The sequence below is a fragment of the Bacteroides rodentium JCM 16496 genome (assembly GCF_000614125.1).
Lineage (GTDB): Bacteria > Bacteroidota > Bacteroidia > Bacteroidales > Bacteroidaceae > Bacteroides > Bacteroides rodentium.
Genome location: NZ_BAKJ01000006.1, coordinates 115,343 through 167,462 on the forward strand (window position 1 = coordinate 115,343; position 52,120 = coordinate 167,462).

Sequence of the window (52,120 nt, forward strand, 5' to 3'; positions counted from 1 at the left end):
GAATTTCCCTCCGTATTTGTTGTCAACAGCCAACGAAACGATATCCTTCCCAACCCCCAATAGAACTCAATGAGAACTCCGTTCACTTTTACTGCCGCTTTTTCTGGCTCTGACGGTAACGGATACTCAATTCCTTTATTCATTGCAGGTAGTCTTTGTCTAATATACCGATGGATTTGCTCATGCTTTTTATGTTTCTTGCAAAAGTAGTTTTTCTCTTTTTATCTGCAAACAACTTCCTCTGTTTGATTCAGGCTTTTGCAGATGTCAGATAAAATAAAAAAATTATAAGGGGCGGTTGAGGCGTACTTCTATTCCGGCAGTTTCGATGTCTGCTCCCATGGGTGGGTTGCGTTTGGACAGTTTGAGTTCTATTTCCTCTATCTGTGGAAAATTGCGGAACAATCTGTCGGTGATTCGTCCGCAAACATGTTCCAACAGTCGGGAAGGAATCGCCATTTCTGTCTTGACTACCTCATACACATCTGCATAGCTCACGGTATCGGCCACGTCGTCCGTTTTTGCCGCACGCCGGATGTCGACTTGCAGGCGCAGGCTGACGGTAAACTCATTGCCTACCAAAGTCTCCTGCCGGCCCACACCGTGATGGGCAAAGAAGCGGAGGTTGTCGAGAAAAATATAACTGATCATCGCTTGTAGGTTGTTTGCTGCAAATCTACTGATATTTTGTGGGACGGGCAAACCGGAATCCGATTGTTGTAGCTTTTTGTGTGAATTGTATTCCACAAAATACAAAAAAGGAAGCGGAATTGTTTTTTAGAGAATACAATGAAATGGTGTGTCGAAACTGGTATTCACCACAGATTACACAGATTTACACAGATAAGCATCTTTGATTATCAGTAGATTAAGCTCATTTTGTGTTAATCCGTGTAATCTGTGGTGAATTTTGACACACCCCCTTCTTCGTGTCTTGACTTATAGGGTGTTTACCACTCTTTCTTATCTTCCGGTGCTTTCTATCATGCTCCTTATTTTCTCGTTCAGGCTTTCTGCCTTCATCAGTTGTTCCAGTGTCAGGTGCATGCGCCAGCGCCAGTAGTGGCGCGGGTTGGCAGGGATGTTGATGCGCTCTTCCTGCACGTCCGGGTTGCGCCATTTGCCGTCCATCGACATCCAGTCTTGCAGGGAGAGGATGCAGAGGATGGAGTTGCTGCAGAGGTGATTGCGAACCACTTCTTCGCAGAGCTCCGGCGTGGCCGTCGCCGGTGCGGCACCGTAGTGTCCGAGCATGGTGTTGTAGTAACGCTGCGTCTGCTGGAAGTCTTCTTCCCACCAGCCGCGCAGGGTAGACATGTCGTGCGTGGAGATGGTGCAGACCGAGCGGTACGGATACCAGTCCGGGTGGCCGAATTCTTGTTTCGGGTCTTTCGGCATACGTTGTATCTCCAGGGAGAGGATGCGCAGGTCGTTCATCACCCATGCCACGCAGTCGGGAATCATGCCCAAGTCCTCACCGCATACCAGCATGCGTGTGGACTGTGTCAGTTGCGGCAGTTTCTTCATGGCTTGCTGTCCCCAGAAGTCGTTGTGGCGATGATAGTAGTACTGGTCATACAGCCGGTTGAAGGCAGCCTTCTCCCAATCGTTCAGCGCGCGGTAGATGTAGTCGTGCTGCACGCCGATGCGCGGATGGTATTCGTGCGGATTGTTGCGGTCGGGCACGAACAGCACATCGCTGATAAGGGCGTAAAGCCCGTCACGAATCCAGATGCTGTCATCGTCCGTCTTTCCGGCAAAATAGGCTTCCACCTTGCGCTGGGTGTCGAACTCGGGACGCATGCGGTAGATTTCGTAAGTGTCCGTCGGCTCTATGAAGGTCTGCTTCACATAGTCGGTGTGCGGGCCGAAGATTTGTCCGAGGAAGTACTCATGGATATAGGGCTTCAGGAAGAAGTCTTCGCGGAATGCCAGCCCGTAGCTTTCTATCTCCTCGCGTGTCATGGGCAGGGCGGGGACGAACTGTCCCAGCAGACCGTGTACGGCGTGCATCGGTATCTCCCAAATGCGGAAGAAGCCGAGGATGTGGTCTATGCGGTAGGCATCGAAGTATTCCGCCATTTTGTGGAAACGCTTCATCCACCAGGCATAGCCGTCCTTCTCCATCACGTCCCAGTTGTAGGTAGGGAAACCCCAGTTCTGCCCGTTCACGGAGAAGTCATCGGGCGGTGCGCCGGCTTGGCCGTTCAGGTTGAAGTAGTGGGGTTCCTTCCAGGCTTCCACACTGTTGCGGCTGATGCCGATGGGGATGTCGCCTTTCAGCACTACGCCGTTGGCGCGTGCATGCTCGGTGGCGGCAAGCAGTTGCAGGTGCAGATTGAACTGGATGTAGTAGTAGATGGCGATATGCGGATAGTCGGCAGAGTCCGGCCGGCACAATGTCTCTATCTCCTTGGCATCGTAGGTGGCATACTTGGGCCACTCGCGGAAATTCGGGGTCTTGTAGGCATCACGCAGGTAGCTGAAGACGGCATATGGCTGCAACCATTCCTTGTTGGCTTCGTAGAAATTACGGAAAGCATCCGATGCCAGCACCTTTTCCCCTTCCTGCTTGAAGATGAGGTGGAAGTATTCCCACTTTGTCTTGTTCACAGCTTCGTAGTCTACGGCGGGCAGGGCATTCAGTTCCTTCTGGCGTTTGTTGAATTCGGCCATCACCTTTTTGTCCTTCAAGCTGCCCAACTGCTTCAGGTCGGCGTACATGGGATGGAAGGCATAGATGGAGATGCTACTGTAAGGGTAGGAGTCTGTCCAGGTATGCGTCATGGTAGTGTCGTTGATGGGCAGAATCTGCACCGCCTTCTGATTGGTGGCAACTGCCCAGTCAATCATGCGCTTCAAGTCGCCGAAATCGCCTACACCGAAGCTTTTCTCGGAGCGCAGGGAGAATACGGGTACGGCCACTCCCGCACCTTTCCATGCAGGAAGATTGAAGTATACATAGCGGTCGCCGACAGCCAGCGTTTCGTTGGCGGCTATCTGCGGGTCGGCCATATAGCGGTTGGGATTATTCTCCCAGGCCACGGCACGGCGCTCTTTCTTGTTGTAAAGGACGAATTTATACTCCAGCGGGAAGTTGATTTTGCCGGCATCCACTTCTACCTGCCATTCGGGGAAGTCGATGTCGCTCATAAGGGCAGCTTTGTCCGGGTTCCAGTCACCCAGCGCTTTCTGGTTTCCGCAAAGTGCCAGGCAGTGGTCATTGTCTATGCAGGGGCGTACGCCTTTATCAGCAACCCCTTTTTGTAGCTTTTCGGGGCGGCACTGCGTTCGCGATGCGCCAGCAGGGATTCTGTGAAAGCGGATGTATAAAAATACTGCTGCTCGGGCAGGTTCTTCCAGCAATCTTCCAGTCGGTAAACTTTCTTCGGATTGTCTGTAACGTGCAGGATGCGTGGCAGGCTGTTCCACTCTGTCCGTATGGTTCTGCCATCCCGGTAGATGTGGTAACTGTACTCGACGTTTCCATTACCGGGAATCTGGATATCCACTTCCGCGGTCCAGTGAATGCCGTCTACAGTGTGCAGGGGGGTGGCTTTGTCGGGCTGGTTGTTGCCAAGTTCCGGGATGGAACCCAGGACTCTGACTTCTTCACCCCAGCTGGTGCGATACTCGATATTGAATATTAGTGTCATATTATATTAGATTTAGAAATAGCAATAGCTGCAATGATTATGCAAGTATAGAAATTATTCCTCATAATCATGCAGCTACCGTTATCTAAGTCATTTAAATTCCTATGCAAACGTTTGTGCTTGCCGTGGAATTATCCACAGCGGGAAGCTCCACACGTCTTGCAGATGAGGCAACCTTCTTGGTAAACCAGTGTTTCGTTGCCGCAGTTGGGGCATTTCTTGCCTTTGGCTTCCGTGCCGTCCTGGATGTATTTCTTCAGGGCGCGTTCCACACCGTTCTTCCAGGTATTGATGTTTTCGCTGTCCAGTTGCAGTGAACCTACCAGCTTGATGACCTGCTCGATAGGCATGCGATAACGCAATACACCGGAAATCAGCTTGGCATAGTTCCAGTACTCTTTGTTGAACTTCTCGGACAGACCCTCGATGGTGACTTTGTATCCGCGCTTGTTCTCGAACTGGAAGTCGTAACGCTTGTTTCCGTGCTCATCCACATTCTTGATGATGTGGCCCGACACCACATTCTTCGGCAGGATGATGCCTTCATCATCGTCCAGCACACCGGTGAATATCTCGTAGATGATTGTCCAGCAAGCCGACGAATGCCACCCATTTCTCCTTGTTGTTCTGGAAGCGGACAACGTCTGCATCCAATATTCTGGGACGTGTTTCAACGACCGTAGGCGGTTTGCACGGGGGAAGCTCGGGCTTCTTGTCGCTCTTGGTAGAGATGAGCACGCCGGAACGCGAACCGTCGCGGTAAACCGTACAGCCCTTGCAGCCTGATTTCCATGCTTCTACATACAGACGGTTCACGAGGTCTTCGTCTACGTCGTTCGGCAGGTTGATGGTTACGCTGATAGAGTGGTCCACCCATTTCTGGATACGTCCTTGCATCTTGACTTTCATCAGCCAGTCCACGTCGTTGGAGGTTGCTTTATAATAAGGTGATTTCTCTACCAGGGCATCCACTTCTTCCTGCGTGTAGCGTTTGGCGGGGTTGTATCCTTGTGCTTCCATCCAAGTCACAAACTTGGGGTGGAACACGATATATTCTTCAAAGGCATCCCCGGTTTCGTCGATGAAGTCCACATGAACGTTCGTATCGTTGGGATTCACTTTGCGGCGGCGCTTGTACACGGGCAGGAATACGGGCTCGATACCGGAGGTGGTTTGAGTCATCAGGCTGGTGGTGCCGGTCGGGGCGATGGTCAGACAAGCAATGTTGCGGCGTCCGTACTTCTTCATCTCCTCGTACATTTCCGGGTCGGCTTCGCGCAGGCGGTTGATGAACGGGTTGTTCTTTTCGCGTTCTGTATCGTATACCTCGAATGCGCCGCGCTCTTTGGCCATTTCTATGGAGGAGCGATAGGCGTTGAGTGCCACCGTCTTGTGTACTTTCTCCGAGAACTCGGTTGCCTCTTCAGTACCATAACGCAATCCCAGGGCGGCAAGCATGTCGCCTTCTGCCGTGATACCTACACCGGTACGGCGGCCTTGGGCGCTTTTCTTGTAAATCTTCTGCCACAAAACGCGTTCTGTACGTTTCACGTCTTCGCTTTCGGGGTCGGCATCTATCTTGCTCATGATGCGCTCTATCTTCTCCAGTTCAAGGTCGATGATGTCGTCCATGATGCGTTGGGCCAAAGCTACATGCTTCTTGAATAGCTCAAAGTCAAAGTAGGCGTCAGGCTTGAACGGATTGACCACGTATGAGTAAAGGTTGATGGCGAGCAGACGGCAGGAGTCGTACGGACACAGTGGAATTTCGCCGCATGGATTGGTGGATACGGTACGGTAGCCCAGGTCTGCATAGCAGTCGGGTACGGATTCCTTTAATATGGTATCCCAGAACAATACACCGGGTTCTGCCGATTTCCATGCATTGTGCACAATCTTTTTCCATAATGCGGATGCGTCAATGTCTTTTTGGAATGCCGGCTCTGTGGCGTCAATCGGATATTGCTGTGTATATGGTTTGCCTTCGATGGCGGCCTGCATGAAGTCGTCGGTCAGTTTTACGGAGACGTTGGCTCCGGTCACCTTGCCCTCGGTCATCTTGGCATCGATGAAGGCTTCCGAGTCGGGGTGTTTGATGGATACGCTGAGCATCAGTGCGCCGCGGCGTCCATCTTGAGCTACTTCGCGTGTAGAGTTTGAATAGCGTTCCATGAAGGGGACCAAGCCGGTGGAGGTCAATGCCGAGTTCTTTACCGGTGAACCTTTCGGACGGATATGGGATAAGTCGTGTCCCACGCCGCCACGGCGTTTCATCAGCTGTACTTGTTCTTCGTCTATCTTGAAGATGGCACCATAAGAATCCGCTTCGCCGTCCACACCGATAACAAAGCAGTTGGACAGAGAGGCTACCTGATAGTTGTTTCCAATTCCGGTCATCGGGCTTCCTTGCGGAACAATGTACTTGAAGTGGTCGAGCAAGCCGAAAAGTTCCTCTGAACTTAATGGATTGGGGTACTTGGCCTCAATGCGGGCTACCTCATTGGCTATTCGCCAATGCATGTCCTCCGGAGACTTTTCGTAAATATTTCCGAAAGAATCCTTGACTGCATATTTGTTTACCCAAACTCTGGCAGCCAACTCGTCGCCTTGGAAGTATTTTAAAGATTCTCCGTAGGCTTCGTCATAAGAATAATTTTTCTTTTCCACAATGTTGTATCTCTTAGGATTAGTTACAAATAAGTAAAGTTGTAGAAGTTGTACTTATCGTTAACAAATGCATTTGCAAAGCTATGAATGTTTTTCAACTTGGCAAAATTAAAATGAATGTTTTTATTAACCGATGGATAGTTTTCTATTGATTGCTATTAATTTATTGGTTTATAATGTTTTAATGCTTTGGATGAACGAATAAGTTTTCCAAAATGGAATTTATTAACAACTTATTGGGCCGAAAGGTTCTCGGTTCAGTCGAACATGACTTTGCTTTTATCTGCTCGTAAAGATAATAATTGTTCATTTCTTGTTGAAAAGATAGATTTTATTCCGGATATATGATGATAAAAAAAAGTGTGAACTCTTGAATGAATTGTTTGTGGATTACATTATCTTTGCAAAAAAAGAAAGAATGGAAAGCTTGAAACAAAGGAGAACAATCCGAAAATACCAGCAGAAGGATATTTCTGCTGATTTGTTAAATGATTTGCTTAAAACCTCTTTCCGGGCTTCTACAGTCGGAAACATGCAGGTTTATAGTGTGATTGTGACGCGTGATGCAGAGCGTAAAACCAAACTGGCGCCTGCACATTTCAATCAGCCGATGGTTCGGACGGCGCCGGTAGTGCTTACTTTCTGCATAGATTTGCGCCGCTTCAGCAAGTGGTGTGAGCAACGTAAGGCTGAGCCGGGATACAACAACTTTGAGTGGTTTGTGACGGGGGCTGTCGATACCTTGCTGGTGGCACAGACTTTTTGCGTGGCTGCCGAGGAGAAGGGGTTGGGCATTTGCTATCTGGGAACTACCACTTACAACCCTCAGATGATTGTCGAAGCGTTGGAGTTACCGGAATTGGTGTTTCCCATCACGACAGTCACAGTGGGATGGCCTGCCGAACAGCCGGAACAAGTGGACCGTTTGCCGCTGGAGGCCATTGTACACGAAGAGTTTTATCATGATTATACCCCTCAGGACATTGACCGGTTGTATGCCTATAAAGAATCGCTTCCTGAGAACAAGCGGTTCATCTTGGAGAACAATAAGGAAACGCTGGCGCAGGTCTTTACAGATGTACGCTATACGAAGAAAGACAGTGAGGCAATGTCGGAGAATCTTTGGAAGATAATGAAAAAGCAGGGATTCTGAAAATTAGGGATTAAGGATTAGGGATAAAGGATTAAGGATAAGGGGTAAGGGGCTAAGCTAATGTATACTTAGCTGCATTTAATCCTTTATCCTTAATCCTTTATTCTTATCCTTTTTTCAGTGCGGCTTGAATCTCGTCGATTTCCGCACGGAATGATTTGTCTACCTCTTTCAGCTCTTTGATGGTTTTGCATGCATGCAATACGGTGGCATGGTCTTTATGTCCAATTAGCGCACCGATTTTTGCAGTAGAGAAGTCTGTATAGTTTTTGGCTAAATACATGGCTATTTGTCGTGCTTGCACCACTTCCCGCTTTCTGGATTTTGTGTGGATGGTGGCAGTTTCCAATCCGAAATGCTTGCATACGGTGTTGATGATTTCATCGACAGTCACTGCCTTGCTTTCGCTGTTCACCACCTTGCGGACGATACGTTGCGTCAGTTCCAGGTCTATTTCTTTATTGTATATGGTGGAATGTGCCATAATGGAAATGACGATACCCTCCAGGTCACGTACACTGTCGCCCACGTTCTCTGCAATATAGTCAATCACTTCCTGGGGGAATTGCAAGCCGTCGCGGTGTATCTTGTTGCGCAGGATGTTCTTGCGGAGTTCTACGGTAGGTTTCTCCAGCTCAGCTACCATTCCCCATTTAAAACGTGTAATCAGGCGCTCTTCCATGCCCTGCAGCAATACCGGTGCACGGTCGGAGGTGAGGATGAGCTGCTTGCCGTTCTGATGCAGGTGGTTGAAGATATGGAAGAATGTATTCTGCGTTTTGGTTACACCGGCAAATTCTTGAATATCGTCAATGATTAAGACATCAATGGTTTGGTAGAAGTTGATGAAGTCGTTAGTCGTATTGTTGCGCACGGAATCGGTGTATTGCACTTGGAATAGGTGTGCAGATACATACAATACCCTTTTCTCCGGGTATAGTTCCTTGATTTTGGTTCCGATAGCATTGGCAAGGTGGGTTTTGCCTACACCTGATGCTCCGTATAGGAACAGCGGATTGAAGATTGTTTTAGCCGGATTGAGAGCGACAGCTTCTGCAACGCTGCGCGACAGCTTGTTGCTGTAGCCTTCGATGAAGGTTTCAAAGTTGTATTCTGGATTAAGGTGCGGGTCAAGTTCGGGGACGGGAATCTGCGGAATCCTTTTGTCCATCACTTGTTTTTGCGGTATGATGGTGCGCTGTGTAGACTCCAGGTCGACGGTTTTCCGCGAGCTCTTGTCCACCATTACGTTATACATCAATTTAGTTCCCTCACCAATGACCTTATAGAGAGTCTTGCGCAACAAATCAACAAATTTGTCCTCCAAAAACTCATAGAAGAACTGGCTGGGCACTTGTACGACCAGCGTTTTGTCTTCATATTTTAAAGGTATGATGGGAAGAAACCATGTTTTGTATGTCTGCTCCGGAACATTGTCTCTGATGATTTCAAGACAGCGGTTCCACAGCCCGACATGATCTATTTCACTCATAACGGCTATAAATACATTTATTAATTAAGCATAACTTCTACGATTGCAAAATTGGCAATCTTATTCGAGAAAAACAAATCCTTTTTTTCTTGCGTTTTTAGGGAAAGTAATAAGCTCTTTACTTTCAGCTACTTATCGGTTACTATGAGTATACTCCTTATATAAGGTGTATTGCATTTATCTAATGCTTTGTCATATAGTGGTTTATGTAGCTTTGCGTCTCTTGTTTTCCTTCTGTGTCCAGAGCAGGAAAAAGCCCTTTTTCGCTCCTTGTATAGAGCAAATGAGGGCTTTCCTTTTAATTTCTTTATAGGCTTATTATTTAGACAAAATCTATATAACGCCTGTCTTTTACTTATCTTTCTTGCCGAATAGGGAGAAATGGACGTATCGTTTCGGATGCGATTTCAAGTCTTCCAATAAACTTGCTGCGTTGGCAGTGGTGGCGTTCAGATTATTATATAGAGAAGGGTCGTTTAGCAAAAGTCCGACGGTATTGTCTTTCTGGTTCAATTTGTCTGTAATCATTTTTACATTGTTCAAAGTTGCGTCTACCTTTTGCATGGCGGCAGCATAATCTATTTCCTTTAAGTTGTTGGAAATGAGTGCAAAGTTGTCTCCAATGGTATTGAGCTTGCCGGTCAGTTGTGGAATATCATCTTTCATTAGAGTTTGCAACTGGCGGCTTGTGACGGCCATACTTGCTGTTAAATCTTGTACGTTATGCAAGGTTGCAGGGATGGCGGGGTCGGCCAGTATGACATTTAAGGATGCGAGGATGGAATCCAGCTTGGGCAGCATCTTCTCTACTTGCGGCATCATGGTGGCGACTTTTTCCATCATTCCGTTGTTCAGCACGCCGGGGATTGTGTCTCCAATCTGGTATTTCTCCCGTGGGTTATTGGCAAGCAGCAGGTTCATCTTTACGCCGCCAAGCATTTCGGCTGCCAGTTCTGCCGTACTTCCTTTGGGAATGCGCAGCTCTGGGTCAACATCTATTTCGGCAACGACTTTGCCCGGTTGGGTATAGTCGTAGTACAAGTCGCGGACAATACCCACGCGGAAGCCGTCGGCAAAGACCGGGCTGGATTTTGTCAGCCCGTTGACATTCTGGAATTTCACGTAGAAATAGCTGGAGGGCTTGAACATATTTATCCCTTTCAGGTAGTTGATGCCGTATACCAATATGCAAAGTGCAGCTATGCCTGCTATTCCTATTCTAACTTCTTTTGTAATATACTTCATGATGTATCTTTTGTTATTTATTTCTGTTCTTTTTAAATTCGCTGATGGCTGTGTTGACGTTTATCTTTTCTCCATTCTTGAACGCAATGATGAATGCGTCCTTGAATTTGTCCGTAATGCTACGTTTGCTGCGCAGCACCTTGTTGTAATCGGGTGATGCGCCGTACGTATATTTGTAGATTCCGCCTTCTTTATAATAATCCACGTCTTTCAGCTTTCAGCCTTTTGTCATTCTTGGCCAGAGGACGTGAAGAAGTGAGTATCTGTATCTTAAACACGATGCCGCTCTGTTCTGTTTGGGAAACGGCTGCATTTTCTGACCTTTGCGGGCGTTGGGCAGCTTGGTTACTCTCTGCTTGAGGTGCATTTTTCTTTTCCGGTGTCGCTGTAGTTGCGTTGCCTTCTTCTTGAACGGGCTCGGGTACCTCTTCCGGAAGAATGGTATTGCTGCTTCCGTTCAACCGGATTTCCTGTTCGCGCTTGTAGCTGAGGAAAGCACGGAAGATGCCGTTGGCAAGTGAGGTGGTTCCTGTTTCAGTGTTCAGATACCGTTCCTCTTCCGGTGTAGAGATGAATCCGAGTTCCACCAGTATGCTTGGCATGGCACTGGCCTTCAATACCAGAAAACCTGCCTGGTGCACGCCCCGGTCTGTACGTTTGCAGGTCTGGCGGAAATGCTTTTGTACGAGGGAGGCGAGGTGTACACTCTGTGACATGTATTTGTCCTGCATGAATTCGAAGATGATGTAGGACTCTGCCGAGCTGGGATTGAAGCCGGCATACCGCGTCTTGTAGTCGCTTTCGTAGAGGATAACGGCATTTTCGCGCTTGGCTACTTCCAGATTGTCATCCGATTTTGCCAGACCCAGTGTCCAGGTAGAGGCCCCTTTGGTCGTTCGGTTTTTGGCCAGGGCATTGGTATGTATGGAGATGAACAAATCAGCTTTGGCGTTATTGGCAATTTCAGCGCGCCGGTCCAGGGGGATGAATATGTCCCGGTCCCGCGTATAGATAACTTTTACATCAGGGCAGTTCTTCTTGATTTGTTTGCCAAGTTTGAGTGCTACATTCAGGTTGATATTCTTCTCTTTGGAAATTTTTCCCACTGCACCCGGGTCGTGTCCGCCGTGTCCGGGGTCTATAACGACAACAAAGTCTTTCGCTTCAGCGCTGCCACTGCAAAAGGGGGAGATAAGCAGCCCTAAGCATATACTTATATATAATATGTATCGTCTGTATAGTTTCATATAATTGTAGCAAAGACAATGCTTCCTTTTCGCTTGGCAAATGTAGTGGAAATTTATAGAAAACTAATGGTTTATGTTCAGTTTTATTGTTCTTCTTCTCATTTTTAGTGTAATTAATGTCTGTGTTTGGGGTAATTAGTGGCTCAATGTATTGATAATATGCGTAACTTTGCGGCAGATAATTTAAATAGCAAATCAAGTATGCTGGTTCGTTTTATAAAGAACTGGACGTTGCCTTTGGCAATGCTTACCGGTACTTTGGGGTATTTCTTTTTTGCAGACATTCCTTTTGTGGCGCCTGCCAAACCTTATGTGAATGGGGTGGTGGCTTTCCTGACTCCGCTTTTGATTTTTTCCCAACTTCTGCTCACTTTCTGCAAGGTGGAGGTGCATGAACTGAAACCCAAATCGTGGCATGGATGGTTACTGCTGTTCCAGACGGTTTCTTGCCTGCTTGTTGCGGTATTGTTGGTGTGTTGTCCCATGGAGGAGGTCTACCGGGAAGTGTTTGAAGGTGCAATGGTCTGCCTCATTTGTCCCACTGCAACCGCTGCGGCTGTCATTACCGGTAAACTGGGTGGAAGCGCATCCAGCCTGACGACCTATACGTTGTTGTCCAATCTTCTGGCGGCTGTGGCTGTTCCTTTGGTTTTCCCGTTGGTGGAGCCTCATGCTGACATTACTTTTTTTGTTGCATTCCTGAAAATCCTGGGTAAAGTCTTTCCATTGCTGCTTTGTCCTTTCTTGCTGGCATGGTTTCTGCGTGCGTTCGTGCCGAAGGTACATCATTTTCTGTTGGGTTTCCATGATGCAGCCTTCTATTTGTGGGCGGTAGCTCTTGCCATTGTCTCAGGGCAGACGGTACGTTCGTTGGTCAATAGTGATGCACCGGTATTTGTTGAACTGCTGATAGCCCTGGCGGGACTGATAACCTGCTGCGTGCAATTCTATTTGGGAAAGAGAATCGGTGGTCATTATGGTGAGCGCATCAGCGGAGGGCAGGCGCTGGGGCAAAAGAATACGGTGCTTGCCATCTGGATGGCATATACTTATCTTAATCCGTTATCTTCCGTCGGTCCGGGATCGTATGTGCTGTGGCAGAACATCATCAATAGTTATCAACTGTGGAAGAAAAGGAAAAATGAGACGATGTGATGATTTAAGCAACCTCTTCATCTAAACAAGCCGGCATACAGCCGTTATGGGATTTCATTCAACCAGCCTTTTGCCATCCAAAAATTGGTGAGATAAAGCTGGTTGGCTTTGCGTTTCTGTTCCACTTCTACTATATAGCCTCTTTTTTCAAAGAATGGACGGGCTGTCAGGCTTACTTCCGATGTAATCCGCCTGATTCCTGTTGCGGTTGCATACCGTTCTATCTCATTTAGAAGTATCGTGGCAATGCCTTTACCTTGAAAATCTTTATGAACAAACATAGAATGCAGATATCCTTGTTGGGTAATGGATGAAAAGCCGACAATCTGTGACTGTGGATTGGTTGCCACAATAAAATAATGTGTCTCAATCATTTCTTTTATGCGGGAGAGGTCGTTTCCGCACGATGCCCAGTCTGCCACTTCAGCTTCTGAATAGTCACGCTTGTTTATATGGAGGACTGTCTCTTGAAACAAACTCATAAGTTCAAGGGCATCAGACTGTCGGGCAATTCTAATTGCAAAATCTGTATTCATATTCTTAAGTGCTAAAATGTATGATTTTAGATGTTCCATGTTCTGACAGAAAGTCTTTCAATGTATTTACTGTGTTTGCAAAGATAATCTTTTCATTTATAACAAAGTATTCCCAATAAAAGCAAAACTAAAGCGCATGCTGCAAGCACCGCCTTTGCTCTGAATAGATGCTCTTTATCTGATAATTCCTTTTCAGTAGTATTTCTTCGGATTTCTTCTATTTCCTCAATGGTTGCACCGGCTCTCTTCGGACCTTTTCTTTCTACAAGGTATTTGTAGTGCTCCCGCATCCGTCCTCTGCTCAACTTGCGGAGAGCGCGGTTCTCTTTATCCCTTTGTAGCATGTCATTTACGCAGCCTAATGTTCCCATAAACAGATTTTTGACACATTTCCGTGTACTAAGATACGGCATTTCTGCCGCTTTAGCAAGCGATTCTGTGTTTTTTGGCTTGATTCCACTATCTTTTCTTGGAAGAAACTAATGATTGGGAGATGTCGATGCAGGCTTGTATGTTGGTTTCTGCTTGTTGGAACAATAGTTTCTGACTGTTGAAACTGATAGTTTTACTTGTTGAAACCAATTGTTTTGTACGTTGAAACTAATTGTCTTCCTCACTAAAACTAATAGTCTTCCTTGCTGAAACTTTTGGTTTCAATGGATAAAACTAAAAGTTTCATGCTGAAAACTAAGTATATAGCATTATCAGGAGGCAGATGAGATAAGTACGCCGGATGTCACTTTTATCATAGCGTGATAGATGATTTTGAAAAACAAACTTTATAGAGAGAGGATGAGATGGGCTCCTTTTATTCTGTTTTGCCGGACGGCATCAACAGTTCTTCTTCATTGTAGCGCGGTCGGTCCTTCACCTCAATGTATATTTTGCCGATGTATTCGCCTACAATCCCCAGCGACACAAGTATCACACCTCCTACCAGCCAGACGGAAATCATCAGTGATGACCATCCGGGGACGGTGTTGTGCTGTGTGTAAGAGTGAAGTGTCCATCCGGTGACACACAGTGCCACAAGAATAAAGATGCAGCCTATCCAAAAAATCATACGGACCGGTTTGACGGAAAAGGAAGTGATACCGTCGATGGCAAAATTAAGCATCTTCCGGAAAGGATACTTTGATTCTCCGGCAAAACGCTTGTCGCGGTTGTAGTACACGCTGTCCGTCTGGTAGCCGATGAGGGGAACCAGTCCCCGAAGAAAAAGGTTGCGCTCGCGGAAGCGGCATAGGTGTTGTACAGCCCGCTGGCTCATCAGGCGGTAGTCGGCATGGTTGTAGACGGATTTTACCCCCATTGCCTTCATCAGCCGATAAAAGACCAAAGCGGTGTTGCGTTTGAAGAAAGTGTCGGTCTTCCGTTCTTTACGTACGCCATAAACGATGTCATTGCCCGCCTTGTAGCTGTTTACCATGTCCGGAATCACCTGGATGTCGTCTTGCAGGTCTGCATCAATGGAAATGGCTATCTCGCAACGGTCTTTCACTGCATTGAGTCCTGCCAGCAAGGCATTCTGGTGTCCTACGTTTCCTGCCAGGTTCAGTCCGCAGGCATAGGCCGTATGCTGGTGCAGTTCTTTGATGATGGCCCATGTCCGGTCGGTGCTTCCGTCGTTTACATACAGTATATAGCTTTCCGGGGAAATCTGCCGGGCTTGTATCAGCCGGTCGAATAATTGGCTCAATCGTTTATGGGTTTCATGCAGCACTGCCTCCTCTTTGTAGCAAGGTACGACAACGGCGAGTATGGGAGAGTTTTCCATCATAGAACAAATCTTTTTGCAATATTCGTAAGAAATCGGGAGAAAACCAAATTATCACTCTTTTCTTTTGAAAACGAAGCGTACGAGCAGGAAGTTGACCGGGATGGCGATGGCGAAAACCGGAATGGGTGCCAAAGGCTTGGGCAGTCCCATCCAGAGGAAGGTGTTTAGTAACCCCATGTGTAATAAATAGTTGAGCAGATGCGCCCCGCCAAATCCGAAGGCTTTTCTCCATGAGGGCTTTCGGGCGAAGGTGAAGTAGGCGGTCAGATAGAAATTGGCGATGAAGCTGAGGGCATACCCCAGTGTGTAGGCTATGTTTACGTTGATAACCCGTTGTAATACGAAATACAATCCGTAGTGCAGGCTGTGGCAAAGACGCCCACCATTACGAAGCGTACAAATTCCGGTAGTTGTTTTATTCTCATCATTTACTTGATTTTTGCTTGTTGGCTGAATTAAGAAACAGGTGATGGGATTCTTCTGTCTCCTACCAGCTCCCTATCTGCTCCCTACCAGCTCCCTGTCTGCTCCCACTGTATAGAGACGGAGAAGATAGGGGGACGACAGAGGTAAGGCAGGGAAGCAACCGGCTGTTTCTAGCTTTCATACTACTATTCGGATGGCAAAGTTAGGCATAGTTTCATTATTATTTGTATTTTTGCGCCCAGAAAACATAAAAACAGATAAGGTATGTCGGACAGAAAGAAGGCGTTCTGGTTTATTGCGCTGCTGAGTGTGCTTGTGGTTGTTCCTTTTTTGGGAGAAACCATTTTTTATTCCAAGGGAGAACCGCGGGAGGCGATTGTTGCCCTTTCTATGCTGGAAAGTGAAAACTGGATACTTCCGGTGAACTATGGTACTGATATTGCTTATAAACCCCCTTTCTTCTACTGGTCGATAGCTGCCGTCTCTTCCCTTTTTGGAGAGGTGACGGAGTTTTCTGCCCGTTTCCCGTCTGCACTCGCCTTTGTGGCCATGCAGTTGGTGTTCTTTGCCTTTGTGGCAAAACGTAAAAACGTCCGGACGGCATTTCTGGCTTCTATCCTTCTTTTGTCTTCTTTCGAGGTGCACCGGGCGGCTGTGGCTTGCCGGGTCGATATGGTTCAGGTTGCCTTTATCGTTATTTCCCTTTGCCTGCTGTTCCGCTGGGACGAGAAGGGATGCCGCGGAGTGCCCTGGCTTGCGGTGTTGCTGATGGGATGTGCCACGCTGACCAAAGGGCCGGTAGGCTTCCTGTTCCCTTGCGCATGTATCGGTGTGTATCAGTTGTTGCGCGGACGTTCTTTCTGGAAAGCGTTTTTCTCGCTGGCAGGTATCGGCTTGCTTTCTTTTGTTCCTTATTTTGCTTGGGTATACGTAGCTTACAGACAAGGCGGACAACCGTTCCTCGATTTGGTTCTGGAGGAGAATACCGGGCGGTTTATGGGCAAAATGTCCTACGAGTCCCACGAAAATCCTATATGGTATAATTTCCTGACTTTGATTTGGGGATGGATTCCCTGGACGCTGGTTCTGGTAATTTCCTTGTTTGGCTTGAAGTGGAAAAACATGCGCTGCCTGCCGGAAGGGGAGACCCTGCTGTTGCGGTTGAAGAAGGGCTGGACTGCTTTCCGCAACCAGTCTCCGCTACAATTGTTCATGTGGCTGGTCATTCTGATAATCTTTGTCTTCTACTGCATCCCCAAGAGTAAGCGGAGCGTTTATCTGCTTCCCATCTATCCGTTTATGGCAGTGCTGATAGCCGAGTATCTGTTGGCTTTGGTACAAAAGGGGGCCCGGGTTTTCAGGATTTGTGCCGTCGTCTTTGCTTCTTTAGGCTTGTTGCTTACGCTTGTTTTTGTCGTAGTTCGTCTCGGCCTGGTTCCCGACAGCATTTTTGGAAGCGGGCGCCATGCCGCCGAGAATGTAGCCTTTATGTATGCGTTGGAGAATGTGGCTTTGTCTGTTCCCAAGTGGCTCTTGGTGGCGCTTCCCGTAGTAGCCGCTGTCTGCACGTTACGCATGGTGGCGAAGCGTGCGGATAGCCGGTCATTATTATATGGTATAGCAGGATGTATGCTTTGTCTTTTCGTATCATTGGATTCGGTTTATCAGCCTACGGTGCTGGCTGTGAAATCAGACAGACATCTGGCTGAAAGGGTCAATACGTATGTTCCGGAAGGTGTGGTTTATTCTTACTCAAAAATGAGCTTCTATGGTGTCAACTTCTATCTGAAGGACCGCATGCGGCACATTGAAAAGGAACGTCCGTCTGACGGGGAGGGGTATTTGTTGGTTCCCGTAAAGGAGGAGGAGAATATGTTGGGAGAGCTGGGACAGACATATCATCTGGAAAAGATATTCCGTACAGACAGACGCAGTTGTGATATGCGTAATGAAGTTTGCATGTATAAATTCAGGGCGTTTGACAATTGATAATTGATAACTCATAACTCATAGTTTAAAATGAATCCGATAGATATCATTAACAAATATTATCCGGAAGAGAATGAATTGCGGCATATACTGTTGACGCACAGCCGTTCCGTAGCCGACAAGTCGTTATGGATTGCCGACCGCCATCCGGAGCTTTCATTGGATAAGGATTTTCTGTACGAGGCTGCCATGCTGCACGATATAGGCATTTTTCTTACCGATGCGGCAGGTATCCATTGTTTTGGCGACAAGCCTTATATCTGTCACGGTTATTTGGGGGCCGACTTGATGCGCGGCGAGGGCTATCCCCGCCATGCTTTGGTTTGTGAACGCCATACGGGTGCCGGACTTTCATTGAAGGAAATCATTGCGCAGGATTTGCCCGTGCCGCATCGCGAAATGGTTCCGGTCAGCCTGGAAGAACAAGTTATCTGTTTTGCCGATAAGTTTTATTCGAAGACTCATTTGGAAAAGGAGAAAAGTGTAGAAAAGGCCCGTAAAAGTTTGGAACGTTATGGTGAAGAAGGGGTACGGCGCTTTGATAATTGGTGCGAACTCTTCTTGTAGCAATCTAAATTTCTTTAAAAAGGGAGATTATCCGTATAAATTGCGTACTTTTGCCCCTCCAAGCGTAAACTATTAGTTAATGACGCCATTGAAAGCAAATACATTCATATCATTCATACTACTATTCGTCTTGCTTCTTCTCTCCGGTGGGGCTGCTTCTCAGCGCCGTAGAGGGAAGGTCACGCCTCCGGATATTCAGCGGACAGACACGTTGCAGGGTGGTGACGCGCTGCAGGTAGGGGATAGTCTGCAGATGGGAGACTCCCTGCGAGGGGGAAAGGGGCTTCCTGCCGATTCGTTGCAACAAGATACGGTAGCGGCTGCACCTCCCAAGAAGGATGCGCTGGACGCTCCCGTAGCCTACGAGGCCAATGACTCCATTGTATTTACGCAGAGTGGCTTTGCCCACCTTTACGGCCAGGGAAAGGTGAGCTATCCGGGTGCTGACCTGGAGGCTGATGTCATCTCCATGGATATGGACAACAGTACGGTTTTTGCCCGTGGCGTAGTAGATTCTGTAGGAACAGCCAAGGGACGTCCGGTCTTCAAAGACGGGGACACCTCCTACGAAACCGATACTATCCGCTATAACTTCAAGAGTAAAAGAGGTCTTATCAGCAATGTTGTCAGCCAGCAGGGCGAGGGATACGTGACCGGTAATAATGCCAAGAAAGGGAATAATGATGAACTCTATATGCGGAGCGGTCGTTACACGACTTGTGACCATCACGACCACCCCCACTTTTATATGCAGATGACATACGCCAAGGTACGTCCCAAAAAGAATGTGGTGACGGGGCCTGCCTATCTGGTAGTAGAGGATGTGCCGCTTCCGCTTGCCGTCCCGTTTTTCTTTTTCCCGTTCTCCAGCAGCTACCAGTCCGGTTTCCTGATGCCTACTTATATGGATGACTCCAATCGCGGCTTCGGTCTGACGGACGGTGGATATTACTTTGCCATCAGTGACCAAATGGACTTGAAGCTGAGGGCGGACATCTTTACGAAAGGTTCCTGGGCGCTGAATATGGAGTCGAACTATGTGAAGCGTTACAAATATTCCGGTTTGCTGCAGGCAAGCTATCAGGTGACCAAGACCGGTGACAAAGGCTTGCCCGACTACTCGGTTGCCAAAGACTTCAAGGTGGTGTGGTCTCACCGGCAGGACCCGAAAGCGAGCCCGAACTCCACATTCTCTGCCAGTGTGAACTTTGCTACCAGTAGTTATGAGCGTACCAATATCGGCAATATGTACAACTCTCAGGCAATGTCGCAGAATACCAAGACCTCCAGTGTCAGCTATTCGCGTAACTTTCCCGACCAGCATCTGAGCATCTCCGCTTCAGGTAATATTGCCCAGACCATGCGTGACTCCTCTATCGCGGTGACCTTGCCGGACATGACCATTTCCTTGAGTACCATTTTCCCTTTCAAGCGTAAACATGCAGTGGGAGACGAGAAGTGGTATGAGAAGATTTCCGTTCGCTATACCGGTCGTGTGAAGAACAGCATCAAGACGAAGGACAATCTGTTGTTCAAGAAGAACCTGATACGCGATTGGGAGAACGGTATGCAGCATGAGATTCCTGTGAGCGCCACGTTTACTTTGTTCAAGTTCTTCAATGTGACGCCTACCGTAAACTATACGGAGCGTTGGTACACCCGCAAGGTGAAGAAGGATTGGGACGATGAGCAAGGCAAGGAGGTGAATGATACGACCTACGGCTTTCACCGTGTATACGATTACAGTGCCAGTCTGGGTATCAATACCAAAGTTTATGGTATGTACAAGCCGCTGTTCATGAAGAAGAAGGAGATACAGATACGTCACGTCATCACTCCCTCCATCAGTTTCAGCGCTGCGCCCGATTTCACTTCGTCCCGTTTTGGCTATTATGACTCTTATATAAAAGAACAGAACGGTATTCGCGATACCGTGCAGTATTCCTATTATGCCGGTCAGGTGTTCAGTCCGCCAAGTGGAGGAAAGCAGGGGCTTATCAGTTTCAATATCTCCAACAACCTTGAAATGAAGTTCAAGGATAAGAACGACTCTATCCGCAAGGTGAGCTTGATTGATGAGTTGGGAATGGGAATCAGTTATAATACAGCTGCCACTACCCGACCTTGGAGTGACTTGAGCTTCAACCTCCGTCTGAAGTTGAGCAAGAGTTATACGTTGAGTATGAGCTCCACCTTTGCTACCTATGCCTACGAGTTTGACGAGAGCGGAAGGGTGGTGACCGGTAACCGTACGGAATGGTCATATGGTCGTTTTGGCCGTTGGTCTGGATATGGTACATCCTTCAGTTGGACCGTGAACAATGATTCGTGGAAAAAAATAAGGAACTTCTTCACCGGTCAGAAGGATGACGAGGGGCAGGACCAGAATGCCTCGACGGAAGAAGACGGCGGCATGGAGGGCGAAACTACCGAGGACGGCACTCCGAAGAAGAAGAAAGAAAAGGCTACTGCCGATGCTGACGGTTATCAGGTATTCAAGATGCCTTGGTCAATCAATTTCAGTACCGGTTTCAATATTACGGAAGACACCAGTAAGCCCATTAATCGTAAGAACATGCGCTATCCGTACAAATTCAGCCTGAACTCCCTTAATATAAACGGTAACGTCAAGCTTACCAACAAATGGGCTGTCAGCTTCAATTCCGGTTATGACTTCAATGTGAAGGAGATAACGCAGACCGCTTTCAACATCACACGTGACCTGCACTGTTTCAGCATGACGGCTGCCATATCGCCTTTCGGACGTTGGAAATACTATAACTTTACCATTCGTGCCAATGCCAGCATCCTGCAGGACTTGAAATGGGAACAGAGAAGCCAGACTCAGAGCAATATTCAGTGGTATTGATGTTTACCAAATTATTTCCGTCTCTCCGTGTTCCCGCAAATACTCGTTTGTTTTGCTGAAATGCTTGTTCCCGAAGAAACCGTTATAGGCGGATAGGGGAGATGGATGTGCCGAGGTAAGTACCAAATGCCGGCTACGGTCGATGAATGCCCCTTTGCGTTGGGCGTAGGCTCCCCAAAGAATAAATACAAGATGCTCTTTTTCTTCGGCGAGAATGCGGATGGCCGCATCTGTAAATGTTTCCCAACCGCGGTTTTGGTGAGAACCGGCTTGGTGTGCACGTACGGTGAGGGTAGCATTGAGCAGCAATATGCCTTGTTCTGCCCATCGTGTCAGATTGCCGGTAGTGGGGGCATCAGTGCCAATGTCATTTTTTATTTCCTTGAAGATATTGAGCAGGGAAGGAGGGAAGGGAACACCGTCATTTACGGAGAAACAAAGTCCGTGTGCTTGTCCCGGACCATGATAGGGGTCTTGACCGATTATCACGACTTTTACTTTGTCAAAAGGACATAGGTTGAATGCATTGAATATCAGCTTTCCCGGAGGATATATTGCATATTTTCCATATTCGTCCCGTACAAAATCAGTCAATGTACGGAAATAATCTTTCTCAAATTCAGGTTGCAGATGTGCTTTCCAGCTTTCTTCTATTTGAACATTCATAATTGGTGGTGTTAGTTGCCTGCGAAGATACGAATATTTAATTACTATTTCACCACAGAGGACACAGAGTTCCGCAGAGTTTTTTTGAATTTGCAATTCATTATTCAAGAAAACTCTGTGTCCTCTGTGGTGAAATATTTTTTTTAAATCAGATGTATATCGTGTTTCTTGCACTCCATTCGCATCTCTTCCGGCCAGATACTGGCTTGTATCTCACCGATATGCGCCTTGCGCAGATAGAACATACAGAGGCGGGACTGTCCTATACCGCCACCGATGGAAAGCGGCAGTGTATCATTCATCAAGCGTTTGTGGAAGTAAAGTTCCAGACGGTCCTCTTCGCCTTCCTCTTTGAGCTGGCGAAGCAGGGCTTCCTTGTCTACGCGGATACCCATGGAGGAAAGTTCGATGCTGCGTTGCAGGATGTGGTCCCATAGCAAGAGGTCACCGTTCAGTCCGGGGAGGTCGTTCAGCCTTTGCTGGTATAGTCATCGTAGTCCGGGGCGCGTCCGTCGTGCTTCTTGCCGTCGCTCAGCTTGCATCCGATACCGATGATGAACACCGCACCGTATTTCTTGCAAATGGCATGTTCACGGCATTTGGGTTCCAAGTCCGGATACAGTTGGCGCAATTCTTCGGCATGGATGAAGTGAAGTTTCTGGGGCAGGCAAGGCTTGATTTGCGGATACATCTCATATACCATATATTCTGTGCGCACCATGGCTGCATAGATGCGGGTTACTATCTCCTTGAGGAACTCCACATTGCGGTCTTCGGCAGTAATGACACGTTCCCAGTCCCACTGGTCTACATAAAGGGAATGCAGGTTGCCCAGCTCCTCATCGGCACGGATGGCATTCATGTCTGTGTAGATGCCATATCCCGGTTCTATATGGTATTCGGCAAGCGTGAGCCGTTTCCATTTGGCGAGGGAGTGCACTACTTCAGCCTTGGCGTCGCCCAAATCTTTGATAGGGAAAGTCACGGCACGTTCCACTCCATTGAGGTCGTCATTGATACCCATTCCTTTCAATACGAACAGTGGAGCTGTCACACGTCGCAGGCGCAGTTCGGAAGAGAGGTTCAATTGGAAGAACTCTTTAATTTGTTTAATTCCTAATTCAGTCTGTTTTAGGTCCAATAAAGGTTTGTAACCTTCAGGTGTTATCAGGTAGCTCATAAATCTATTCAGTATAACTTCTGTTAAATTGCTTGGCAAAGATAGGAATAATATTGATACTTGCTCCTATTTTATGGAGAAAAAGAACAAAATGTTTGTGTAATTGCGGTTAGTCTTCTCAAAGTAATAATGAAAATATTCCCCGTTTTGATATAAAAAGCGTTTGAATGTTAGGAGTCTGCAGATTTTTTTATATTTTTGCACTCGCATTTGGCTCCGTAGCTTAGTGAATAGAGCGTCAGATTCCGGTTCTGAAGGTCGTGCGTTTGAATCGCACCGGGGTCACAAAGAAAGGAACTCTCTTTGCATGAATACTTTGCAAAGGGAGTTCCTTTCTTATACAATACAATTCTAATGGCAGGACCAAAGAAAAATGGCTATGAAAATATTAAATCAGTTTATCGATGATTTTGTAGGTGTTTTCTAATATCGGTTTATGGACACCTTTCAATATTTTAAAGAAAGGAAGAAAAGTAAATATTGGGGAGACGGATTTGAGGAATGGGTTGTGAAGAACTCCAATATTAGTAAAGATGGTTATTCGGACCAGAGTGACAAGAAAATATTTTGGCGGCTTTTAGATTGGAGAGGTGATAAATACATTGAGGGTTATAGACCTCTGTCTTCATCGTTGCCGGATTTGTTGATGGAATGTTGAATATTGACCTAACCCGGGGATATTGGTACGGGAAAATGGACGTCAGGAGGTTTGCCCTTACCAATATTTCTCAATTCTTTTGTAACCGAAAACCAGACTGCGCTCATCCTCGATACCTTGTAGTCGACTGCAGATGATTTGTGCTCCGATCATGCTGAAAGTGATACCGTTTCCACCATATCCCAGGTCGAAAAATATTCGCTCTTTGCCTGGCCAGTTTCCGATGAAAGGCAATCCGTCTTTGGTAGTGCTGAATGTGCCGCACCATGCCATTTCTGTTTTGAAAGGGATATCGGGTAGCAGTTTTCTGAATTTGTTCTCCAGAATGCTGACTTTCTTTCTGAGTAGTGAATCACGGCGCTGCGGAGCACTGAACTTTTCGTCTTCACCACCTATGATAATCCGGTTTCCGTTGGTGGTGCGGATATATAGATAAGGGTCGGTCGTTTCCCAAATCAGGCAACGTGTCGGCCATAGCTGTTCCGGAGCTACCGGATGTGATATGAGTGCATAGGTAGAAGTCAAATCCATGATTTTCTGCGGAAGAAATTGTCTGGCTTCAAATCCTGCGGCTACGATTATATATCCGCATTTAATTTTATGTCCTTTGTCTGTTGTCATGATACAGCCATCAGGCATTTCCTTGTATTCCTTTATATCGGTGTGGGTGAAAACACTCAGTCCCTTTTCCTTTATATTGTGTATCAGCAATCCGGTGGCGGCTCTATAGGCATCCATCTGTGCGGCGGCTTCGTTTACCAGAGCATTACCGGGTACTTTTACATGATATTGTTCTGCGACTTCGTTCTTCTTGAGCAGGCTGATTGGTAATTTATGCTTTTTCCGTATTTCATATTCTTGTTTCAGCAACTTGTTGTCTGCCTGACTACTGGCGTAAAAGAGGCTGGGCCGTTGCTCGTAGTCGGCACTGACCCCGGTTTCTTCTAATTCTTTTTTAATATCGGCAATGGACTGCAGACATGCTTGGTAAGCTGTCACAGCATTCTTCTCGCCGATGATTTTTGCCATCCGGCAGAGGGGAACATCTATTTCATATTGCAGCAAGGCGGTACTCGCCGCAGAACTTCCGGTTGCAATGCTGCGTTTGTCAATCACGCAGCATTCTATTCCGGCACGACACAATTCGTGTGCCATCAACGCTCCCGTTATACCGGAACCTATAATGACGACATCTGTTGACAAATCATCCTCCAAAGGGTGGAAATAGTCCAATAAGGAGTTCTTGATGATCCAATAGGGTAATCCTGAATGTAAGTCCATAATATTGTCTTGTTGATTTTCCCCTCTCACTTCCTTTTTGCTGGAAAAGCAGAAAGAAAGTGAGGGGGAAATTAAAAATAGAGAAGTTGCCTTGTTGGAATTTACTTTCCGTTTATAGAAGATTATTTACCTTCCTCGATAGTACAAATGCTGACACGGTTCCAGTCCGGTTCGGAGAACATATCGCCAATTCCTTGTCCTTCGGCGGTAATGCGGGTATCATTGATTTTGTATTTTCTTACAAGTATGCTCTTCACTGCTTCGGCACGTGCTTTTGCCAGTTTCTCATTGAAAGCAAGGTTACCTTCGGGAGAAGCATATCCTTTGATGATGACTTTGGCTTCAGGATGTTTCTTCATGTAAGTAGCTACACGTTCTACATTAGGTAATTGAGAGGCATCAACCACCGACTTTCCTTGCCTGAAAGTAATAATAGATTCCGGAATGCGATTGGTCTTTACTACAGTTTCTATATTGGCGGCTTGGGTTCTACATTCGGCCAGTTCCCTTTGCAAGTTGTTTGCTTGCTGTACGGCATTGTTTAGCCGCATGTCTTTGTCGTTCAATTGTGACCGCAGGTCGTTGACTGCATCATTCAGTTCCTCTACTTCTACCGGATCGTAAGGTTTCACGGTTGTGAAATGGTGTGAGCCGTTACTGCACATGAAATGGTAGGTTAATCCGGCGGTCAGTTCGAAAGTTGCATTGTTAGCGTTGAAACGGCTTTTTGCTTTGTTGAAGTCTCCCTGCATGTCATATACGATGGCCGGTTTGATGCCGAGTGTCCATGCTTTTTCCTCACCTAGGTTGAAGTTCAAGTTTAGGCCAAGGCGTGTAGACCAGGAGTTTGTATCACCGGGGCCATTCTGATAGTAATGTAGCCAGCCGATACCCGTCAGAGTCTCGATTTCAAAAACGCGTGGTTCGCCCATATAGCCTCCAAAAAGATTCATTAGGTTGACTCTGCCGAGTAAGCTTACTTCGGAGGCATCAAATGCAGTCTTGCTGGCTGAGGTATTTACATATCCCATGCCTTGAATACCCAGACCGAATATGGGAGTAAGTTGTTTTCCAATCCCGAATCCGAAGGCCGGTCGGGCATTTCTTAAGAAGGAACTGTGGGTCAAAGGGGTTACAGCACCGGCTTTCAATTCAATGGACCAGTTATCACCAGGGCGTGTACCTTCAAGGGCCGTACGGTCATTTTGCGCATGCATGGTAAGAATACCCATGCTTAGTGCTAGAATAAAGATAGATTTTTTCATAATTAAATAAATTAATAGTAATACAATAAATATGTCACACATGTGGTATTGTCAGTTGTGTAGTTATGATTGTATATAATCTAATGAATTACTTTGTCATAACCTTTGTTTAAAAAACAGTTCGTTAAATAGGATGGTTCGAAAAACAGAAACGGATTTAACATCTATTTAAGAAGTCATAGGCTGCTAGATACTTGTGTTAGCGGTGAAAATACATCCTGGATATATAAGGTGGAATTTTGGGGATTTATGTATAACGGCATCAAATATAACTTTATATACACATGCGTTTTTTAACACAAATATCTGTTGGAATGACAAATATTCATCAAACAAATATTCTTTTGATGCTGTTTTTTTATGAAGTATCAAACTATAGTATTAATTAAAAAACTGACGATTATGAAAAAATTAAGTTTAGCAGAGCTTAAGGGCAGAGTGTCTTGGGGCAGTGTTTTGGGTGGTGTCATGACTGTATTGGCAATATCCGTGTTGTTGTCTATTCTAAATTCGAGTATAGGATTGTTTATGTTTGAGCCGCTATCCGAGCATCCTACGTCTGGTATAGGTACTGCCGTAGGGATTGGTTCTGCCGTCATTCTGATTGCTGGTATGGCTGCAGGTGGTTTTGTTGCTGGGAAATTGGCCGGTATGGACGGAGTGATACACGGATTTTTGGTTTGGGCCACCACGTTGATTGTTGTCGTTGTATTAGGTGCTTTTTTAGCTGCTGGTGCGGTGAAAATGACTGCAAATACACTTGGAGCTGTTTCATCAGTTACGGGCAGTGTCTTATCCGGAGCAGGCAATGCTGTCGGAAGTGGTATTTCTGTATTGTCTGAAGAAGCGGAAGAGGTATTTGGTAGGATCAATTTCAATGCGACTCTAAAAGAAGAAAACATACCGCAGAATATACGTACTGCACTTGTCAAGAGCAATGTGAAAGAATTACAGCCGGACTATCTTAAGAAGCAATTGGAGGAGGTAAAGGATGATTTAAGTAAATCTGTCAAGGCTATTATTGCTTCTCCTCAGGAAACGGATGAGGCGATTAATAGTTTTTTGGAACGTTTGAAACAACGTGTGGAAAATCTTAGCCAAAGTATAGACCGGGATGATTTGGCTAAGGTTATAGTCAACAATACCAATATGTCCAAACAAGAAGTAGACAAAACAGTCGAACAGTATATGAATCTGATAGATAATGCACATATAGAAGTCGAAAAACAGATAGACAATTTGGAAATGGAACTACAAAAAGCAGTACAAGAATGGAAAGAACTCAAACACAAAGCACTGGTGGCTGCTGATAAAGCAGCGGATGCAGCTGCGCGGTCTGCTTTGATTTCATTTTTCGCTCTTTTGTTCGGGGCTATATTATGTTGTGCCGCCGGTGCTTGTGGCAGTAGAAAAACACAAGAAAGAGTAGATATCTGATGACTGGAAAATATCAAGTAGGAAATATTACAAAAGAAAGCCAACTAATTCATCTCGAGTTAGTTGGCTGATTTTGGAATGTCTTCTTATTATTAATAATCACTCTTCCGGCTTTTTATTGAATTTGCTTGGACTTACATTGTAATACTTCTTGAATACTTCGCGAAAGTATTTTGCATCCGAGAATCCAACCATGTCGGCAATCTCAGTTATTGTATATTTGTCTTGTTTCAATAATTGTGTGGCGTGTTGCAAACGTATCATCCGGATATAATCAGCTGGAGCATAGCCGGTCAATGCCTTTAATTTGTTGAAGAAGCTTGTACGACTCATGTGATGCAAACTGCTGAGCATGTCCACATTGAAGTCCGGATTTCCCAGGTTGTTCTCTATGCATTCTTTGACAGAGGCAATGAACTTCCAATCCAAGGAATTGGTGCAGTTGGCAGGAAGATTTTGTTCTTTATCTTCAATGCAGTTATAAACCTGGCGGAGCAAAGCACGATTTGTAAGTATGTTCTTAACCGTTGCCTTGAGTATTCCTACACTAAAGGGTTTGGTGATGTAGGCATCCGCTCCGATTTCCAGTCCTTCAAGCATATTTTTCTCATCTCCCAGGGCAGTCAACAAAATGACCGGAATATGGGATATTTCAAGATCACCTTTTATAATCGAACATAGTTCGTCCCCGCCCATTTCGGGCATCATTATGTCGGATATGACAAGAGCCGGGTTAAATTCCCGTATTATAACAAGAGCCTCTTTCCCATTTGGACAAGACTGGACATAATAACCCGTTTTGAACATGTCAATAAGATAATTGCGTAAATCATCATTGTCCTCTACTATCAGGATACGTTGTAAAGTGCCGTTTGCTTGAGATGTTTCCATGGGTGGTAATTCTGAAGTATCACTACTAGGTATGGTAGTCTCCGAACACTCGTCCAATGTCTTGGGAGAAATGAATTTTGCTTTATGGAGATGGCTGTTTCCTTTCGGAAAGGTAATTTGCACACATGTACCTTGATGTTCGGTACTCTGGATCTGAATCCTGCCTTTATGTAATCTGACCAGTTTGTATACCAACATCAGCCCGATTCCACTGCCCGTTACTTTCAGATTGATAACATTGCTTCCTCGAAAATAGTTCTTGAACAATTTCTTCTGTTCGCATGAGGGAATGCCGATTCCTGTATCTTTCACCTCAATGCTCCAGGAGTCTCCTTCCTCGCAGGCATAAATACGTATACTTCCACCTTCAGGTGTATACTTCAATGCATTTGACAGGACATTTTTTAATATGGATCCCATCTTGTCGCTGTCAAACCACACATTCAGATAATCAAAGTTACTTTCATAAACAAATCTGACATGTTTCATTTCGGCATATTTGCGGAAAGTGGCGCAAATATTGTTCATATAATGGTTCAGTTCGTATTCGGAAACGTAAAGGGTGGAAGAATATACATCTATCCGTTCAAAATTTATCAGGTTGGTTGTCAGTTGAAGTAATGCATTCACGTTTTTAAGCGCCATATTTACATGGGGCAATGCTTGTTCCGGCACTATGCGGCTTTCTACGACCTCTTCTAGTGGAGCCTTTATTAATGTGAGCGGAGTACGTATATCATGGGCCGTATTGATGAAAAAACGGGTCTTTTCATCTGAAACCTTCTTCTGTTTGTGCAACATGATGATACGGAATATGATGCCCGTAATCAGTACCAGCAGGATTGCATATCCGGTCATAGCCCAAACACTGGCCCACGCAGGAGGTGTTATGACAATCTGAATACTTCGTGTCTCATAGGTCTTGTACTTTTCCTCATTGGATATGGCACGAATCTGTAACGTATAACTGCCGGGAGGCAGGTTTCTTACAACAATCCGGTTGTCCAGGCTCGGGCGGCTCCATTCTTTATGAAAACCGTCAATCTTCCATGAATAAAGAATGTTGGAAGGATAATCATAATTAATGGAAGCTACGTCAAGAGAAAAAGAGTTTTGTCCATAGGCTAGTTCCAGCCGCTCAGTCTCATCAATATCCTTCTCCAGTGGAGAACCCTCATCACCTGGATAAACGGATGATAGGCTATCATGAAATCGCGCAGTAACAGACGTGAGTAATGCGGTTCTGGTATCTGTATGTCTATCGGAAATCTGACAGCTCCGTCATTTCCACCAAAAACAAGTGTATTCTTGCTATAAGTTGTTGCAGAGCCGGTATTGAAATTGACACTCATCAACCCTTGTTCTCGTGTCCAATTGCGGAAGGAATGTTCTTTGGGAGAATAAATGGTAATTCCGTTTTCCGTACCCATGAGGAAACTCCCGTCTTGACGTGGAAGAATTGTATAGATATTGTCGGAAATCAATGCGCAGTTGTCTGTACGGTACTGATGAATGAACTTCTTTTTACTGATGTCATATACAAGCAGCCCGGCTCCACGGGTACCGATATATAGGATACCGTCGTCCCTCTGGTGCAAAGAGCATATATAGGGGGATTCAACGGGCAGGTCGACATACTGGTAGATTCCCGATTTCTTGTCAAGTTGGTAGAGCCCCATTCTTGTACCGATCCACATCTGCCGGGTGTTTTTTTCCTGAATGGTAGTAATGGAGCTTACTCCCGGGTATAGGCGCACACTTCTAGTAGCAAGATTGATACGCTTCAAATGATAGTATCCGCCGGACCAGACATCACCGTCCGAATCTTTCTTGATGTCAAATATATATTGGTCGGGACGTACTCCTGCAATGGTAGCAGGAGAAAGATGGCTAATCTTAAATCCTTTCCTCTTTTCTATCTTGCAAATGCCTGACATAAAACCGCCGGCCCATATCACGCCAGGAGAGGCTTCACACAGCGCCAAAAAGATGTGATTCTCATCGTCCGGCACCGGCTCGAAGGAACTGAGGAATGAGCGCCATTCTTTTGTATCGGTCTGATAAAGGCTGATGCCGTTACTGGTCGCAAACCAGAGGTCACCGTCACTGTCTTCCAGTACATCATGAACCTGATCGTTCACCAGTGAAAAGCTGTTGCCAATGGAGTGTCTTATCAGGTCGTAACTTCCATAGCGGTTGTTACGGATGGTAATGCCGGTAGGATAATTGGCGAGCCAGATGCGTTCTTCCTCGTCCACATAAATATCATTGATGTTGTTTCCGTTCATTCCATTATAACTATCATAATCAGCTGTTATATAGGGCTCACTTATGCATGTATTCATATCTAGTTTATATACTCCCTTGCCACCTGTAGCTATTAGGAGCTCATGGGCGTTCAAGGCGACAATCTGGTTTATCTCTACATTATTGGGCGATTGGCAAGGGATGATTTTTCCTGCTCCTCCCACATCATATATAAGTACTCCCTCCTTATAGCTTCCCACAAACAGTTGTTTTGAAACGGCATGATAATAGAGTTCGTGTACCGGTGCGCTGATACTTTCCACCGCTTTATCAGGTATTATATTTAGTTTCCCTCTTTCTATTCCAGTATGGAACAGACCATTTCCTGTACCGATAAAGAAATGGTTGCCATCCGTCTGTTCAATGGCGGTTATTTCCCCGTTGACCGGGGTCGGCATATGTAAAGTTGTTCCGGTATGGATATCATACCATGTAACGCTATCTTTATAGCATAACCAGATGCGGTCATTCTTGTCCAGATAACCATAATTCAAAAATGCCTGCGATTTATTTCTGAGCAGTTCCGGGTGCACGTATACCAGTTCAAATTTATCATGCAGTGAATCATATCTGAAAATACGGCCTTTCTGACCGATTACCCATAATACATTTCCGCTGTCCATATAGAACCAATTTAAGGCAACCCGTGAGTCTAGTTTCATGCTGTCGTCCGAGAAGTTATAATGCTTGATATGTTTTCCGTCATAACGGTCTACTCCCTCTTGAGTCAGAAACCACATATATCCCCGTCGTCCTTTTTGGATATGATATATTTTTTGGTTACTCAGGCCATTTTCCAGTCCTATGTACTTATAAATCTGGCCCCTGCTTACGGAACTACTGATGAAAAAGAGAGTAAAAAGAAAAATTCGTCTAATGTTTAAAGATATTTTCATGTTTGTCGCAAAAGATTTAAAAACGTGTTTGCAAATTTATAGAATATTGGTTAAAATACCATTCGACAAATGAATTTTATTTTATTCTGGTTCATCCATTTGGCAATGATAACCCTTATAAGTAAATGATTAAACTAAATTTGAACGTCTACTTAACTGATATTTGTTGTGTATATGCTTTACTATTTGTTGTGAGGATAGGACTTTCAATCCGTTCAAGCTCTCCCAAAGAATTAAGATTCTGCTATTCACTTCTTTCTTTTATTAATCCAAGGGCTCTCCTGGATTCTTATTGCATATCGCATTAATCGGCTTTGGCAAATTTGAACAAGGAACCTTCTTCCAAAGGAGAACCTGTCTCTTTCAATCCTATTCATAGATTATTATAGGCGTGTCGCTGTTTCAGGATGATAGGCACGACAATTTGTTTCCTTGTAAAGCTTTTTGAAACTATCAAGATTGAGATGGTCAACAACAGTGTTGGCTATGCGGACCGGATTGTTGCGGCGATGTTCTCATCAATTCTTTATGAAAAAACGTTTGGTTGGGGATGTAAGGACGAAAATGTAACTTTGCTATAACGAAAAAATGAGGTCTAAAGTTACATGAACTTTGGGCAATAACAAAGCCCGGGCTTGGGAAAGTCTGGGCTTTGCGTATAAAAAAAGGTTGTGCTACGTTTTGACAACCTTATAGTGCCTGATAAAGGTGTCTGTCGTTTGAAAAACAATGGATTATCAGCATACTTGCTTTTTAGAATTTGTATCCATATCCCAACATGATTGCCATATTGTCATCTTTGGCGAACATAAACCTGGCTTCGGCATTCAGATAACTGCGCTCGGAGATGGGTAGTGTGATACCTCCTCCCAGGTTGAAAGCAAATTTTGTGGAGTTGCTCCGATCCATTTCCATTTCTTTCCCGTCTATTTCAACACTCTTTTTGCCATAGAAGTTGTTCTGCATACCGATACCGGCAAGAGGATAGACTGAAAATCCTTGACCGTCTTCTTTGAAGTTGAATACATAATGGAAATTCACGCTTACATCCAGTCCGGTAACTTTGTCTTTAGGAAAGTAGAACGTCACATCCGGAGCAATCCGAAGATTATTCGCTATCGCATAGCGTCCTTGTACTCCCAGGCCAAACCTTTCGTAGTTTGTCTGATAACCGACATTGCCCATCAAAGAGCCTTCACCTTTCACTGTCTGGGCGTTCATGCCCACTGATGCCAATGTAATCATGGCCAGCAAAAATAATTTTTTCATAATTAAGGCATTTAGTTAATAAAATGTTTCTTTAAAAGAAGAATAATCCTCTTTTAAGGTGTACAACAAATGTTTGATTACATTTGTTTGCTATATATTATTACATATATGAAAAATATGAATGTTAATGTGTAAGCTCTTTTCTTTAATTTTCATAAAGTGAAAAAATGATGTTAATTTCATGTTTATGTCTCGAACTATTTTTTTGAATACAGTGTTTTTTCAATATATGACAAAGGATAAGGTTAGTTGTATCTCGATTTTTTAGTTTGAAAAAGGAATATAATTATTGATATAACTAATTTGTAATCAATGTCTTATTTGATATAAAGGATTTATTTTATTTTATTTTTGAAATCTATAGCCATGAAAAGTCTAAGTTTTGATTTACGAGTCAGATTAATGGTTTGTTCTGTTATCGGAGCAATAGCATATTTGTTTTCAAGCAACTGCAGACAGATGAAATGATAGCAATATGCAAGATTGATTTTTTTTCTTTTTATTTGAAATAAGAGGATGATATATCTATCTATATATTTACATGTAAATTCAGAATCAAGTGTGTAACTTAAAAAAATTAGCCTATGTATTTTCTATGGTACATTATTATTGGAATTGTTGCCGGATTCATAGCCGGTAAACTTATGCGGGGCGGAGGTTTCGGTCTCCTTGTCAACTTGTTAGTGGGTGTCGTTGGTGGCGTTTTAGGCGGGTGGGTGTTCGGCCTGCTGGGAATTGCAACGACAGGCCTTCTGGGTAGCTTGGTGACTTCAATCGTGGGAGCTGTCGTACTACTGTGGATTGTTTCGTTGTTTAATAGCAGAAAGAAGATTGAACTTTAATTATTTTAACCATTTAAAAACAACTTAATTATGGAAAATAGAAATTCTAGTTTATGGATCGGCCTGGGAGTAGGTTCGGTCATCGGTGCTTTGGTTTATCGTTTCTCACGCACGTCGAAAGCAAAAAAATTGAAGGAAAAAGTATGTGACGCCTTTCATAAGATAACCGGTCAGGCAGAAGACATGCTGGATGAAGCCGGGGAAAAAGTGGCGGATACCGGAAAAGCCGTAGTGGATAAGGTAGCTGACAAAGCTTCCGAATTTGCCGGGAAAGCGGATGAATTTAAAGGCAAAGTGCATACAGTGGCTTCCGAGGTAAAAAAGTGAATTTGAACAAGTAACTTGTTGACTGCTCATACGCTTATGAAATGGGAAGAAAGCTTGAAACAATTGCCCGCCGATGGTGGAGGAAAAAATTATGAGAAACTGTACCGGATATCGTTGTTGGCATACCTCGAAGGATGCAGCGAGGAAAAAAGGAAAGCCCTCGAAGCATATCGCCTTTGTTGCAGCCGGTTGTTTGGGAACAGATGCATGCCGTCTATCGGAAACAGGGCAGAGAGGAAAAAGCTATGTGATGCGAACTGCCCTTACATAAGGAAGTATGAATTTGAGTTGTACAAGCTCGGCGGGTGTGTGGAAAGCACACCCGAATGAACCTAAATTTTTAACTCCAAATTGAAAAGATTATGTTTTATCATGTAAAAGACTTGCAGTTCAACGCCCGGGTTTCACAACCCGACCCACGCTTTGCACGTGTGATGCTTGAGGCATTCGGCGGTGCGAACGGAGAATTGAAATCTGCTTTGCAGTATTTCGTGCAGGCTTTCAGTTGCCATAATCCGTTTCCGGATAAATATGACATGCTGATGGATATCGCTACTGAAGAATTCGGCCATCTGGAGATTGTGGGAGCCACTATCCAGATGCTTCTGGGAAAGGTGAACGGAGAAATGAAGGATGCTCTTGAAGATACGCCCCTTCATACAATGATGTGTGGTAAATCTGCTAAAGAAGAGCTGATACATCAGGCGTTCACTAATCCACAATTCCTGGTGGGAGCTCCCGGAAGTCCGGCCTTGACAGACAGTAACGGAAATCCCTGGTGTGCCACCTATGTATCAGCCACAGCCGAACTGACTGTGGATCTCCGTTCCAATATGGCAGGAGAAGCTCGTGCCAAAATAGGTTATGAAAACCTTCTTCAGCTGACAGACGACCCTTTGGTAAAGGAGACACTCGGATTCTTGATGGCTCGTGAGGTGACACACTACCAGCAGTTTGAAGCTGCTTTGGAAACAATCCAGCCCAATTTTCCACCGGGAGTATTCCAAACTTCCCCCAAATACAGTAACCTATATTTCAATTTGTCGAAAGGTGGAGATGTCCGCGGGCCTTGGAATGAAGGCGAAAGTACACAACTGAAAGAGCGGTGGCAATATGTAGAAAAGTCGCTTGAAGAAGTGAGGAGTACCAACGGATTGCTGGATAGGGAGCCGGAAGGTACGGACCGTTCGGAAAAAAATATTGCCAAGAAAGAAGCGCATTTGTCTAAAGAACGTAGTGAACAGGTTTTGTCGGCTACTCCGGAGAAGAAGGCGTCTTGGTGCAAATATGAGTGAAATTGAAAGAAACACCGGCCTTTGGCTGTTGTAATTATTAATTATTAACCATAAACCATTTGATTATGAACAAGAAAACAGAAAAGAAACAGGAAGCGGTAAAGAACACGAAGAAGAGTGTTCAGACCAAAGAGTGTAAGTCTTCAACCGCATGCAAAAAAGCGGAGAAGAAGTAAGAGTTTGAAATCTTGAAATTTGTAAAGACTGTTCGGGAATGTAGTTTCCGGACAGTCTTAAGATGATTAAATTTGAATAGGTATGAAAAAGTTATTGTTTGCAATTTTGATATTGACACTGGTAGTGTCTTTCACTTCTTGTCGTGATAAGAAAGAGCGGAACAGGGCACAACACCAGGTTGAAAAAGTAAAAGAAGATATTAATGATGCGGCAGACAAAGTGTCTGATAAGGTTCAAGACGGTGCTGATGCTGTAAAGGACGCATGGAACGATGCGAAGAAAGATGTCAAGCAAGGTGCTGAGAAGGCCAAGAAGGAGATAAAGGAAGGATACAATGATTTGAAAAAAGAAGCAAGTAAGAAGCTTGATTGATTTTTGAATATGTATTTTTCTGTTAGTTGTAATATTTTGCATATAAATAGATTATGGTTGGATTTGTAATATGGATTGTAGGCTTGGTACTGACTATCAGGGCGGCTCTGGAAATATGGCGTATTCATGCGCCGGCAGAAAGAAGGCTGATAGCCATTATCCTGGTGGTTCTTACCAGTTGGGTAGGGTTGCTGTTCTACTACTTTTATGGTAAGTCCCGTATGCCACAGTGGTTGGGCGCTGGGTTCGAAGGGGCTTGACGGCTGTATCGCCATTTATGTTGACTGGAATATCTTAAAACAAAAATACATTGGTTGATAGTAGTGGCCTGAGCTGTTTTTGTTTTGAGCTGTAGAAAATCAGTAAAGTACTACCGTATACCGATAAAAAGTATAACAGTAGTACTTTATTATATAAGCTCCAATCAGCTGTCATTGTTTGGCCGCCGCCTCAATCTTTGTGGCGAAGGCTATTGCTGGCATCTAATGCGGTTTGCAACCTTTCCCAGTCGTCACAAAGCGCCTGCATGGACGGAAACAATAAATCTGCTCCGGCATCCAGTAATACCTGCCTGTCCAGCGGACCGGTATTGACTGCCACAGTGAATATGCCGGCTGCTGTTCCGGCTTGTACCCCGATAGGTGCATTTTCCACAACTATAGCTTCGTTGGCTTGTACCCCTGCCTTTTCCAGTCCCATCAGATAAGGTTCGGGATGGGGTTTCCCATATTTCACATCAAAGGCGGTCACCATGTGGTCGGGCTGAAACATACCGGGGAAGTTGTGGGCAAGGCGGCTCAGCAGGGAGTGTTGGCCCGATCCGGTGACAAGTACCGGAACAAGTCCTGCCGCTTTTACCTTTTGTAGTACTTCCCAAGCGCCCGGCATACGCTCCGGTTCCGGGTGGGTACTGAATTCGGCGCTTTTCTCTGCATAGATGTTTTCTATCATCTCGGGAGTGGCATCCTTGCCATATTGGCGTTGGTAAACGATGTTGATGGTAGCGGCCCCGGTACGCCCCTCGTGCATGTACGCCTCTTCACGGCTCAGGTGCAGGCCGTGGCGTTCCATCACCTTGTGCCAGGCATCAGCATGGTAGGGCATGGAGTTGAACAGTACGCCGTCCATGTCAAAAAGAACAGCTTTCAATTGGATGTTGGGATGCCCGTGCTTTTCTAGATAACGGGCGATAGAGTTTTCGAACACTTGGTAGATTGAGGATTAAAAATTAAGAAATGCAGGGTAAATAAATTGAGAGTTGAAAATCGGGAAACAGCTTTTCATTGCGCTTGTTGCACAGCCATTTCTCAATTTTCAACTCTCAATTCTTAATTTATCAAAGTCTTGCCTGGATAGCTTTGGACTCTTCTTCGTAGCCGGGCTTGTTCAGCAATGCAAACATATTCTTCTTGTATGCTTCCACACCCGGTTGGTTGAACGGATTGACTCCCAAAATATAACCGCTGATGCCGCAAGCCTTTTCGAAGAAGTAGAGCAGACCTCCGATGCTTTCTTCATTCAGCGCGGGGATAACGATGCGCATGTTGGGTACACCACCGTCCACGTGGGCAAGCTGTGTTCCCAATTCGGCCATCTTGTTCACTTCGTCCACGTGCTTGCCTGCCAGGAAGTTCAGTCCGTCGAGGTTGGCTTCGTCCGAAGGTACCTGCAGGGAGTGCTGTGTCTTCTCCACTGAGATGACAGTTTCGTAGATGGTACGTTCGCCTTCCTGAATCCATTGTCCCATGGAGTGCAGGTCGGTGGAGAAATCTACGGCAGCAGGGAAGATACCCTTGTTTTCCTTACCTTCGGATTCACCGTAAAGTTGCTTCCACCATTCGCTTACGTAGTGCAGTTTGGGGTTGTAGTTTACTAGGATTTCAATTTTCTTGCCGTTCTTGTAGAGTTCGTTACGCGTAGCAGCATAGATGGCAGCGGGATTCTCTGCAAACGGAACGTCGATGCCGCAAGCTTTTTCCATGGCAACTGCGCCTGCCACCAGTTTCTCAATGTCGAAACCTGCCACGGCGATGGGCAGCAAGCTACCGGAGTCAGTACGGAGAAACGTCCGCCTACGTTATCGGGGATGATGAAGGATTTGTAGCCTTCGTTGTCAGCCGTTACGCGGGCAGCGCCTTTCTTGGCATCGGTGATGGCAACGATAACCTTCTTTGCCATATCCTTGCCGCGTTGGTCTTCGCATTGCTTTTTCAGCAGACGGAACGCCAGGGCTGTTTCAGTAGTGGTACCGGATTTGGAGATGTTGATAACACCGAATTTCTTGTCTTTCAAGTATTCGGTAAGTTCATATAGATAATCTTCACCGATGTTGTGTCCTGCATACAGAATGACCGGAGCCGTTTTCTTTTCTTGCAACCAGGTGAAGCTGTTTGACAAAGCCTCTATCACCGCACGTGCACCGAGGTAACTTCCGCCAATGCCGGCAACTACTACTACTTCGCAGTTGTCACGCAACGTCTGTGCAGTAGCCTTCAGGTCGGCCAGGTGCTCTTTAGTGATGGAAGAGGGGAGGTGCAACCAGCCCAAGAAGTCGTTGCCCTTACCGGTACCATTCTCTAATGCTTCCTGTGCAGCCTTTACCTGGGTTTCATAGGCGAAAACGTTTTCTTTGGAGATGAATCCAAGAGTCTTTTCAATGTTCAAACTAATCATAATATTCAATGTTTTAAATTCAGTATTTCGTTTTATCTTTTTCCGCGCTTACCGGAATGAATCAGTAAGCAGCTTGATTTCAATCGTCGGCGAGATGCGCTCGTACAGAATGTTGTATACTGCATCTACAATAGGCATGTTGACATGATAATGCTTGTTGATTTCCTTGATACATTTTGTACCGTAGTACCCTTCGGCGATCATTTCCATTTCAATCTGCGCGCTTTTCACGGAGTATCCCTTGCCAATCATCGTACCGAATGTACGGTTACGGCTGAAATTGGAGTATCCCGTCACCAGCAGGTCACCTAAATAAACAGAATCATTCACGTTTCTGTTCAAGGGGTTCACCGTTTGCAGGAATCTGTCCATTTCCTGTATGGCATTGGACATGAGCACAGCCTGAAAGTTGTCGCCATATTTCAGACCACTGCAGATGCCGGCTGCAATGGCATATACATTTTTCAGTACCGAACTGTATTCGATGCCTGAAACATCGTTGCTGACAGATGTCTTGATGAATGAACTGGCCAGCTTGCGGGCAATGGTGCAGGCCTTGTCGGTGTCGGGACAGCCGATGGTCAGATAAGAAAGGCGTTCCAGAGCCACTTCTTCCGCATGGCAGGGACCTGCCAATACAGCGATATTTTCAGCCGGGACGCCATATTCCTTGGTGAAATATTCCGAGACAATCATGTTGTCATCGGGCACGATGCCTTTGATGGCGGTGATGATGAACTTATCTTTAATCTTAGTCTTCAGCTTCTTCAAGTGAGCTTTCAGATAGGGGGAAGGTGTAACGAAGATGAGCGTATCAGATTCTTTCACGACATCATTGATGTTGGAGTTGAAGTTGATACGCTTGGTGTCAAATTTGACGCCCGTCAGGTAGGCAGGGTTATGGCCAAGCCGTTTGAAGTCGGCAATACGGTCATCTCGCCGCATATACCAGTTTATCGACTCCGCTTGAGCCAATACCATTTTGGCAATGGCGGTTGCCCAACTTCCTCCGCCCATGATGGCTATCTTACCGGGTAGTTTCATATCGAAATTAATAATTAAAAACTAAAAATTAAAAGGGGGGTGAAGGAGTGCCTTCACCTTCCTCCTATCTTTAATTTTGCCTATTTAATTCTTTAATTTTTAATTCTTAATTCTTCCGACCCAGTCAGCAACTTCGTTTACGGTCGGGTTTGCCAGTTCCAATTTGTATTTTTTGTTGATGCCGCAGATGTCCATGTGGAGCTTTTGCGGATTCACATCTTTCATGTCACTCACCAGGTTGTAGCCGGCCTTCTGGATGACGGGTACCCAATCTTCGGGGATACCCAGTTCCGTGTATCGTGCGGGAACATCTTTGGGGATAACTTTTTCCGGACGCATCTGCGGGAAGAAAAGCACTTCCTGGATGAATGATTCGCCCGTCATCAACATTGTCAGACGGTCGATACCGATACCGATGCCCGATGTGGGAGGCATACCGTATTGCAATGCTTTCAAGAAGTCCTGGTCGATGAACATCGCTTCGTCGTCTCCCTTTTCGCTCAAGCGAAGCTGGTCTTTGAAGCGTTCTTCCTGGTCTATCGGATCGTTCAGCTCGCTGTAGGCATTGGCAAGTTCCTTGCCGTTCACCATCAGCTCGAAGCGTTCGGTCAGTCCCGGCTTGCTGCGGTGCATCTTGGTCAGCGGGCTCATCTCTACGGGATAGTCGGTGATGAAGGTGGGCTGTATGAAAGTACCTTCGCAGAATTCTCCGAAGATTTCATCAATCAGCTTGCCCTTGCCCATGGTGTCGTCAATCTCCATATTCAGTTCCTTGCACACCTGGCGGATTTCGTCCTCACTCTTGCCTTCGAGGTCGTATCCGGTCTTTTCCTTGATGGCTTCCAGGATGGGCAGACGGCGGTAGGGAGCTTTGAAGCTGATGGTCTTGCCGTCTATCTCGGTTTCTGTGCAGCCGTTTACGGCGATACAGATGCGTTCCAGCAATTTCTCCGTAAAGCTCATCATCCAGTTGTAGTCCTTGTACTGCACGTACAGCTCCATACAAGTGAATTCCGGGTTATGGTTCTTGTCCATACCTTCGTTACGGAAGTTCTTGCCTATTTCATATACACCTTCGAATCCGCCCACAATCAGTCGCTTCAAGTAAAGCTCGGTGGCGATGCGCAGGTAGAGGTCCATGTCCAGGGAATTGTGGTGTGTGATGAACGGACGGGCGCTTGCTCCGCCGGGGATGGATTGCAGGATGGGAGTTTCCACTTCCGTATATCCGGCTTCGTCCAGCACGGCACGCATGGTCTTGATGACGGTGGCACGCTTCAGGAATTTTTCTTTCACGCCGTCGTTCACGATAAGGTCTACATAACGCTGGCGGTAGCGGAGTCGGGGTCTTCGAAAGAATCGTAAGCCACGCCGTCCTTATATTTCACGATAGGCAGGGGCTTGATGCTCTTTGCAAGTACGGTCAGCTTCTTGGCATGGATGCTGATTTCGCCCATCTGGGTACGGAATACGAATCCTTCGATGCCGATAAAGTCGCCTAAATCGAGCAAACGTTTGAACACGGTGTTGTACATCTCCTTGTCCTCGTCCGGACAGATGTCATCGCGGGTGATATATACCTGGATGCGTCCTTTGGAGTCCTGCAATTCGATGAAGGATGCTTTGCCCATGATACGGCGGCTCATGATACGTCCGGCAACGGACACTTGGCGAGGCTCTGCGTCGTCGTTGAATTCAGCTTTAATATCGGTAGAGAAAGCATTTGTTACATACTCTGCTGCGGGATAAGGTTCGATGCCCATCGCGCGAAGTTCATTCATGCTGTTGCGACGAATGATTTCTTGTTCACTTAGTTCTAATACGTTCATTTCGCTATATTTCACTCAATTTGGGTACAAAAGTACGAAACATTTTTCAGATAGCGAACCTTTTGACGGAAAATACGTACCTTTGCATCCGGTAAAAAGAAATAGGTATATAGTATGACAGCACAAAAGACACCCACAGCGCTGGGTACGGAGAGCATAGGAAAGCTCTTGATGCAATATGCCGTTCCGGCAATCATTGCCATGACGGCATCCTCTTTATATAATATGGTAGACAGTATTTTCATCGGTCATGGAGTGGGCACGATGGCTATTTCAGGATTGGCTTTGACTTTTCCGTTGATGAATCTGGCTGCGGCTTTCGGTTCGTTGGTGGGGGTGGGAGCTTCCACGCTGATCTCTGTCAAGCTGGGGCAGAAGGACTATGACACGGCACAGCGTGTGCTGGGTAATGTCTTTGTGCTGAACATAGTGCTGGGATTGGCTTTTACTGTCATAGTCATGCTCTTTCTCGATCCGATTCTTTACTTCTTCGGGGGCAGTGACCAGACGGTGGGCTATGCCAGGGATTACATGCAGATTATCCTTCTGGGAAATACCGTGACCCATCTCTATCTGGGGCTGAATGCCGTGTTGCGTTCTTCGGGGCATCCGCAAAAGGCGATGTATGCCACCATAGCTACGGTGGTTGTCAATACCATACTCGACCCGGTGTTTATTTATGGTTTCGGTTGGGGCATACGTGGTGCTGCCATCGCTACTATCGTGGCGCAAGTCATCTCTTTGACATGGCAGCTCAAGCTGTTCGGCAATAAGGATGAGCTGTTGCATTTCCATCGGGGTATTTTCCGTCTGAGGCGTAAGATTGTATTCGATTCACTTGCCATCGGCATGTCTCCTTTCTTAATGAACATGGCTGCCTGCTTCATCGTTATCCTTATCAATCAAGGATTGAAGAAGTATGGCGGCGACTTGGCTATCGGGGCTTTTGGCATAGTGAACCGTCTGGTTTTCATTGTCGTGATGATTGTGATGGGACTGAATCAAGGCATGCAACCCATTGCCGGATATAATTTTGGAGCGAAACTGTATGAACGGGTAAACAAGGTGCTGAAACTGACGATAATTTATGCCACGGCAGTGACCACTTTCGGTTTTCTTGTCGGCATGTTGCTACCGGACTTGGTGGTGGGCATCTTTACATCGGATGCGGAACTGACGGAGCTTTCGGCTACGGGACTGCGCATTACAGTAATGTTCTTTCCCATTATCGGTTTCCAGATGGTGACTTCCAACTTTTTCCAGAGCATAGGCATGGCAGGCAAAGCGATCTTCCTTTCCCTTACGCGGCAGATGCTGATTCTGCTTCCTTGTCTGCTTATTCTGCCGCACTTTTTTGGCGTGGCCGGGGTGTGGTATAGCATGCCGGTATCTGATTTGCTTGCAAGCTTGATAGCACTGGTGATGCTGGTTTGTCAATTCCGTAAGTTTAAGACTGCTGCAGCACATTAAAATAAAATTTTTTATATGCTTTCTGTAGATATTCCGTTAGAATATTTATATTTGCTATCTGCAAACTAATAGATGAACAAGCATATGGACAATAATTTTATAGTCAATATAGGCCGTCAGCTGGGTAGTGGCGGGCGGGAGATAGGCGAGAAGCTGGCTACCCGTCTGGGAATTGATTTTTATGATAAGGAGCTGATTAGGCTGGCTTCTGAAGAGAGCGGACTGTGTTGTGAGTTTTTTGAAAAAGCTGATGAGAAAGCTTCACAAGGCATTATTGGAGGACTCTTCGGCATGCGTTTCCCTTTTGTCAGTGACGGGGCTATCCCAGCCACGAATTGCCTGAGTAATGATGCTCTGTTCAAAGTGCAAAGTGACGTGATACGCCGATTGGCGGGGGAGAAGCCCTGTTTGTTCGTTGGACGTTGTGCCGATTATATTCTTCGGGATAATCCACGCTGTGTCAATGTTTTCATTTCCTGTTCCAATGAGGAGCGCATCAAACGCCTCTGCCGAATGCATTCCATTTCTGAGCGTGAAGCGGAGGAGATGATGAACAAAGCGGACAAGAAACGCGCCGAATACTATAACTACTACAGCTATAAAAAATGGGGGGCTGCCGAGACATATCATTTGTGCATCGATTCTTCTGTATTGGGCATTGATGCTACAGTGGATTTTATAGAAGAGTTCGTCAAGAAGAAACTGAAACTTTAAGAATTTAAAGATTAAGAATTAAAACTAAAGAAGGTGTGCCATTAACCGTTTTGACACACCTCTTTTAATTCCTTAATTCCTCCTACATCATTGTCAGCAATATCATCTGCCCCGCCAAGATGCGCAGGAACATTGTCAACGGATATACTGTAGAATAACCTACTGCCGGAGCGTCATTGCCCGATGTCTGGTTGGCATATGCCAATGCAGGAGGGTCTGTGTTGCTACCGGCAATCAGACCCATTAACGTGAAGTAGTTCACCTTGCAGTAGAAGCGGGCAATCATACCGATTATCAGCAAAGGAATAACGGTTATCAGGAAGCCATATCCCACGTACAGCAATCCGCTGCCTTCTACCACCGTCTGCACAAAATGCTCACCGGCTTCTATACCGACACTGGCAAGGAAGAGCACGATACCGATTTCACGCAACATCAAGTTGGCACTCATGGTGGTGTACGTCACAAGATGCATTTTGTGGCCGAAACGTCCGATGAGGATGGCCACTACCAGCGGCCCACCGGCCAGACCTAACTTAACTGGTGTCGGCATACCCGGGAATGCGATAGGCAGACTACCCAGCAGGATTCCCAAAAAGATTCCCACAAAAATAGTTACGATATTCGGAGTGTCCAAACGTTTCAACTGATTACCCAATACGCCGGCTACACGTTCTACGGCATCCTGCTGGCCTACCACCATTACGCGGTCACCTACCTGAAGTACCAGATTGGGATCGGCAAACAAGTCCATACCCGAACGGTTGATACGGGTTACATTTACACCGTACATGCTGCGGAAGTGGAGGCTTCCCAGCTTCTTGCCATTGATTTCGGACTTGGTGACGAGGATACGGCGGGAAACCATCGGAGTGTCCTGCTTTTCCCAGTCTACGTGTATTTCTTTTCCGATAAAGGCAGCCACCGCTTCGGCATCTTCTTCGGAACATACGATGAAGAGCTGGTCTCCTACGTGGAATATTGTTTCGTGATTGGGGATACTGACGTGCCCCTCGTGGCGTATGCGCGAACATACAAACGGACGTCCCAGGAAATCCTTTATCTGGAGCAGGGTCTTTCCGGAAATTGATTCATTGCGTACTTCAAGGTGAAGCATGTGCGGCTGATGCTTTACATCGGCTTCCTGCGTGTTGAGTTCCTGTTCCTCTTTCTTGAGGTTCACCCGGCAGATATAGCGGATGGCTATGATGGAACCTATGATACCTACCACACCAAGCGGATAGGCGCAGGCATATCCCAGTGCAATGGGGTCTCCCGTATAGTTTATCTGGTTCAGGGCTTCTTGTGCGGCACCCAGACCCGGAGTGTTGGTTACGGCACCGTAGAGAATACCTACTATCATTGGCAAGTCTATCCCTCCGTCAATGAAGTAGATGCTCAATGCTACTGCGATATTCAGCAACACGATGCCGACAGCAAGCATGTTCAGCCGCATACCCCCTTTCTTAAAAGAAGAGAAGAAGGAGGGCCCGACTTGCAGACCGATACAGAATACAAATAAAATCAAACCGAATTCGCGGATGAAATGCAAAATGTGTGTTTCGCCCGTGAAGCCAAAATGGCCCATCAGGATACCGGCAAAGAGGACAAATGTAACCCCCAACGATACCCCGAAAATCTTAATCTTACCCAGCAATACGCCCACAGATATTACGAATGCATACAAACAAACGATGTGAGCGACAGATGAAGGGTCCCATAGCAAGCTTTCTAACCAATTCATAGTACCTTATTAATATGTCGTTTTTTAAATTTCGCGCAAAATTACTTAATAAAAAGGAGGTGGCAAAGGCTTTGTGGTACTTTTTGCTATATCAACTTTGCAAAAGTAGAGTATGCTTCCGGTGAATACGCTGAATCCGTATGGACACGGAGTCATCTGTAAGTGCAATTTTCTCTAAAAAAAGATTTTGTTCTAAGTATTTCCTTATATTTGCAAGTCTCTTGATGACAAAAATGAATAGTATTCATCTATTTAAATTTTAAATAAACTATGGCAGACAGTAAAGAAAAACTCTTCTCCGACTTTTCTCCCGTTTCCACTGAGCAGTGGATGGAGAAAGTTACCGCAGACCTGAAAGGGGCGGATTTCGAGAAGAAGCTCGTTTGGAAGACAAACGAAGGATTTAAGGTGAAACCTTTCTACCGTATGGAGGACCTGGAAGGGTTGAAGACGACAGATGCCCTTCCCGGCGAGTTTCCTTATCTCAGAGGTACCAAGAAAGACAACAATGAATGGCTTGTTCGTCAGGAAATCAAAGTGGAATGCCCCAAAGAGGCCAATGCCAAGGCGTTGGACATCTTGAATAAAGGTGTAGATTCACTCTCTTTCCATGTAAAGGCCAAGGAATTGAACGCAGAGTATATTGAAACTTTGTTGAAAGATATTTGCGCGGAATGTGTCGAGTTGAATTTCTCTACCTGCCAGGGGCATGTGGTGGAACTTGCAGAACTTCTTGTCGCTTATTTCCAGAAAAAGGATTATGACTTGACGAAATTGCAGGGCTCCATCAACTATGACTACTTCAACAAGATGCTGGCCAAAGGTAAAGAAAAAGGTGATATGGTGGCAACAGCCAAGGCGCTGCTCAAGGCTACCGCTTCCCTTCCGAAATACCATGTATTGAATGTGAACGCGTTGACATTAAACAATGCGGGTTCTTATATTTTCCAGGAACTGGGTTATGCTTTGGCTTGGGGTAATGAATATATGAATCAGCTGGTTGATGCCGGTCTGCCGGCTGCAATGGTAGCCAAGAAGATTAAGTTCAATTTCGGTATCAGTTCCAACTACTTCCTTGAAATAGCCAAATTCCGCGCTGCACGTATGCTGTGGGCTAATATTGTGGCTTCTTACAGTCCCGAGTGTCTGCGCGACTGCGACAACAAGGGTAAGGATAACGAATGCCGCTGTGCAGCCAAGATGAAGATTCATGCGGAAACTTCTTCATTCAACCTGACTTTGTTTGATGCACACGTAAACTTGTTGCGTACGCAGACTGAGGCGATGAGTGCTGCCCTTGCCGGCGTTGACTCAATGACGGTTACTCCGTTCGACAAGACTTATGATGCTCCTAACGAATTCTCTGAGCGTATGGCGCGTAACCAACAACTGCTGTTGAAAGAAGAATCGCACTTCGATAAGGTTATTGACCCGGCTGCAGGTTCCTACTATATCGAGAACTTGACCGTCTCTATTGCTAAGCAGGCTTGGGACCTCTTCCTCGCTGTAGAAGAAGACGGTGGTTTCTATGCTTCCGTGAAAGCCGGAAAAGTGCAGGCTGCCGTAAACGAGAGCAACAAGGCCCGTCATGCTGCAGTCGCCAAGCGCAAGGAAGTGTTGCTGGGTACCAACCAGTTCCCCAACTTTAATGAAAAGGCCGGAGATAAGAAACCGGTTGAGGCTACTTGCTGTTGCGGCGGCGGACATACGTGCGAAAAAGATGTTCCGACACTGAACTTTGACCGTGCTGCCAGTGAATTTGAAGCGTTGCGTCTCGAAACAGAGGCTTCCGGCAAACGTCCGAAAGCGTTTATGCTGACTATCGGTAATTTGGCCATGCGCCAGGCACGTGCACAGTACTCTTGCAACTTCCTGGCTTGTGCCGGATACGAAGTTGTGGATAACCTCGGTTTCCCCACCGTAGAAGAAGGTATAGAAGCAGCTATGGCTGCCAAGGCCGACATCGTGGTATTGTGTTCAAGTGATGATGAATATGCAGAATATGCTGTTCCTGCCTTCAAGGCTCTGAATGGCCGTGCCATGTTTATCGTAGCCGGTGCTCCTGCTTGCATGGACGACTTGAAAGCTGCCGGTATCGAGAACTTTATCCATGTCCGTGTCAACGTATTAGAGACATTAAAAGAATTCAACGCCAAACTTTTGAAGTAAGCAACTTCAATCGTAAATCGTCAAATCGTAAATAACATGATGCGAAAAGATTTTAAAAACTTAGATATATATGCCGCTTTTCAGCCCGTCAACGGTGCTGAGTGGCAAAAGGCTAACGGCATCCATGCTGATTGGAAAACGCCGGAACACATTGAGGTGAAGCCTGTTTATACAAAAGAAGACCTTGAGGGAATGGAACACTTGGCTATGCTGCCGGGCTTCCTCCTTATCTGCGTGGTCCGTACTCGGTGATGTATACGTTGCGTCCTTGGACCATCCGCCAGTATGCAGGCTTTTCCACAGCGGAAGAGTCAAATGCCTTTTACCGTCGTAATTTGGCTTCCGGACAGAAAGGTTTGTCCGTAGCTTTCGACTTGGCCACTCACCGTGGCTACGACCCCGACCACGAACGTGTAGTGGGTGACGTAGGTAAGGCAGGTGTGTCTATCTGCTCCTTGGAGAATATGAAGGTGCTGTTCGACGGAATCCCTTTGAACAAGATGTCCGTCTCCATGACCATGAACGGTGCCGTACTTCCTGTTATGGCATTCTACATCAACGCAGGTCTGGAGCAGGGTGCCAAGTTGGAAGAAATGGCCGGTACTATCCAGAACGATATCTTGAAGGAATTCATGGTGCGTAATACCTATATCTACCCGCCTGCATTCTCTATGAAGATTATCTCTGACATCTTTGAATATACTTCTCAGAAAATGCCTAAGTTCAATTCTATCTCCATCTCCGGCTACCACATGCAGGAAGCGGGTGCTACGGCAGACATCGAGTTGGCTTACACCCTGGCAGACGGTTTGGAATATCTGCGTGCCGGAACGGCTGCGGGTATTGACATCGATGCTTTCGCACCGCGTCTCTCTTTCTTCTGGGCCATCGGAACGAACCACTTTATGGAAATCGCCAAGATGCGTGCCGCACGTATGTTGTGGGCAAAGATTGTGAAGCAGTTCAACCCGAAGAATCCGAAGTCGCTGGCTTTGCGTACGCACTCCCAGACTTCCGGCTGGTCGCTGACAGAGCAAGACCCGTTCAACAATGTGGGCCGTACTTGTATCGAGGCGATGGCTGCTGCATTGGGACATACCCAGTCACTGCATACCAATGCTCTTGACGAGGCTATTGCTTTGCCGACGGATTTCTCTGCACGTATTGCACGTAATACGCAGATTTATATTCAGGAAGAAACTTACATTTGCAAGAATGTAGACCCATGGGGTGGCTCTTATTATGTGGAAAGTCTGACTAATGAATTGGCTCACAAGGCTTGGGAATTGATTCAGGAAGTAGAGAAGCTGGGCGGTATGGCAAAAGCCATCGAAACTGGTATCCCCAAGATGCGTATCGAAGAGGCTGCTGCGCGTACACAAGCCCGTATCGACAGCGGTTCGCAGACCATTGTCGGTGTGAACAAGTATCGTCTGGAGAAAGAAGCTCCGATTGATATTCTTGAAATCGACAATACGGCTGTCCGTCAGGAACAGATTGAGAACCTGAAGCGTCTGAAGGAAGGACGTAACCAGGCGGAAGTGGACAAGGCATTGGAGGCTATTACTGAATGTGTAAAGACCGGTAAGGGCAACTTGCTGGAACTGGCAGTCGAGGCAGCCCGTGTCCGTGCCACTTTGGGGGAAATCTCTTATGCTTGCGAAAAGATTGTAGGACGTTATAAAGCAGTAATTAGAACTATATCAGGCGTGTATTCATCAGAAAGTAAAAATGACAGCGACTTCCACCGTGCTTGTGAATTGGCGGAGAAGTTTGCGAAGAAAGAGGGACGTCAGCCTCGTATCATGGTAGCCAAGATGGGCCAGGACGGTCACGACCGCGGTGCCAAGGTTGTTGCAACCGGATATGCCGACTGTGGCTTCGATGTGGATATGGGACCCTTGTTCCAGACACCGGCCGAGGCTGCCCGCGAAGCGGTTGAGAACGACGTTCATGTAGTGGGGGTTTCTTCATTGGCTGCCGGACACAAGACATTGGTTCCGCAGATTATCGAAGAGCTCAAGAAGTTGGGACGCGAGGATATCGTAGTGATTGCCGGTGGTGTAATTCCCGCACAAGACTATGACTTCCTTTACAAGGCAGGTGTAGCTGCCATCTTCGGCCCCGGTACTCCGGTTGCCAAGGCTGCTTGCCAGATATTGGAAATCTTGTTGGATGAGGAGTAATCCGACATGTTAAAGTAAATGTGCATAATTAGTTTATGCACATTTACTTCTCAATTCAGAAGCACTCAAGACAAAACTTGGTAATCCTGCCTGCATTTTGAAGTGGTCAAACTCGACCACCTTAAAATTGGGGTTATGAATCATTTATATAAATTTTGTTGCAAATACTTTTCTCTATACAAATAGAATAAAGTAGAATTCTTTACTGAATATCCCTATTTAATTCATTAAGAATACATTAAATTCAAAAAGGCTTTTGCTTATCAAGAAAAATGTTATACTTTTGCTCCCGTCAGTGCTTTTCGCCGCCTTTGGGAGGCAAAGAGGCGGGCAATCTCCGATTATTAACGCCTAAAACAGAAAGTGCCATGGCAAGCCTTAAAATCCCCCCCATATTGTAAGTATATTTCAATAAACGCGCTTGCGCATTCCTTTCTTCCTATTACCGGTGAAAGTACGCTTCAATGGCTTTCCCGGCCTGTATTCCTTTCTCTTCGTGAAGATGATTTCCGGCTCTGTTGTCAAGATGACGGAGCGGCTTCGTTGTGCCTTGTCCCGTCTGCGGGCACGAGGCACACGAAGGATATGCCAGCACCGGTCTACACGCCGCCCCTTGTGGAGGTGGTGCTTGTGGAGGTGGAGCGCGGGATGGCCGCCAGCGACAGCGGCGGCAGCACCGGCGACATGGACATAGAAGACTTGTGGGCAGACTAAAGCTGCCACTTCCCACCGATGGACAACAATCACTTAAACATATTACCAGTTATGAACAAACAAAGAATCTCTCTTTGCCTCCTTGCTTCCCTGATGGGCTTGGCGGCTGCGGGCTGCAGCGACGACGTTGCAACCGGAACGACTCCCGTCCCTCCCGACGGGGAGGAACGAATCACCGTGACCGCCTCGGCGGGGATGCCGCAAGGTGGACCGGACACGAGGGTGGATTTCGAGGAGAATGCAGATGACAAAAAGCTTGAAATCACTTGGCGAGACCCTGCCGATGTCACTAAAGGCAACCCGGAGACCTTCTCCGTGCTGGGCGGCGCGGATGCCGCCGCACCTGCCACGTTCACGCTGACGGAACTCGGTACCAATGCCCACAACGGCACGTTTACCGGAGAGATAACCCCGAAGGAAAACACCACCTATTATGCCGTCTACCCGGAACTGAAGCTTCCTGAAAGCACGACCACTGCCCGGGCCACCGCCATATCCCTCGACATGACGGGGCAGACTGGCGACAAGCCGGACGAGAGCAAGCTCTACATGTTCGGCACGAGTGCATACAGCGCAAGTAACCGTAAGCTTGATTTCAGCTTCAAGCACCTCACTTCCATCCTGAAGGTCACCTTGCAGTTCCCGGCAGAGTCGAGTAGCGGAACTCCTGATATGGACATAACGCCGCTGACCCGTGCCAATGCCGGTGCATCCGTGAGTGATGTCACTTTCTCCGCCTCTTCGGGGTTGGCAAGCAAAGCTACGGTCGACATCACGCAGGCAACGGAAGCCGACGGCACTCTTCCTCCTGCTGCCTACACCTCTACGGCAGGCAGCCTTGTCTTGAGCAAAGCCTTTACCCTTTCCACCGATGCTACTCCCTCTGTTACCGTCTATCTGCACGTACTTCCGGGTGCATTGAAGAACCTTGCCGTCACTGCCAAGGTGGGCGCGGGTAGTGCTGCCAAGGGCTATGTGTATTCTCTCCACTTCCCCCACTTTGGCTGCGGGCAAGATGTACACGGCTACGGCAGAGATGGAGGTGCTTCCCTCGTATACCGTCACTACTACTGTAGCTTCGGGTAGTGATAATTATTACATAGACCGTGAGTTGCAGATAGGCACCACTACCGCTGAAGGCACTCCTGTCGTGCTTGGTTCGGCCACGGTGGGCAATGAAGGCAAAGCTGTTGTTCCTTCCGTTGCCCTGCTTGCCGCAGACACGAAGTTCTGGGTGTGCATCCCCAAGGTAGTGAAGTTCTTCCATACGCTGTCTGCCGATGAGTTGAGCAGCAAGGCGATTACGCTTCCCGACAAGGACGGGGGCAGCACGCTGAAAACTTCTCCTACTATCGGGACAGACAACAAGCCTTACGAGAACGACTGGATTGTCGCCCTCTACATGGGTGTCAACAAGAACGGGGCTGCAACTTCCGGTACCGGTGACGGTGCCGTTCCCCTCTACTGGGCTACGGGCAATATCATTGCCACGAAGACGAATGATGCCAAGGCTGTGGATGGTGATGCCTCATATATTACCACCGCCTCCTTCCACATCGCCACTGCCGATGAGACGAAAGCAGAAGGTACTACCAGCGATAAAACGACTCCTTATGGTGCCGCACCTTCTTCAGAGAGCGCTACCGACGGTTACACCTCCTGCGCCCTCGGCAGCCAATGGAACATGTTCGGTTTTGGCGATGCAAGCGGACTGATGACAAGCAAGACCAACAAGGATTACGTTCCTTCCTTCATGACCACGGGACAAAGCATCTGCGGCAATGCCGATTACGACATCGCCCGCAAGCAGCTGGGCGGCAGTTAGCGTCTTCCTGCTGTCGATTACACCACTGGCAATGAGTTTGCCGCTTTTGCCGATAACAGCAATAAGAACCTCCCTCCCGACGGTGAAAACTGGGAGGAGAACAGTAC

At 46.4% G+C, this 52,120-nt stretch carries 31 protein-coding genes, 1 tRNA gene and 11 pseudogenes; 20 read left to right on the forward strand and 23 right to left on the reverse strand.

Annotated elements, in window-relative coordinates; all coding sequences use genetic code 11:
• Nucleotides 1-285: 285 nt before the first annotated feature.
• From folB to JCM16496_RS04310, 3 genes and pseudogenes are all read right to left on the reverse strand, one after another.
• Nucleotides 286-651 (reverse strand): dihydroneopterin aldolase, encoded by a 366-nt coding sequence (gene folB, locus JCM16496_RS04300; RefSeq protein ID WP_025832536.1) that lies wholly within the window; start codon nt 649-651, stop codon nt 286-288.
• Nucleotides 652-963: 312 nt separating this feature from the next.
• Nucleotides 964-3,656: pseudogene (locus JCM16496_RS04305) on the reverse strand (4-alpha-glucanotransferase).
• A 131-nt stretch (nt 3,657-3,787) separates the two neighbouring features.
• Nucleotides 3,788-6,323, reverse strand: a pseudogene (locus tag JCM16496_RS04310) (adenosylcobalamin-dependent ribonucleoside-diphosphate reductase).
• 418 nt (nt 6,324-6,741) lie between these two features.
• Between JCM16496_RS04310 and JCM16496_RS04315 the strand changes: the two are divergent.
• The gene (locus JCM16496_RS04315; RefSeq protein WP_128809446.1) at nt 6,742-7,476 is read left to right on the forward strand and encodes an NADPH-dependent oxidoreductase; all 735 of its coding nucleotides are present in this window, start codon (nt 6,742-6,744) and stop codon (nt 7,474-7,476) included.
• A gap of 106 nt (nt 7,477-7,582) precedes the next feature.
• Here the strand turns inward: JCM16496_RS04315 and dnaA are convergent, their stop codons facing one another.
• From dnaA to JCM16496_RS04330, 3 genes and pseudogenes are all read right to left on the reverse strand, one after another.
• Nucleotides 7,583-8,968: a chromosomal replication initiator protein DnaA gene (gene dnaA / locus JCM16496_RS04320; RefSeq protein WP_025832539.1), complete on the reverse strand. Its 1,386-nt coding sequence runs from the start codon at nt 8,966-8,968 to the stop codon at nt 7,583-7,585.
• A 351-nt stretch (nt 8,969-9,319) separates the two neighbouring features.
• On the reverse strand, nt 9,320-10,213 hold the full coding sequence (locus tag JCM16496_RS04325; RefSeq protein WP_005827282.1) for an MlaD family protein: 894 nt from the start codon (nt 10,211-10,213) through the stop codon (nt 9,320-9,322).
• A gap of 13 nt (nt 10,214-10,226) precedes the next feature.
• Nucleotides 10,227-11,460 (reverse strand): annotated as a pseudogene (locus tag JCM16496_RS04330) (N-acetylmuramoyl-L-alanine amidase family protein).
• A 201-nt stretch (nt 11,461-11,661) separates the two neighbouring features.
• Here JCM16496_RS04330 and JCM16496_RS04335 point away from each other — a divergent pair.
• The gene (locus tag JCM16496_RS04335; RefSeq protein ID WP_025832544.1) at nt 11,662-12,615 is read left to right on the forward strand and encodes a transporter; all 954 of its coding nucleotides are present in this window, start codon (nt 11,662-11,664) and stop codon (nt 12,613-12,615) included.
• A gap of 44 nt (nt 12,616-12,659) precedes the next feature.
• On the opposite strand, the gene JCM16496_RS04340 is transcribed toward JCM16496_RS04335, so the two are convergent.
• From JCM16496_RS04340 to JCM16496_RS04355, 4 genes and pseudogenes are all read right to left on the reverse strand, one after another.
• Complete coding sequence (locus tag JCM16496_RS04340; protein WP_025832546.1) at nt 12,660-13,151, reverse strand: GNAT family N-acetyltransferase; 492 nt, start codon at nt 13,149-13,151, stop codon at nt 12,660-12,662.
• Between the two features lie 92 nt (nt 13,152-13,243).
• Nucleotides 13,244-13,522: a hypothetical protein gene (locus JCM16496_RS04345; RefSeq protein ID WP_128809447.1), complete on the reverse strand. Its 279-nt coding sequence runs from the start codon at nt 13,520-13,522 to the stop codon at nt 13,244-13,246.
• Between the two features lie 437 nt (nt 13,523-13,959).
• A complete protein-coding gene (locus JCM16496_RS04350) occupies nt 13,960-14,931 on the reverse strand; it encodes a glycosyltransferase family 2 protein (protein ID WP_025832547.1) in 972 nt (323 codons plus the stop codon).
• Nucleotides 14,932-14,982: 51 nt separating this feature from the next.
• Nucleotides 14,983-15,359 (reverse strand): annotated as a pseudogene (locus JCM16496_RS04355) (GtrA family protein).
• A gap of 262 nt (nt 15,360-15,621) precedes the next feature.
• Between JCM16496_RS04355 and JCM16496_RS04360 the strand changes: the two are divergent.
• From JCM16496_RS04360 to JCM16496_RS04370, 3 genes are all read left to right on the forward strand, one after another.
• Nucleotides 15,622-17,346 carry an ArnT family glycosyltransferase gene (locus tag JCM16496_RS04360; protein WP_025832548.1) on the forward strand — a complete coding sequence of 575 codons (1,725 nt, stop codon included), beginning with the start codon at nt 15,622-15,624 and terminating at the stop codon, nt 17,344-17,346.
• Between the two features lie 30 nt (nt 17,347-17,376).
• Entirely contained in the window at nt 17,377-17,913 is a 537-nt protein-coding gene (locus JCM16496_RS04365; RefSeq protein ID WP_025832549.1) for an HD domain-containing protein, read from the forward strand.
• A gap of 79 nt (nt 17,914-17,992) precedes the next feature.
• Entirely contained in the window at nt 17,993-20,782 is a 2,790-nt protein-coding gene (locus tag JCM16496_RS04370) for a putative LPS assembly protein LptD (RefSeq protein ID WP_025832552.1), read from the forward strand.
• A 3-nt stretch (nt 20,783-20,785) separates the two neighbouring features.
• Here the strand turns inward: JCM16496_RS04370 and ung are convergent, their stop codons facing one another.
• Complete coding sequence (gene ung, locus JCM16496_RS04375; RefSeq protein ID WP_005827240.1) at nt 20,786-21,448, reverse strand: uracil-DNA glycosylase; 663 nt, start codon at nt 21,446-21,448, stop codon at nt 20,786-20,788.
• A gap of 143 nt (nt 21,449-21,591) precedes the next feature.
• A pseudogene (gene asnA, locus JCM16496_RS04380) lies at nt 21,592-22,628 on the reverse strand (aspartate--ammonia ligase).
• A gap of 212 nt (nt 22,629-22,840) precedes the next feature.
• Here asnA and JCM16496_RS04385 point away from each other — a divergent pair.
• Together JCM16496_RS04385 and JCM16496_RS24865 are read left to right on the forward strand one after the other, a co-directional pair.
• A tRNA-Arg gene (locus JCM16496_RS04385) sits at nt 22,841-22,913 on the forward strand.
• 151 nt (nt 22,914-23,064) lie between these two features.
• Nucleotides 23,065-23,283 (forward strand): annotated as a pseudogene (locus JCM16496_RS24865) (hypothetical protein); the annotation flags it as partial.
• 60 nt (nt 23,284-23,343) lie between these two features.
• On the opposite strand, the gene JCM16496_RS04395 reads toward JCM16496_RS24865, so the two are convergent.
• Nucleotides 23,344-24,567 carry an NAD(P)/FAD-dependent oxidoreductase gene (locus JCM16496_RS04395; RefSeq protein WP_025832554.1) on the reverse strand — a complete coding sequence of 408 codons (1,224 nt, stop codon included), beginning with the start codon at nt 24,565-24,567 and terminating at the stop codon, nt 23,344-23,346.
• A gap of 122 nt (nt 24,568-24,689) precedes the next feature.
• Nucleotides 24,690-25,832 (reverse strand): OmpA family protein, encoded by a 1,143-nt coding sequence (locus tag JCM16496_RS04400; RefSeq protein ID WP_025832556.1) that lies wholly within the window; start codon nt 25,830-25,832, stop codon nt 24,690-24,692.
• A gap of 402 nt (nt 25,833-26,234) precedes the next feature.
• On the opposite strand from JCM16496_RS04400, the gene JCM16496_RS04405 reads away from it, so the two are divergent.
• Entirely contained in the window at nt 26,235-27,269 is a 1,035-nt protein-coding gene (locus tag JCM16496_RS04405) for a hypothetical protein (protein ID WP_025832558.1), read from the forward strand.
• 99 nt (nt 27,270-27,368) lie between these two features.
• Here JCM16496_RS04405 and JCM16496_RS04410 read toward each other — a convergent pair.
• The 3 genes and pseudogenes from JCM16496_RS04410 to JCM16496_RS04415 all read right to left on the reverse strand — a co-directional run bounded on the left by JCM16496_RS04410 (nt 27,369) and on the right by JCM16496_RS04415 (nt 32,632).
• Nucleotides 27,369-31,363 (reverse strand): annotated as a pseudogene (locus JCM16496_RS04410) (hybrid sensor histidine kinase/response regulator transcription factor).
• 401 nt (nt 31,364-31,764) lie between these two features.
• Nucleotides 31,765-31,942 (reverse strand): annotated as a pseudogene (locus tag JCM16496_RS21405) (IS5/IS1182 family transposase); the annotation flags it as partial.
• Between the two features lie 174 nt (nt 31,943-32,116).
• Complete coding sequence (locus tag JCM16496_RS04415) at nt 32,117-32,632, reverse strand: outer membrane protein (protein ID WP_025832560.1); 516 nt, start codon at nt 32,630-32,632, stop codon at nt 32,117-32,119.
• A gap of 584 nt (nt 32,633-33,216) precedes the next feature.
• Between JCM16496_RS04415 and JCM16496_RS04420 the strand changes: the two genes are divergently transcribed.
• The 6 genes from JCM16496_RS04420 (at nt 33,217) to JCM16496_RS04450 (ending at nt 35,905) form a co-directional block, all read left to right on the forward strand.
• Complete coding sequence (locus JCM16496_RS04420; protein WP_025832562.1) at nt 33,217-33,474, forward strand: GlsB/YeaQ/YmgE family stress response membrane protein; 258 nt, start codon at nt 33,217-33,219, stop codon at nt 33,472-33,474.
• Between the two features lie 30 nt (nt 33,475-33,504).
• Nucleotides 33,505-33,801, forward strand: a complete 297-nt coding sequence (locus JCM16496_RS04425; RefSeq protein ID WP_025832564.1) for a YtxH domain-containing protein — start codon at nt 33,505-33,507, stop codon at nt 33,799-33,801.
• 36 nt (nt 33,802-33,837) lie between these two features.
• Nucleotides 33,838-34,131 (forward strand): hypothetical protein, encoded by a 294-nt coding sequence (locus JCM16496_RS04430; protein WP_025832566.1) that lies wholly within the window; start codon nt 33,838-33,840, stop codon nt 34,129-34,131.
• Nucleotides 34,132-34,163: 32 nt separating this feature from the next.
• Nucleotides 34,164-35,096 (forward strand): manganese catalase family protein, encoded by a 933-nt coding sequence (locus JCM16496_RS04435; RefSeq protein WP_025832568.1) that lies wholly within the window; start codon nt 34,164-34,166, stop codon nt 35,094-35,096.
• A 258-nt stretch (nt 35,097-35,354) separates the two neighbouring features.
• On the forward strand, nt 35,355-35,645 hold the full coding sequence (locus tag JCM16496_RS04445) for a YtxH domain-containing protein (RefSeq protein WP_025832569.1): 291 nt from the start codon (nt 35,355-35,357) through the stop codon (nt 35,643-35,645).
• Between the two features lie 53 nt (nt 35,646-35,698).
• Complete coding sequence (locus JCM16496_RS04450) at nt 35,699-35,905, forward strand: hypothetical protein (RefSeq protein ID WP_025832571.1); 207 nt, start codon at nt 35,699-35,701, stop codon at nt 35,903-35,905.
• A 190-nt stretch (nt 35,906-36,095) separates the two neighbouring features.
• Here JCM16496_RS04450 and JCM16496_RS04455 read toward each other — a convergent pair whose 3' ends face one another.
• From JCM16496_RS04455 to lysS, 4 genes and pseudogenes are all read right to left on the reverse strand, one after another.
• The gene (locus JCM16496_RS04455) at nt 36,096-36,851 is read right to left on the reverse strand and encodes an inorganic diphosphatase (protein WP_025832573.1); all 756 of its coding nucleotides are present in this window, start codon (nt 36,849-36,851) and stop codon (nt 36,096-36,098) included.
• A gap of 130 nt (nt 36,852-36,981) precedes the next feature.
• Nucleotides 36,982-38,318: pseudogene (locus tag JCM16496_RS04460) on the reverse strand (glucose-6-phosphate isomerase).
• Nucleotides 38,319-38,366: 48 nt separating this feature from the next.
• Nucleotides 38,367-39,362 (reverse strand): NAD(P)H-dependent glycerol-3-phosphate dehydrogenase, encoded by a 996-nt coding sequence (locus JCM16496_RS04465; protein WP_025832575.1) that lies wholly within the window; start codon nt 39,360-39,362, stop codon nt 38,367-38,369.
• 99 nt (nt 39,363-39,461) lie between these two features.
• Nucleotides 39,462-41,191 (reverse strand): annotated as a pseudogene (lysS, locus tag JCM16496_RS04470) (lysine--tRNA ligase).
• Nucleotides 41,192-41,305: 114 nt separating this feature from the next.
• Between lysS and JCM16496_RS04475 the strand changes: the two are divergent.
• The gene (locus tag JCM16496_RS04475; RefSeq protein ID WP_025832577.1) at nt 41,306-42,661 is read left to right on the forward strand and encodes an MATE family efflux transporter; all 1,356 of its coding nucleotides are present in this window, start codon (nt 41,306-41,308) and stop codon (nt 42,659-42,661) included.
• 84 nt (nt 42,662-42,745) lie between these two features.
• Nucleotides 42,746-43,375, forward strand: coding sequence for a cytidylate kinase-like family protein (locus JCM16496_RS04480; protein ID WP_025832579.1), 630 nt, complete (start codon nt 42,746-42,748; stop codon nt 43,373-43,375).
• Nucleotides 43,376-43,457: 82 nt separating this feature from the next.
• On the opposite strand, the gene JCM16496_RS04485 is transcribed toward JCM16496_RS04480, so the two are convergent.
• Nucleotides 43,458-45,119, reverse strand: coding sequence for a putative transporter (locus tag JCM16496_RS04485; RefSeq protein WP_016273012.1), 1,662 nt, complete (start codon nt 45,117-45,119; stop codon nt 43,458-43,460).
• Between the two features lie 270 nt (nt 45,120-45,389).
• Between JCM16496_RS04485 and mutA the strand changes: the two genes are divergently transcribed.
• Together mutA and scpA are read left to right on the forward strand one after the other, a co-directional pair.
• Nucleotides 45,390-47,288, forward strand: a complete 1,899-nt coding sequence (gene mutA / locus JCM16496_RS04490; protein ID WP_025832584.1) for a methylmalonyl-CoA mutase small subunit — start codon at nt 45,390-45,392, stop codon at nt 47,286-47,288.
• Between the two features lie 39 nt (nt 47,289-47,327).
• Nucleotides 47,328-49,474: pseudogene (gene scpA, locus JCM16496_RS04495) on the forward strand (methylmalonyl-CoA mutase).
• Nucleotides 49,475-49,882: 408 nt separating this feature from the next.
• Here the strand turns inward: scpA and JCM16496_RS21415 are convergent.
• The gene (locus tag JCM16496_RS21415; RefSeq protein WP_128809448.1) at nt 49,883-50,197 is read right to left on the reverse strand and encodes a hypothetical protein; all 315 of its coding nucleotides are present in this window, start codon (nt 50,195-50,197) and stop codon (nt 49,883-49,885) included.
• A 42-nt stretch (nt 50,198-50,239) separates the two neighbouring features.
• On the opposite strand from JCM16496_RS21415, the gene JCM16496_RS04505 reads away from it, so the two are divergent.
• Together JCM16496_RS04505 and JCM16496_RS04510 are read left to right on the forward strand one after the other, a co-directional pair.
• A complete protein-coding gene (locus JCM16496_RS04505; protein WP_025832586.1) occupies nt 50,240-51,274 on the forward strand; it encodes a fimbrillin family protein in 1,035 nt (344 codons plus the stop codon).
• Nucleotides 51,204-52,013, forward strand: coding sequence for a hypothetical protein (locus tag JCM16496_RS04510; RefSeq protein ID WP_128809449.1), 810 nt, complete (start codon nt 51,204-51,206; stop codon nt 52,011-52,013). Before JCM16496_RS04505 ends, JCM16496_RS04510 begins: the two co-directional genes overlap by 71 nt.
• Nucleotides 52,014-52,120: the final 107 nt, after the last annotated feature.

Excerpts from the sequence above, each read along its gene's own strand:
- dnaA (WP_025832539.1), bottom strand. The coding sequence starts at position 8,968 with ATGAGTGAAATAGATCATGTCGGGCTGTGGAACCGCTGTCTTGAAATC.
- JCM16496_RS04415 (WP_025832560.1), bottom strand. The coding sequence starts at position 32,632 with ATGAAAAAATTATTTTTGCTGGCCATGATTACATTGGCATCAGTGGGC.
- JCM16496_RS04475 (WP_025832577.1), top strand. The coding sequence starts at position 41,306 with ATGACAGCACAAAAGACACCCACAGCGCTGGGTACGGAGAGCATAGGA.
- JCM16496_RS04480 (WP_025832579.1), top strand. The coding sequence starts at position 42,746 with ATGGACAATAATTTTATAGTCAATATAGGCCGTCAGCTGGGTAGTGGC.
- JCM16496_RS04400 (WP_025832556.1), bottom strand. The coding sequence starts at position 25,832 with ATGAAAAAATCTATCTTTATTCTAGCACTAAGCATGGGTATTCTTACC.
- folB (WP_025832536.1), bottom strand. The coding sequence starts at position 651 with ATGATCAGTTATATTTTTCTCGACAACCTCCGCTTCTTTGCCCATCAC.
- JCM16496_RS04365 (WP_025832549.1), top strand. The coding sequence starts at position 17,377 with ATGAATCCGATAGATATCATTAACAAATATTATCCGGAAGAGAATGAA.
- JCM16496_RS04405 (WP_025832558.1), top strand. The coding sequence starts at position 26,235 with ATGAAAAAATTAAGTTTAGCAGAGCTTAAGGGCAGAGTGTCTTGGGGC.
- JCM16496_RS04370 (WP_025832552.1), top strand. The coding sequence starts at position 17,993 with ATGACGCCATTGAAAGCAAATACATTCATATCATTCATACTACTATTC.
- JCM16496_RS04425 (WP_025832564.1), top strand. The coding sequence starts at position 33,505 with ATGGAAAATAGAAATTCTAGTTTATGGATCGGCCTGGGAGTAGGTTCG.
- JCM16496_RS04350 (WP_025832547.1), bottom strand. The coding sequence starts at position 14,931 with ATGATGGAAAACTCTCCCATACTCGCCGTTGTCGTACCTTGCTACAAA.
- JCM16496_RS04505 (WP_025832586.1), top strand. The coding sequence starts at position 50,240 with ATGAACAAACAAAGAATCTCTCTTTGCCTCCTTGCTTCCCTGATGGGC.
- JCM16496_RS04485 (WP_016273012.1), bottom strand. The coding sequence starts at position 45,119 with ATGAATTGGTTAGAAAGCTTGCTATGGGACCCTTCATCTGTCGCTCAC.
- JCM16496_RS04345 (WP_128809447.1), bottom strand. The coding sequence starts at position 13,522 with ATGGGAACATTAGGCTGCGTAAATGACATGCTACAAAGGGATAAAGAG.
- JCM16496_RS04465 (WP_025832575.1), bottom strand. The coding sequence starts at position 39,362 with ATGAAACTACCCGGTAAGATAGCCATCATGGGCGGAGGAAGTTGGGCA.
- JCM16496_RS04450 (WP_025832571.1), top strand. The coding sequence starts at position 35,699 with ATGGTTGGATTTGTAATATGGATTGTAGGCTTGGTACTGACTATCAGG.
- JCM16496_RS04325 (WP_005827282.1), bottom strand. The coding sequence starts at position 10,213 with ATGAAGTATATTACAAAAGAAGTTAGAATAGGAATAGCAGGCATAGCT.
- JCM16496_RS04435 (WP_025832568.1), top strand. The coding sequence starts at position 34,164 with ATGTTTTATCATGTAAAAGACTTGCAGTTCAACGCCCGGGTTTCACAA.
- JCM16496_RS04360 (WP_025832548.1), top strand. The coding sequence starts at position 15,622 with ATGTCGGACAGAAAGAAGGCGTTCTGGTTTATTGCGCTGCTGAGTGTG.
- mutA (WP_025832584.1), top strand. The coding sequence starts at position 45,390 with ATGGCAGACAGTAAAGAAAAACTCTTCTCCGACTTTTCTCCCGTTTCC.
- ung (WP_005827240.1), bottom strand. The coding sequence starts at position 21,448 with ATGAATGTTCAAATAGAAGAAAGCTGGAAAGCACATCTGCAACCTGAA.
- JCM16496_RS04315 (WP_128809446.1), top strand. The coding sequence starts at position 6,742 with ATGGAAAGCTTGAAACAAAGGAGAACAATCCGAAAATACCAGCAGAAG.
- JCM16496_RS04510 (WP_128809449.1), top strand. The coding sequence starts at position 51,204 with ATGTACACGGCTACGGCAGAGATGGAGGTGCTTCCCTCGTATACCGTC.
- JCM16496_RS04420 (WP_025832562.1), top strand. The coding sequence starts at position 33,217 with ATGTATTTTCTATGGTACATTATTATTGGAATTGTTGCCGGATTCATA.
- JCM16496_RS04335 (WP_025832544.1), top strand. The coding sequence starts at position 11,662 with ATGCTGGTTCGTTTTATAAAGAACTGGACGTTGCCTTTGGCAATGCTT.
- JCM16496_RS04430 (WP_025832566.1), top strand. The coding sequence starts at position 33,838 with ATGAAATGGGAAGAAAGCTTGAAACAATTGCCCGCCGATGGTGGAGGA.
- JCM16496_RS04395 (WP_025832554.1), bottom strand. The coding sequence starts at position 24,567 with ATGGACTTACATTCAGGATTACCCTATTGGATCATCAAGAACTCCTTA.
- JCM16496_RS04445 (WP_025832569.1), top strand. The coding sequence starts at position 35,355 with ATGAAAAAGTTATTGTTTGCAATTTTGATATTGACACTGGTAGTGTCT.
- JCM16496_RS04340 (WP_025832546.1), bottom strand. The coding sequence starts at position 13,151 with ATGAATACAGATTTTGCAATTAGAATTGCCCGACAGTCTGATGCCCTT.